The following is a 57,671-nucleotide window of genomic DNA, read 5'->3' as shown; positions in this document are numbered from 1 at the left end:
AGGAGCTGCGTGCGATCACGGACCGGCAGCGGGTCCGCATCGCTGACCTCGAGCGCGAGCTCGCTCGGGTCAGCCCGCAGGTCGCGGCCCTCGAGGCGCGTCTGGAGAGCCTGCGTGAGACCGTCGAGCGAGGCAACACCGCTACCGGCGCGGCGGCGGGCGGCAACGTCGACACCGCCTCGATCTGGGCAGAGATCCAGCGTCAGCAGGAGCAGGTACGCGCCCGCATCACCGCAGCCATGCGCTTCGAGGAGCGGTTGCGACGACTCGAGGACGGCAACCGTGTTGGGTGAGCTCAGGTCGCAGGCCGCACTGAGTGTCGTCATTCCGTTTCACAACGTAGAGCCCTACTTCCAGACCTGCCTGGAGTCGCTTCGGACCCAGACCTTCTCCGACTTCGAAGTGATCATGGTCGACGATGCGTCCACCGATGGATCCGCGGAGATCGCCGATCGGTTCGCTTCGGTGGATCCGCGATTCCGGCTGGTCTCCTCGACGAAGGTCGGTGTCGGGCTCGCCCGCAACATCGGTGTCGAGAACAGCAGGGGTGATCTCCTGGCGTTCGTCGACGCCGACGACTACGTGCCGGAGTATGCCTACGAGCTGATGACGGACACGTTGGCCAAGACGGGCTCCGACTTCGTGGCGGGCAACGCTCGCCGCTTCGACTCGGTGTCGGTCTGGCAGTCGTGGTCGCATCGGCGGCCGTTCGTCACCACCCGCATGGCTACGCACTGCAGGCGGACCCACATCCTGGGCATCGACCGCTACATCTGGAACAAGGTCTACCGGCGTGACTTCTGGGACTCCGCGGGCCTCAGCTACCCGGACATGCTGTACGAGGACTACCCGGTCGCCCTTGCCGCGCACATCCGCGCCCGCCAGGTCGACGTCCTCGCCGAGCCGGTCTACTACTGGCGTCACCGCGACGGTGGCGAGGCATCGATCACGCAGAGCCACTGGCACCTCGACAACATCGAGGACCGCGTACGTTCGGCCGAGATGCTGTTCGAGATGGTCGAGGAGCAGGCCCCCTACCTCGCCGACCTGGTGAAGTCGCATCTCACCGCGACGGACGTCCAGGTGCTCGCCCGATCGATCGAGGACCACCCCGCCGACGAGGCCGGACGCATCTTCGACCTCGCTGCGCGCTACCTGGCGCGGATCGACGACAAGATCCTCGATCGTCAGGGACCGTTCGAGCGACTCGTGTTCGACCTGCTGAAGCGGCGCCAACGCGACGCGCTGACCTCGTTGACTCGCTACCGGGCCGAGAACGGGACCCTGGCGCCGTTGGCCCGACGAAAGGACGGCTGGTACGCGAAGCTCCCGACCTTCGAGGACGCCGCGGTCGGAGCCCCCGACTCGGTCTTCCGCCTGGCCCCCGCCTACCTGAAGCCCAAGGCAGTAGCCACCGAGGCCTGGTGGAGCGGGTCCCGGATCGCGGTCCGGGTCAACGTCGGCGTCAACACCCTCCCGCTCGCGCGACGGACGCGCTTCAAGGTGTGGCTGCAGAGTCCCACCGGCGCCAAGATCCCGGTGGATCACGTTGCCAAGCCGCGGGCGATCGCGTTCGGACAGGCCGACAGGTCGACGCTCGAGCTGAGCATCGACCCATCGCGACTGGCGGGCGATCGCCAATGGCGCCTCATGATCAGCATCCGCAACCGCGATGTACGCGACGTGATCCAGGTGTCGACCTCGGGAGACGGCCGCGAGCGGTGGCAGGGCTGGCGGCGTATCGGCAACCGCTGGTGTCGCCCAGGACGTCTTCCGGGTGGTTTCGGCGTCACCGTCCGCGACCTTCCGGACGCGTGGGTGGACCACACCACGGACCTCGGCGACGAGATCGAGATCCGGGGCGCCTTCCGTTGCAGGCCTCCTGAGCATGCAGAGCTGACGCTCACCGACCGCAGCGGCGCGACGGTGACTCACCCGCTGACCATCGGGGATCGAGGCGACCGAGGCATCACCCCCTGGCGGTTGACAGTGCCTGTCGACGCCATCCTCGAGAAGTCCGGTATGGACATGCCCATGGAGGAGATCGTGCCGACCCGGGTGAAGCTGGCCCGGAACGGGCGTACGTCCCCGCTACCGGTGCACCCGGACTTCCTCGGCTCTCGATCGCTGATGAAGGGGCGCGCGGTGAACGCCACCCGCGATCCGAACGGGTGCTTCGTCATCACCGCGGCCCACGACCGTCCGGTCGTTCACGATGCGTGGTGGCACGGCCAGGATCTGATCCTGCGCGGTCCGGACGGCCCGCGACTGGCATCCACCGGCGCGCTGCTCCGGACCTGGCCGACCCCGGAGAAACCCCTCGATGTCCCGCTGGACGTGGTCGATCGTGACGGGGTCTTCCTGATCACCGTCCCGGTGGGCGCGGTGCGCGACGCCGCCGTCGAGCACGACGTCTGTGCGACCTCGTCGTGGTCGCTGCTGGACGGCCGCGAGCACAAGCCGATCGTCGTGGCCCGTGAGCTCGGGGAACGGGTGCCCCAGCCCGCCGCAGCCGAGGCAATGAAGCTCGAGTTCGGCTGGTCCGACGAGATCCACCTGAGGCCAGTGCCGGTCACACCCATCGAGGCGTGACCGGCACGCCGGACTAGCGCCTGACCGCGCGCCGGAGCGCGCCGAGAGCCCTTCTGAGCAGGCGAGCCGCGCGTCGGGCACCGGGAACGCGTCCGAGGCGGGCCCGGGCCCGTGACGGGACGCTCGAGGCACGCTTGGCGGCTCGGGTGATGGAGGTGGTCTGCTGAGCGCTCAGCTGATCTTCCAGCTCCTTGATCCGGCCGTTGAGAGCAGCGACGTCGCGGCGGGCCGCGGTGCGAACCTCGTGGGTCATCGTCTGCCGTTGACGCATCTGCTGCTTGAACCAGGTCACCTGGCCGCGAAGCGCTTCGTTCTCGTCCATCAGCTTCCGCAGCTCGCTCGTGTCGGCCTCGGCCGGCGACGTCCGGCGTGCGAACACAGGAGTCATCCCGTTCGACGAGAGCGCGGACTCTCTCCGCTCGCGCACCCGGCGTACGTCCGCCGTGGTCACCACGGTGTCGACGGTCGCAGCGAGAAGGACGGCGAGCTCGTCCCGTCCGCGTCCGGCGGGCCAGGGGTGCCGCCATCCGGCGACGCAGATGAACGCGGCGAGCTCGTCCAGCAGACCCAGGAAGATCTCGTCGGCGGAGTCGCCGAGCCTCGCCGCCGAGTCGTGGACCGGGACGAGACGATCGGCGTCGATGCCGATCTCGTCGACCTGGAGACCGCGCCAACGCTCGGGGTCACCGTCAACCGCGTCGCGCAGCCGGCGTACGCGGTTGCGCAGCCCCGAGGCGTCCCGTCGTGCCGAGTCGCGCATGGCTTCGACCAGCCAGGAGCGGTCGGGAGCGTTCCATGAGGTCTCGTTGCCGCTCCGGTCGACTCCGAGGACCGACCCGATCGCGTCCGCGCTTCGCGCGGTCACTCCCTCGCTCGGCGCGAGTCCCCGGGTGACCAGCCAGCCGCTGGCGGCGGCCGCGACTCCCAAGGTGTCCAGCGTCTGGGCCAGCGCGGGCTGCAGCTCGCGCAGCGTGGCGGTGTCGGCGGGTCGGCCATGAGCGATGGCGAGCGCCGCCGAGCACGCGTCGGGAGCTGCGGCCAAGGTGGGAGCAGCGACGTCGGGCCACAGGGTGTATCCGCGGCCTCCGAGCCGTGCGCTCGCATCGACGAGGCTTCGCGGGTGTGCCCGATCATGGATCGGGAACGACCAGTCAGCATCCTCGTTGGATGCTTCCGGGGCGACGGCCCTGAGCTGTTCGAGCGGGGATCCGGGGTTGGGGACGACCACCGCCAGACGAGAATCGCGTGTCGCCAGGCGAGCGAGGTGCACGGAGATCGTGTGCCAGTCCGCAGGGGCTGCATCGATCGACGAGACCCGGCCGAAGCCGTCCAGCGCGAGCACGGCGTCGGCCGGCTGATCGGGGGTCCAGGAGCGAAGGTCACCGCAGACGACGTCGACAGGCCTGTCGGCGTACCGCTCGGACGCCAGCTTCGCATCGGTGTGTGTCCGGAGGACGAGGGTGGTCCTCGAGGCGAGGCCGACGACGGCATCGAGCAGCCCGAGGTCGTGGGGACCGACGACGAGGAGGTGAGCGGCGTCGCTCGCCGTGGCAACGGCGACGCGGGTCAGGACCGGTCCGCGAGGGCACGGGTCAGCGCTGGTCAGGTCCGACCAGTCGTACATGTCTCCCGAGACGATCTCGTAGGCGTCGCGCTTCGAGACGGTGTCGATGTCGTTCATCCAATGGGCTCCCATCCGAAGAGTGCGCGAAGCTCGGCTGGAGACGCCATGGCGTCCAGCCCGAGCTCGCGCACGGTCGTGGCGCGTACTTCCTCTGCATCGGTCTCTACTCCGTGGAACTCCGGGAACAGCCGTCTGGCCTGCTCGTTCCCGTCCCGCACGCTGGCGTCCCTGACGTCGGAGAAGGTCATCGGGTCACCGTAGACCGCAACCTCGGAGCCGACCGAGGCTCCGTAGAAGATCGCCGTGGTCAGTCGGTTCGAGGCGACCCGACGGTGGCGGATCTGCTCTGCGTACTGCTTGTGGAGGAAACGGGTGTCCGTGCCCTGCCGCAAGGTGCCTCGCTTGCCGTGGCAGATGACCCGGAACCCGGCGTCCTCGTAGCGGCGCCGGACCTCCGGCATCTCGTACTCGATCCAGTAGAGACAGACGGTCACCGGACCGTCCTCGGTCTCTCTGATCTGCGAGATCAGCCGGTCGTGATCGCCGCTGACCTGACCGTGGTCCCAGGTGTGGAAGGGGTAGAAGATCGTCCCCTCGCGCTCATCGGCCGGTGGCACGGGCTCGGTCTCCTTCTTGAGCTCGAGCAGGTAGTTCCACGGCGCGCCGATCACGGCGTAGTCGCGCCAGCCGATCGCCTGGCCGCGGCGCAGGTTCGCGTGAGACCAGACGAACTTCGGGAAGCCGTAGGGCGGCGCGTGGCCCGGACCGAAGCCGTGCAGGAGGTTCCAGCCGTGTTGGAGCACACCCCAGATCGGCCGCGGCTCCTCGAAGGGGAGGCCGCAGTACTCGGACAGGATGTGTGCGTGTCCGTACCAGTGGTTGCTCGTGTCCAAATGTCAGTCTCCGAGATCTAGCGAACAGACTCGGGCGGCTCAGGTCGCACGCCGAGGCTTGTCAGAGTGTATGCGCGATTTTCAGTGTGGTTTGACCGCCGCCACGAGCACCGAGGAACCGAACGGCAGATCCAGCCTGCCCAGCAGTCGCTCGTCGATGCGGGTCGCGCCGAGCAGGAGTCTCTCCGTCGCGGGCGAGACCGTGGGGAGCGGAGCGACGGCGTCCTCAGTGAGAGCGTCGGTCGGACCGCGCTCCTTGAACCGGGTGACCAGGCGCTGGGTGGCGAACATCGGGAAAGTCCCGGTGAAGCCGTACGTCGCTCGCAGGGCCGACAGCCCAGCGGACTCGATCGCCGCGACCGCCCGCCGCCGGGTGTAGCGCCGGTGATGGTGGTTGTGGACGTCATGGCTGGTCCAGGCCCAGTTGTACGCCGGCACGGACATGAGGAAGCGGCCGCCGGGAGCCAGGACGCGCTCGATCTCGGCGAGGGCGGCATCCTCACGCTCGCAGTGCTCGATGACGTCGAAGGCCGAGACCACGTCGAAGGAGCCGTCGGCGAAGGGAAGCCCGGCCGCGGAGCCGCACACGCCGCCGGCGGTCAGCCCGCGCGGGTCGACATCGAGGGAGACGTGATGCTCGGCGGTGCCCACGAGCCAGGTCACGCTGGGCCCGTCGGCGCTGCCGACGTCGAGCAGGCGGCGTGGGGTGCCTACGTACGGCTTCATGACGGTCTCGAGGATCCGGGTGCGCGCTCGATACCACCAGTAGTCGCTCTGGGCGATCGAAGGAGATCCGCCGGCCGTGCCCACCAGCATGTCCGTGTCGGTCATCGGATGGAGATCTCGCTCACTTGGGTCGGGAGTGCGGACGTCCCAGCAGCGTAGGCCAATGCGATCTCGTCGGCGGTGCGACGCACGCCGACGGAGAAAGGTGTCTGAGACCTTTGCCCAAGCTCCGGCCAGACGACGCTGCGGACCCGCAGGTCGCGGGTGTGGCTGGGGGTGCCGGCCCCCGGGAGTCGTAGCCTCGCCCGTCGCCTGAAGACCCGGTTGGTCTCCCCGATCACGGCTGCGAGGGTCACGCCGGTGCCGGTGGCCAGGATCTTGACGACGGCGTTCGTGCCGGAGGTCCGGGCGTGCTCGTAAAGTCCGTCGAGGGCCGCGACGACCATCTCGGCGCAGTCGCCGACGTAGAGGTAGTCCCGGATCGTGTCGAAGGAGACCCAGACCGGCAGCGGGGTGCCGCGCAGGTGAGCCAGGCACAGCTGGGAGACCAGGCCCTGGGGCTTGGAGAGCGCTTGGCCCGGGCCGTAGAGGTTGGTGATCCGGCCGAGCAGCGCGACCGATCCGGTCTCGGCGCAGAACTCGGTCAGCGCCTCCTCCATCGCCAGCTTGGCCCGGCCGTACGCCACCAGCGGGCGAGGCTCGGAGTGCTCGGTGAACGGGGGATCGGCCGAGCCTGCGTAGACGCCCCCGGCCGAGGAGGCGAAGAAGAGGGCCAGGCGGATGTCGGGCGGCAGTGCTGCTCGCAGGTCGTCGAGCACGTCGCGGAAGAGCGACACCTCGGTCTCGAGCTCGTCCGCCGGCGTGGCGACGATTCCGGCGCCGGCACACCAGGCGATGTTCACGCGTCCGTTCGCCGCTGACGACGATGCCGCCGCGGAGCCGAGGAACGAGGTGAGCTCGGACCTCAGCACGTCGCGGGCAGCGATCGGGTCGTGCCACGGCACGCTCACCGTGCTCACGGGTGAGGCGGAGCGCTCCAGCGCGAGGCGTACGTGGCGACCGAGCAGGCCGCCACTGCCGACGACGAACGTCGGGGGTCTGCTCGAGGCGCCGGTCCCCGTCATTCGGGGTGGCCGGGACCGGGTCCGTGGCGCAGCGGGCCGTTCGCGGGGTCGCTGACGACCACGTAGAGCGGCTTCCCCATCGCCATGTTCACGGCCATCCCGAGGTATTCGGCGATCACGCCGAGAGTGAGCATGATCGCGCCGGAGCAGACCAGGATGGCCGCCATCAGCGAGGTCCAGCCCTGGACGTCGACGCCGCCGGCCAGACGCGCGACGACGAGAGCGACCGCGAGCACGATGCCGGAGGTGGCGAGCAGGGCCCCGCAGACGCTGACCGTACGCAGCAGGCGGGTGCCGCCGGTGAGCACCATCCGCCAGAAGTGGGACATCAGCGAGCGATAGCTGTAGCCGGAGGGCCGCTCACCCTCCTCGCGCAGCTCGACCGGGCACGTCGCCACGTCGGAGATGACCCAGGTCAGCGCGACGTCGAGGTAGACCCCGTTGGCCGCGTAGGCGGACACGCTGCGGCCGTACTCGCCCAGGATCAGACGGAAGCTGTTGAACTGCCGCGCGCGACCGCCGGGCATGACGCGGTCGATGAGGACCTTCGACCCGCGCGAGGCCAGGTTGCGCAGCGGCCCGTGGGGCGGCGGGTTGGTGGGGCGGGCGTAGACTAGCGCGGCCTGCTCGCCGAGCGCGGTGTCGAGCATCGGCAGGATGTACGCAGGGTCGTGCTGCCCGTCCTCGTCCATCGTGACGATCCAGTCCGCGCCGGACGAGGCCAGGCCGGCGAGGGTGGCGGCGTGCTGGCCGAAGTTGCGGCTCAGCCAGATCGGCCGAACGATGTCGTACTTCTCGGCGAGCTGACGGATGGCGATGTCAGAGCTGTCCGGGCCGTGGTCGTGGACCAGGAGGATCTCGGTGATGCGTCCCTCGTGACCGTTGGCGGTGGTGAACGGTTCGGCGAGGTCGGCGATCTCGCTCACCACACCAGGAAGCGTCTCGGCACCGCGGTAGACCGGGATGACGACAGAGACGGTGTGGGTGAGGGACATCGCTAGGAAAATAGCGCATCCGGAGTGGCTTCGGTGTACTCGGTGTAGGTGTTTTGTTGGCATGATCGCGCGGGTGACTGCAGACCCGGCAACCGTAGGCGCCGAACCCGACGCGAAGCCTCCCTCGGACCGCACGTTCTCGGACGGCACCGTCTCGGGCCGGTCCTGGTCCGGTCTCCTGCCGGGGGTGCTGGTCGTGGTCGCGACGCTCGTTCTCGCGGTGCGCATAGCCGGTGTCGGGATCGGCGAGGCACTGCTCTTCACCGGTTATGTGCTGGCGTTCCTGACCTTCCCGGGCACCGTGGTGTGGCGCGCCGTCGCGAAACCGGGACCCAACCTCGGCAACGACCTGATCCTCGGCACCATCCTCGGGCTCGTCCTGGAGATCCCGCTCTATCTCCTGCTGCGGCTCTTCGATCTCACCCCGCTGATCTACGGCTATCCCGTCGCCGTGCTCGTCGTCGCACTGGTCGTCGGCTGGCGTCGCCGCCGATGGTTCGGGCCTGTGGTGGTCGGCAGGGAGAGCCTGTGGTCGTGGGCCGCCGCGGGGGTGGCGTGCGTACAGGCTCTGCTGGCTGCGAAGGGGGTGTGGTCCACGCGTCCGCTCGACGCGTTGCGGGCTCCTTATGTCGATGAGCCCTTCCACCTTGCGATCGCCGGCGACCTGCTGCACCACTTTCCCGCCCAGATGCCGTGGGTGGAGGGCACGCCGCTCTTCTACCACTGGCTGGTCTACGTCCACCTGGCGTCGGCGGCGACGATCACCGACATCGAGCTCGTCGTCCTGCTGCGCAGCATGTCGATGGTGCTGCTCGTCCTGCTGACGGTCGGCGGATCGTACGCAGCGGCCGCTCGTCTCACTGGACGGGCGTGGCCCGGCTTCGTCGCTGCCCTCGTCCTCGCCATGGGGGCGACCCCCGACTTCTTCGGTTGGACGAGCCTGGTCAGCCCCGCGCAGCTGGCCTTCGACTCCGTCGCGCGTGCGTTCAACAGTCCGACCCATGCGTTCGTGATGCCGCTCCAGATGGTCCTGATGGTGCTGGTCGTCGAGATGATCCGGAGCGATCGGTGGCGATGGCGGCCGTGGCTGCTGACGGTGGTCGTCATGGTCGCCGTAGCCGGCGCGAAGTCATCTGCCCTGCCGACGGTCATCGTCGGCCTGCTCCTCGCGCTCGTGGTCTCCGCAGTGCTGCGCCGCAGGCAGATGGTCCGCACCTTCGGCGCCCTGCTCGGTTCGGCCGTCGTGGTCTTCCTGGTCGCGCAACAGCTGTTCTACGGCGGCGGCACCCGGGCGACGACGATCGATCTCAACGGGAGCACCGTTCAACGGCTGGGCATCCTGATGCTGCCGGAGGGCGAGACCCTCCCCGAGTCCGCGGCGGTGTCGATCTGGATCTGCTTCACGGTCGGGTTCGCCCTCGCCGCCGTGCCGGTCATCGTCGCCTTGGTGCGTGGCGGCTGGCGTCGGCCCGAGCTCTGGTTCCTGGCAGGCCCCTGGGCCGCCGGCGCCGGTGCGCTGATGGTCCTGAGCCATCCGGCGCTGAGCCAGGCCTACTTCCTGCTGGGCGCCAGCGGGTTCATCGGCGTGGCCATGGCGGTCTCCCTGGCGGACATCATCCCCACCGACCTGTCGCTGCGCGACGGCATCCGGCTCCTCGGTTGCGCCGTTCTCGGCGCGCTCGTCCTCGTGACCGCGAGGCTGTTGGTGGGCGACGACATGCCGGCAGACGGCTCGGTCTTCACATCGACCTTGCTGACCCAGCTCGTCATCGGACTGCTGGTGCTCGCTGTCGCGGTCGTCATCGTGGTCGTGTACGCCAAACGCTCGGCGATCGCCTCGCTCCCGGTCGTCGCGGTGCTGATGACGGGGGTCGTGCTCGCCGGGGCGCCGCAGACCGTCGCTCTCGCGGTGGTCGGGCCCGCGTTCCCTCGGGAGGCCGCCACGGACATCATCGGACCCGGTGGAGTCGCCGCCGCCCGCTTCGTCCGCGAGCACTCGCAGCCGGATGAGCTGATCGCCACCAACGCCCACTGCATCGGGCTGCCCGTGCCCGACTGCGACCGCAGGAACTTCTGGATCGCGGCGTACGCCGAACGTCGGGTCCTGGTGGAAGGGTGGGCCTACATCGACCCGCTGGTCGTCGGGCAGCCGTCCACGGACCTCAACAACTCGGCGTACCTGCCCTTCTGGGACCCGGAGCTGCTCGAGGCCAACGACGCGGCCATCACGAACCCGTCACCGGCGACGATCGCCACGCTGCGCGACGACCACGGCGTCGACTGGCTCGTCGTCGACCGTCGTTATCGGGCCGACCTCCCCGGCCTGCGCCGTGAGCTCGGTCAGCCGCGCTTCAAGCGGGGGCTGTACTCGGTATTCGACCTGCGCTAGCGGTGGCGCTGGTCATCGATCCAGATCGGTAGTGGCTCGGCCTACACTGTGAGTGTCCGTTGCGTTGAGCTTCGGAAAGTGAACCCGAGACCCGTCCGGAATGGTCGTGGCGCTCGGGTTTCGCGCTTTCTCGGTCCCTTCATACCTCGACCACGACGACGGCCAGGAACGATCGGCCGACGCTGGCGTCGAGAGACTCGCCGAATCGTCCCTTCCAGCACGCCCGTCGCTGCGGTGCGGGAGGATGGCGGAGTAAACGGACCCAGCAAGGAGTCATCCCCTCAGTGAGCAAGCTCGGCAGTTTCATCTGGTCCATCGCGGACCAGCTTCGTGGCCCCTACCGGCCCAACCAGTACGGCACCGTGATCTTGCCGTTGACCATCCTGAGGCGGCTCGACTGCATCCTCGAGCCAGACCGAGAGACGGTGCGTGAGCTCGCTGCGAAGATCGACAACCCGAATCGGCTCAAGGCGGCGGTCAAGAAGGCGACCGGGCGGACGTTCTACAACACCTCGAACTACTCCTTCGCCAACCTGCTTGCCGATGCCGACGGTCTCGCGGACAACCTGACCGACTACATCGACCGGTTCTCGCCCGACGTCGACGTCTTCGAGTACTTCGACTTCAAGAAGGAGATCCTCGCGCTCGAGAAGGCCGAGCTCCTGCGCGAGGTCGTCAAGTCCTTCGCCGCCGTCGACCTCCACCCTGAGGTCGTCTCCAACGCCGATATGGGTGACGCCTTCGAGTACATCATCCGCAAGTTCAACGAGGCCGCCAACGAGACCTCCGGTGACCACTACACCCCGCGCGACGCGATCCGACTCCTGGTCGACCTGCTCTTCGCTGAGCAGGACCTATCCGATGGAAACATCATTCGCACCCTCTACGACCCCACCGCCGGCACCGGCGGCATGCTCGCGCTCGCAGAGGAGCACTTGCTGGAGCAGAACCCAGACGCCGATCTCGTCCTCTATGGCCAGGAGTACAACCCCCAGTCGTACGCCATCTGCAAGTCCGACCTGATCGCCAAGGGCCACGACGCCAGCAACATCGCCTTCGGCAACACGCTCACCGAACCCGCCTTCAAGGACAAGAAGTTCGACTTCTCGATGTCCAACCCGCCTTATGGCGTGGACTGGAAGCAGTACGCCAAAGCGGTCAAGGAGGAACGCGACCAAGCCGGTCCGTACGGCCGCTTCGCCCCGGGTCTACCCGCCACCTCCGACGGTCAGATGCTCTTCCTGCTCCACCTTGCCCACCGCATGCGGGAGCCTGAGAACGGTGGAGGCCGGGTCGGCATCGTGATGAACGGCTCCCCGCTCTTCAATGGTGCCGCCGGCTCCGGCCCCTCCGAGATCCGCCGCTGGCTCCTGGAGAACGACCTGCTCGACGCGATCGTCGCCTTGCCGACCGACATGTTCTTCAACACCGGTATCGCGACCTACATCTGGATCCTCGACAACACCAAGCGCCCCGAGCGCGAGGGCAAGGTCCAGTTCATCGACGGCACCTCGTTCAGTACGAAGATGCGCAAGAGCCTGGGTTCGAAGCGCAAGGAGATCAGCGATGCCAACCGCGCCGAGATCCTGAAGCTGTACGCCGCCTTCGAACACGCCGACCCCGACCTGTCCAAGGTGCTCCGCAACGAGGAGTTCGGTTACTGGACCATCACCGTCGAGCGACCGCTGCTGGATGACTCTGGCGAGCCCGTACGCGACCGCAAGGGCAACCCCAAGCCTGACTCGAAGAAGCGTGACACCGAGAACGTCCCCTTCACCTACGGCTCACCCGCCGGTCGAGCCGCGAGCGTCAGCGAGCGTGTCGAGACCAACACAGTCGATCAGCGATCGATCATCCAGGCGTACTTCGACGCCGAGGTGAATCCGCACGTCGGCGAAGCCTGGATCGACTGGTCCAAGACCAAGACCGGCTATGAGATCCCCTTCACCCGACACTTCTACAAGTACGTCCCACCCCGTCCCCTCGCCGAGATCGACGCTGACCTGGAGAAACAGGTCGCCAAGATCCTCGACCTGTTGCGGGAGGTGGAGGACTGATGCAGCCGTATGCCGAGATGAAGGCGGCGGGGTCGCATTGGATGGGGGACGTGCCGGCACATTGGACGGTCAGCCGTTTCCGCTACGAAGCTGCGATCAACGGCGGCCAGGTGGATCCCCGGGAGGAACCGTGGAGCGGCATGACGCTGATCGCTCCGAACCACCTCGAGAGCGGCACAGGACGGATCATTGGTGTCGAAACCGCCGAGGGGCAAGGCGCCGATAGCGGCAAGTACCTCGTAGAGGCGGGCCAGATCGTCTACTCGAAGATCCGACCTGCACTCAATAAGGTCGCGATCGCCGAGACCGAGGCACTATGTAGCGCCGACATGTATGCGATGTCGTTCCGGGACCGAGTGCATCCGCGCTTCGCGTTCTACTACTTTCTCGCGCGGCCGTTCCACACGTTCGCCACAGTCACCTCGATGCGGGTCAAGATGCCGAAGGTCAATCGCGAGGAATTGGCCGAAGCTCCGTGGCTGGTGCCGCCGCTGGAGGAGCAACGCGCCATCGCCAACTACCTCGACCGCGAGACGGCCCGCATCGACACCCTCATCGAGGAGCAGCAGCGCCTGATCGAGATGCTCCGCGAACGGCGTTCCGCCGCCGTGCGTAGCGCCATTGCCGAGGCAGGAGCCCTTGGCCCAACAGACAAGCTCGGCCGACGGACCAAGATTGGCAATGGGTCGACACCCCGCCGCGAGAACGCTGCGTACTGGAGCGAAAACGGATTCCCTTGGCTGAACAGCTCCGTCGTCAACAGGGATCAGGTCTCCGGTGCTGACCAGTTCGTGACGAGCACCGCCCTGAAGGAGTGCCATCTGCCGATCGTGCCTCCTGGGTCTGTCCTCGTGGGGTTGACCGGCCAGGGGAAGACCCGAGGTATGGCGACCCGCCTCGTCGTAGAGGCAACGGTCAACCAGCACGTCGCGTACGTGACACCGGAGCCCGCTTTCTGGGCACCGGAATTCCTGATGTGGCTGCTGCGTGCGTCGTACGAGCAGTTGCGGATGCTGAGCGATGAGAACGGAAGCACCAAGGGCGGCTTGACCTGCGCCGATCTCAAGGCGTTCCGAGTTTCACGACCTCCATTGGACGAGCAACGGCGGATCGCCGCATACCTCGAAGAGCAGACCACGAAGATCGATCAACTCATCGTGGAGACGGAGCGGTTCATCGAGCTCTCGAAGGAGCGCCGGGCGGCGCTGATCACGGCCGCGGTGACGGGGCAGATCGATGTGCGGGACGAGGTGGCGTGAGTGGTGGACATGAGCCGGCTGAGGGTCATCCCGGTGCGTGAGGTGTGGAAGCACGAGGCATACGACTTCACTCAGTGGATGCTGCAGAACGCCGACGTGCTCGCGGACGTGCTTGGCATGGAGCTCGAGTTGACCGCGGCCGAGCACCCGGTCGGCGGCTTCTCGCTTGACCTCATCGGGCGCGAGGTGGGCACAGGAAACGTCGTGATCGTAGAGAACCAGCTAGAGCAGACTGACCACGGGCACCTCGGCCAGATCATGACGTACGCCGGTGGGACGGACCCGCAGACGATCGTGTGGTGCGCTCCGTCGTTCCGGGACGAGCATCGTGCTGCCCTTGACTGGCTCAACGAGCGCACCGACGAGAACACTCGCTTCTTCGGCGTCGAAATCACAGCGGTGCAGATCGACGACAGCCGACCGGCGCCCCACTTCAAGTTGGTGGCCCAACCAAACGACTGGACGAAGCAGGTCCATGCTGAGACCTCGGCGATTCCCACGACGGAGCGGGAGGTCGCTTACCAAGAATTCTGGGCCGAGATGCTGCGTAGAATCCGTCAGCAACATCCCGACTGGACCCGATCGGTGAAGGCGCCGAAGGCAAGCTGGATGACGATGCCGTATGGCTCCTCGATCGCTTGGTACAGCTTCGTCTTCACCCGCACCGGCCCGCGGGTCGAGCTTTACTTCGGCTCGTCCGATGCTGAGGAGAGTCGCCTTGCCTTCGAGCGGGTCGCTGCCAATCGTGAGCAGATCGACGCCGACTTCGGCGCCCCCGTCTCCTACGACCCGTTGCCGACCAAGAAGGCGTGTCGACTGTACGTCGACCGCCCTGACGGCGGTGATGTCACGGAAGAAGCCACGCACGAGGCGCTGATGGATTGGTTCCTCTCGACCATGGATCGCTTCCGAATGGCCACTCAACGAGCCAGACTGGCCGGGGAATCCAGAGGCAAGTGATAGCGGACCACAGCGAGATCGCGTTCGAGACCGAGATCTGCGATGAGAAGCTGCATGAGCCAGGAGGGGTGGCCGTGACGCACAACAGCCCCGCACTCGGCGGGGCTGAGGGTCATGCGGGCGGCATTTCTGCGGCCTGCATGGCCAACTTAGCACGCGCTCGCGCCCACGAACTACAGAGTGGGAGTCAGATCACGTGAACGATGAGCAGGCCCTTGGTCTTCGGCTTCCGTCTCCGATCGACGAGATCGAGGACGAGCGCACCCGGCGCGAGGGCGTACGGGTGCTTCTCAAGCGTGACGATCTGATCCATTCGGAGGTTTCGGGTAACAAGTGGCGCAAGCTGAAATACAACATCGAAGCCGCCCGGCGACGCGGAGCGCGGGCGTTGCTGACCTTCGGCGGTGCGTACTCGAACCACATCGTCGCGACCGCAGTAGTGGGAGCTCGGCTCGGGTTCGAGACGATCGGAGTGATCCGGGGCGAGGAGCATGTCCCGCTGAATCCGCATCTTCAGTTCGCGGTGTCGCGAGGCATGCGCCTGTCGTACCTCGATCGATCGACCTACCGGGAGAAGACGTCTGAGGCGGTGATCGATGCGTTGCGCGAAGAGTTCGGCAACTTCTATCTGATCCCGGAGGGCGGCAGCAACGCCGAGGCTGTTCGCGGCTGTGCGGAGCTGGCTGCGGAGATCGATGCCTCGGTCAATGTTGTGATGTGCGCCGTAGGGACTGGTGGCACTCTGGCCGGCCTTGCTGGTGGTTTGGGTGCCGACCAGTCCGCGATCGGGGTTCCGGTGCTCAAAGGCGGCGGATTCCTCGAGGACGACATCGTCAGGCTTCAGGAGCAGGTCTATGGCGAGCGGGTAGGTTCCTGGCGGCTGGTGCTGGACTACCACTTCGGCGGATATGCAAAGCGACCGCCAGAGTTGGATGCGTTCATCGACGACTTCGAGCAACGCCACGGCCTCCGGCTCGACTGGGTGTATGAGGCGAAGATGATGTTCGCGCTATTCGACCTGATCGAGCGCGACGAGTTTCATCGCGGGTCCACGATCATGGCGGTGATCAGCGGTTCCGGCGGAGTTCCAGGAGCCTGAGAACTAGCTGTCCATCCAGTCGAGGTGCCAGTCGCCCGAGTTGACGACGAAGTCTTTTCCGAAACCCAGCCAACGTCCGGTCATGCTGCGGGCATGCGGGCCGACGACCAACTGGATTGTGCCGTGGTAGACCGCCCCGCGGTAGTAGCCCGTTGGAGCAGTACGCTCGGTCCACGTCCCGCTGGCGATCGCACCGTTGACCGCCAGGTCCAGTGCGAGTCGGGAATCGCATCCCTCGTCCGTGTCGGTCGTCGTGCCGCGAAGCCTGCTGCCCGCGTGGTGAAGACGGACGGTGTGATTGCTGTGCAGAGTCTCTTGTCGACTGTCGGAGAAGAAGCTGTATCGCGACCGCCAGAGTCCGTTGAGATCGCCTGTCGCGTTCCGCGCTGAGTCCTGGTGGGAGTAGTCAGCGAGGTCAACGACCAGATCGCCGACGGAGCATTGGTAGAGCTCGGCAAGGCGGGCGAGAACGTCGAGCGAAGGGGCATAGCCCGTGGGGCTCGGCCACTGTTCCCAGTAGGAGAAGTTCTTGAACGTCTTCGGATCGTCCGGCCAACGTCGGTTCCACTCTTCGGCTGCGTCCCGCTGGCTCCAATCACGGGCAGCACGGAACGCGACCCGTGGGTTCAGTCCGTATCGATCGGCAAACGCGCCGGCTACCTCGACCCAGGTCGAGCCCTGTGCCCTCAGCTCCTTCGACCACTCCCGCCGCAGGTGGCGCTGGCTGTGCGCCTTCACGCGGTCGGAGCCGGAGTTCCTGGTCACAGATCCATCGTCGCACAACCTCCCTGTCGTACGGGGAGATCTGCTGCCGATCTTCACCGGCTGTCCCGGTGGATCGCGGACATGAGTGGCGGCAGATTGAAGGCACCCCGGAGCGCTGGCGGCAAGAGCGTTTGTCAGGGCTCCGGGAGCCAACACCTCGAGCGATGGAAGAGCGACATGACCACCGATGAGATGACCGACAGGACGCGAGGCGTCGTCATGGAGCTCCTGGCGGACGGGGAGTGGCACAGCCACCGCAGCCTCGTCAGTGACCTCATCAGGACTCCGCTGAGTGAATACGCCATCAGGAGTGCACTCCGGGCCCTTCGAAACGATCCGATGATCGAGACTGAGAACCGCCGAGTGTCGTATCGTCACAGCCCGGCCTGGTGGTATCGGATCACCGCTCGATCCAGCTCGCTCCCCTGAACTTCGGGCACGAGTCAGCCGCTCTCGCCAACGCGCTACGCGTCTTTTCTTCATCCATGCCGGTGACACCGGCCATTCGCTGCTGCACCGTCTTGAGCGTCGCGACAGCCCGAGCGTGTCTCTCATCAAGCCAGATCGGCTGCAGGCCAGGGGCAAGCTGCTCCTCTGGCAGTTGGTCCACCAGTGGTGGAGCACAACAGCCCCGCACTTGGCGGGGCTGAGGGCCATGCGGGCGGCATTTCCTGCGGCCTGCATGGCCCAAGTTAGCACCCTCAGCCTTCGTAGCGGTCGACCTTGTCGACCTGGATCTTGGCCCCATCCGGGAGGTCATAGAAGCCGTCAGCGTCCACCTTCAGGGTCGCCCCCGGCTCGATCTTCGGGGTGGATGCGTACGCCCGGCCGACCGACTTCGAGCCGTTGGACGACTTTGCGCTCAGCTCGATGTTGTAGCTCATCGCTTTGGCCGCGGAGTTGGTCACGGTCAGCTCGACGGTTATCTCGCCGTACTCCCCGCGAATCACCTTGCCAACCTTCACGTCGCCCTTGAGGTCCGCGAAGCCGACGTTCTCGATCTTCGCGATGTCGATGAGGGGGACGGTGTTTCGCCCGCCGATGAGCGTGTCGTACTCCTGAGCCCCGGCGACCTGTCCATAGATCCGGACGACGTCGTCTTGCTTGAACTTGGCGAGTGCGTCGGGTGTGCCGCGGAACATCGTGTCCATCTCGAACTCGTACTCCTCGGTCGGCTGGTAGGTTCCGACGCCGGCCATGAACGTGTCGCTCCCCGTGGCTGTGTCGAACTGCATGATGTTCGCGAAGATCACGACGCGCTTCCCCTCGGCCGCGTCGGGATCCTTCTGGATTGCGGACCATGCAGCGGCATCCACGACCGTGAACTTCGACGGATCGGTGTTTGCCAGGGCCTCGTAGTCATGGCCTCCGGTGCCGTCGCTGGCGAGCAGAGCCACAACGCCGACCAGCATGACGACGAACATGAGAGCCAGTGCACAGACGCCGACGATCACCAAGGCGAGGTGGCGCCGGAACCAGCCGCGGGGAGGCATTTGCTGCGGGTTGAATGCAGCGCCATATTGCGGTGGCATCGCCGGTCCCGGCGCCTGCGGCGGGAAGTGGTCAGTCACGAGAGTCCTGTTCGAGGGTCTGCGGGAAGGATGGGAGTGGCACTCGACCGATCTCCGAAGCCACTGTCAAGAATCGCTTCCTGTCGCGTCGTTGAACCGGAATTTCCTCATCGATCTTGGGGATGCGAAACAGCGAGCGTCCTTGCCTGATGCTCGGTTTGCCGTGCAGTTCGGAAGGCGGGCTGAAGGCCAGCGGGCGCGCCCGAACTCGCTGCCAACAGGCGGCAGATCCGACATGATGAACGACAAAGAGGAGACGAGGAGGCACAGCTGGATGGCTGACCACAACGAGATCGTGTTCGAGGCCGAGATCTGTGAGCATCTCGAGAGCCAGGGGTGGCTCTACTCTGTCAACGATCGGGATGGGGGAGGCTATGACCAGGAACGGGCCCTGTTTCCAGATGACCTCCACGACTGGCTGGAGGAGACTCAGCCGAAGGCATACGAGAAGGCGCTGAAGGCCGCCGGCTCAAGGGCGAAGTTTCTCGATGTGCTCACCACGGCGCTGGACAAGCCGCTCGAGCATGGCGGCGGGACACTGAACATTTTGCGGAACGGGGTGCAGTACATCGGCGGTGGTCGGCTGAAGATGGCTCAGTTCCGGCCGGAGACGTCGCTGAACGCGACGACGAACGAGCACTATGCGGCGATGCGGGTGCGGGTGATGCGGCAGGTGCGGTTCTCGACCGCTGACGAGCGCAGCATCGACCTGGTGTTCTTCGTCAACGGGCTGCCGGTAGCCACAGTGGAGCTGAAGACCGACTTCACCCAGTCGTTGGAGGAGGCGGTCAACCAGTACAAGAAGGACCGCCAGCCTCTGACCAACGGACGGCCGGAGCCGCTGTTGTCATTCGGCCACCGGGCACTGGTCCATTTTGCGGTCTCCAACGAGCTAGCGGCGATGACGACGAAGCTCGAGGGGGAGAAGACCCATTTCCTGCCGTTCAACGCCGGCTTCGACGAAGGCGCCGGCAACCCACCGGGTGAGGACGGGCGGTCAGCGACCGCGTACCTCTGGGAGAGGGTGTGGGAGAAGCACGCCTGGCTCAACATCATCGGACGGCTGATGATCGTCCAGTCCGGCGAGGAGTGGGACGTCGCGACGGGCGCGTCGGTCCGCCGCACGACAATGCTCTTTCCGCGTTTCCACCAGTGGGAGGCGGTCACCGAGATCGAGGCCGCGATCCGCGAGGAGGGCGTCGGGCATCGCTACCTGATCGAGCACTCGGCCGGGTCGGGGAAGACGAACACCATCGCCTGGACCGCGCATCGCTTGGCGCGGCTACAGGTCGACGATCAGAAGGTGTTCGACTCCGTCATCGTCGTCGTCGACCGGACGGTACTGGACTCTCAGCTTCAGGACGCGATCCGACAGATCGACGGGTCGGGCAAGATCGTGGCCACGATCAGCCCAGAGGACGTACGCAGGGCGGGTCTGGCTTCGAAGTCGGGCTTGTTGGCGCAAGCGCTGAAGCAAGGCGAGTTGATCATCGCGGTCACGGTGCAGACCTTCCCGTGGGCACTGGATGAGATTCGGCGGGACTCGGCGCTGAAGGGTAAGAAGTTCGCAGTCATCGCCGACGAGGCGCATTCGTCACAGTCGGGACAGATCTCTTCGAAGCTCAAGCAGGTCTTGACCGCTGAGGAGATCACGGAGATCGAACAGGGCGGCACGATCGATGCCGAGTCGATCCTGACATCGGAGATGACTGAACGGGCCGAGTCGAAGAACATCTCCTACCTCGCCTTCACCGCGACGCCGAAGAACAAGACGCTGGAGCTCTTCGGCCGCAAGAGCGATGACGGGCACCCGCGCGAGTTCCATCTCTACTCCATGAAGCAGGCGATCGAGGAGGAATACATCCTCGACGTGCTCAAGGGATACCAGACCTACGACACCGCCCTGAAGATCGCGGGCAAGGCTCAGAGCGGGGACGACGTCGATGAGTCTGCCGCTCGGAAGGGGCTGATGAGGTGGGTGAAACTGCACCCGACCAACATCAGTCAGAAGGTCCAGATCATTGTCGAGCACTTCCACGCGAACGTCGCCCACCTGCTGGAAGGCAAGGCCAAGGCGATGGTGGTGACGGACTCTCGCAAGGCAGCGGTGAAGTACAAGCTGGCCATCGACGCCTACCTGGCCAAGCGCGCGGCGGAAGACCCGACCTACAACTACCGGACGCTGGTCGCCTTCTCCGGCTCGGTGGCGATGGACGAGAACGAGATCTGGGCCTCAGAGTGGGGGCCGGCCCCGGGGAGGGACGACGAGTTCACCGAGGCTGCGATGAACCCGGGCGCGGGCTCAGACCTGGCGGCCTCGTTCAAGGGCGACACCAACAAGGTGATGCTCGTCGCGAACAAGTTCCAGACTGGCTTCGACCAGCCGCTGCTGTGTGCGATGTACGTGGACAAGAAGCTCTCGGGAGTCACCGCCGTGCAGACGCTCTCCCGCCTGAACCGGACGCACCGGACCGCCGGGGGTGAACGGAAGCGGAAGACCTTCGTCATCGACTTCGTCAACAAACCCGAGGACATCAGGACCGCGTTCGAGCCGTACTTCAAGAGCGCCTCGCTGGAGACCGAGACCGACCCGTACGTGGTCGTCCACCTCGCGACCAAGCTTGCGCACGCAGGGATCTACACCGAGGACCAGGTCCGCAAGGTGGCCGAGCTGTGGGTCGCTCGACGGGGCAACAACGCACTCTCGGCGGCGATCAGCCCGGTGCAGCACGACTTCGCCCGCCGCTATGCGACGGCGCTCGAGACCGATGACAAGGTCACCCTCAACACGCTCGAACTGTTCCGCAAGGACGTCTCCACATACGTACGCCTCTATGACTTCATGAGCCAGATCGTCGACTACGGCGACGCCTACATGGAGATGCTCTCGATCTTCCTGCGGCTGTTGGAGAAAGTCATTGCCGAGTCGTCGTGGAGCGCCGAGGTCGATCTCTCCGACGTCGCCCTCGTCGGGGTCAAGCACAACAAATCGATCCCGGTCGACATCTCACTCGTGGGGGACGGTGAGCTCAAGGGGATCACCGGCGCCGGCTCGGGTGCGCGCAAGGAGCCGAAATACGTCGCGCTCCAGGTCGTCATCGACAAGATGAACGACCTCTTCGGTGCCGAGACCTTCGAGCAGTCCCAGATCCGCGAGTTCGTCCAGGGCCTTGTCGCCCGCCTGCTTGGCTACCCGGACCTGGTCAAGCAGACCAAGGTCAACTCGAAGAAGCAGTTCATGGAGTCCCAGGACTTCCAGACGGCCGTGACCGAGGCCGTCATGGACAATCAGGACGCGCACAACGCCATGGCCGACTACTTCTTCACCGACGGCCCGGGGATCCACGGCGTGATCGCGGCGATCGCGGACGCGTTTTACGAGACTGCGATCGATCAGGACGTGCGTACGTGAGGTGGTGACTCAACGGCGCAGGAGGCTGCGGAGCGTCCTGCGTGGCGGCGGTGCCGCTTCCCGCCTGCGAGCGCGGCCGGCCTCGACCTCCTGCTGGATCTCCTCCGGAATCGTGTGCAGGCCTTGCATGACCAGCTTGACGACCTGCATCACCTCGTCGCCAGGGATCGTCGCGTAGTCGCCGATGTTGTATTCGGGGAAGGTGCTCTGCTCGATCATCTCGGTGAAGGAGAAGCCGCCGAGCTTGCCGATGAGGAGGTTGTCGTCGCGATAGTCGGCGAGCAGCTCCTGGCGGAACTCCGGGGTCATGTAGACCGCGCTGGAGTCGTTCCAGCCCAGCTGGGTGGTCAAGGTGACGTACTCGCCCCGGAGGATCTGGATCCACCTCAGCCGGGTGGCCTTCCACGAGTCGGCGCCTCTGAGCCGACCACGCATCGGCGCCGCTGCCACGATCGGGGCCAGGTGTCGGGCGGTCTCGACGGTCCGCCAGCCGGAGCCCACGTTGCTGGTCCCGGCTCCGTCGCCCTGGATCGGGAGCTCGCAGGTGTCGAGGAAGTCCGCGACGGCGTTCCCGTTGCGGAGCTCCTTGCGGATGAACGGACGGAGCCGGAGATCCACGTCCGGGATGGCGCCGGTGATGGTGTCCGCGAACTCTCCGTAGTGGAGGAAGCTCATGTCGAGCGGTGACCACTCGCGGAAGTCCTCGAAGGGGAGGTCGACCAGCTCGGCGTGCTCAGGCCGCATCACCATCAGCCGCTCGACGTAGAAGGCGTTGTAGAAGGTTGCCTGGTCGCGGACGTAGTGGACCCAGCGGACCTTCGCGCCCGCTTCGCGCGCGTACTCGCCGATCGCCTTGATGTGCTCGGGCTTCAGCATCGAGAACGCCTCGCACGAGATCACCGTGGTCTCGGCGCTGCCGGAGGCGATCGACTCGACCAGCTGCTCCCACGTGCCGAGAGCCGGCGAGAAGAGCACCTCACCCAAGAGCTGGGAGTAGAGGTTCTGGTGCTGGATGCTGTGCTCGCCCCGGCCGATCGTGGGGTAGGCCACCTTGGGCGGGAGCTTCCCCTCCCGGCTCGCGCGGGCGAGGAAGGTCTGGATCGCCGTGCTCCCGGTCTTGAAGGTGCCGGAATGGACGATCAGAGTCTTCTGCATGGAGTGCTCCAAGGGTCGCAGCAGGGAGGAAGGGCGCGACGTCTCGCGTGGTCACGAATCCTACTGGCCGAGCTTCTTCTGCTCGATCTCAGCGTTGATCGCGACCAGCTCGGGGTGGGCCTCCAAGAGGGAGACGAGACCAGGAGTGTCGAGATGATGGGCGCCGTGCTCCTCGATGAGGATCCGCAGCAGCCGCAGGTCCTCGGCGGTGTCGAGGGTGATCCGGTACGCCGAGGCGTCCCGCTCCCACGGCAGGTTGAGCTTGGGTCGGGCATCGTCGCCGTAGAGCCACGGGGTGACGTGCTCGCGATGGGGCTGCTCGATGGCGAGCCGGTCGGCCTCCAGCAGCGCCGCCGCGGCGAAGACCTCGAAGTCGAGGCCTCGCGGGTAGGTGCGCTCCAGGGCGTTGCTGGCATAGAGCGCGGGCTCGTCGGCGGCCGCCCAGGCGTCGATGCCGCGGCGTACGACCTCGCCGTCGATCAAGGGGCAGTCACTGGTCACGCGGACGACGACGTCGGGCCGGAACTCCCGCACCGCCAGCGCGAAGCGGGACAGCACGTCGTGCTCGCTGCCGCGGACGACCCCCGCGCCGAGCTTGTCGGCCAGCGTGGCCACCGGGTCGTCGTCGAGGTTGGTGGTCGTCGCGACGATCACCGGGAGACCGGCGGCGGTGAGGCGGGCGAGGTGATGCTCGAGCATCGTGACCCCCGCGGCCTCCTCGAGCACCTTGCCCGGCAGGCGGGTGCTGGTCATGCGCGCCTGGGTGATGACGGCGGGCTTCACAGGAATCCGATCAGCGTCTCGATGACCTCGTCGACCTGGTCGTCGGTCAGGTCGGGGAACAGCGGCAGGGAGAGCTCCTCGGCGTAGAACGCCTCGGCGTTCGGGCACATCCCTCGGCGGTAGCCCAGGTCGGCGTAGACCGGGTGCCAGTAGACCGGGATGTAGTTGACCTGTACGCCGATGCCGGCCGCCCGCATCTTCTCGAACACCTCGCGGCGACGGCCCTCGAGGATGCGCACCGGGTAGAGGTGCCACGCCGGGTCGACGCCCTCGCGCTGGACCGGGGCCCGCAGCCCCTCGACGTCGGCGAGCGCGGCGTTGTAGCGGGCGGTGATCTCGGCGCGCCGCTGCTTGAAACCGGCCAGCCGCTTCAGCTGGGAGAGACCGAAGGCGCACTGCAGGTCGGTGAGCCGGTAGTTGAGGCCGAACTCGTGGACCTCCTGGTGCCACGGGCCCTCGTCGGAGATGCGGAACCGGTCGGCGTCGCGCATCAGGCCGACGAAGTGGAACTCGTGGGCCCGCCGGGCCAGGTCTGCGTCCTTGGCGACGACCGCGCCGCCCTCGCCGGTGGTGAGGTTCTTGGTCGGGAAGAACGAGAGCGTGGTCAGGTCGGCGAGATCGCCGACCGGGCGTCCCTGGGCGAACCCGCCGATCGAGTGGGCCGCGTCGTCGAGCGTCAGCGCGCCCACCCTGTCGGCGATCGGCTGCAGCGCGGCGTAGTCGGCCGGATGGCCGGCGTAGTCGACCGCCGCGATGACCTTGGTGCGCTCGCTCACCAGGGCGTCCACGGCCGCCGGGTCGATGAGGGCAGTGTCCTCCTCGACGTCGGCGAAGAGCACCTTCGCGCCGAGCAGCGAGGCACCTGATGCGGTCGCGACGAACGTCATCGGCGTGGTGACCACCTGGTCACCGGAGCGGACGCCGGCCGCGGCGTAGGCGATGTGGAGAGCGGCCGTGCCGGAGGTGCACGAGACCGCGCGATGCCCGCCGACCAGGTCGGAGAGCGCCTGCTCGAACGCGTCGACCGTCGGGCCGGTGGTGAGCCAGTCGCCGCGCAGGATCGCGGTGACGGCCTCGATGTCCTCCTCGGAGACCGACTGGCGGCCGTACGGAAGCATTAGTGTCCCGCACCTCCATTCCGCACCGTAAGTCGCACGCTGCGCACGCGCCTCGCCGCGTTGGCATCGCTCGGAAGACACCCGGTATGCCGTCGCGACGCCGCCTTGCGATGCACGCACGCATCGCACGACTTACGGCACGGACTCTCTGATTGGGACACTAGACCCCCGACTCCAGAACCTCGCGAAGGTCCTCGGCGTCGTACCAGATGTCGTTCTTGTCGGAGGCGCAGTGGAAGCCGTCGGGGACCGGGACGGCGTCCATGATCGGCTTATAGCCCCACTGCGGGTTCTCCGGCTCGATCACGTAGTACTTGCCGTCGCGGATGCTGACCGCGCGACGGCCCTCCTCGGGGCTGATCATCTCCTCGTGGAGCTTCTCGCCGGGGCGGAGCCCGATGTCGACGAGCTTCGCGTCGGGGGCGACCGCCTTCGCCAGGTCGACGACCTTGTGGGAGGGGATGTGCGGGACGAGGAGCTCGCCGCCCTGCATGAGGTCGAAGGTGTCGATCACCATCTGCACCGCCTGGGGCAGCGTGATCAGGAACCGGGTGCACCGCATGTCGGTGATCCCGAGTGCCTCGCCGCGCTCGGCCATCGCCTTCCACTTCGGGATGATCGAGCCGCGCGAACCGGTCACGTTGCCGTAGCGAACCACGGCGAACCGGGTGTCGTAGGAGGCGGCGTAGTTGTTGCCGAGGATGAAGATCTTGTCTGCGGTCAGCTTGGTCGCGCCGTAGAGGTTGATCGGCGAGGAGGCCTTGTCGGTCGAGAGCGCGACGACCTTCTTGACGCCGGAGTCGATCGAGGCCTCGACGACGTTCTGCGAGCCCAGCACGTTGGTCTTGATGAACTCGAACGGGTTGTACTCCCCGGTGTCGACCTGCTTGAGCGCCGCGGCGTGGACGACGTAGTCGACGCCGTGGAGAGCCCGGTAGAGGCGGTCGCGATCACGGACGTCTCCGATGAACCAGCGCAGCCTCGGGTCGTTGCCGAACAGCTGGCGGCACTCGAACTGCTTCAGCTCGTCACGGGAGTAGATGACGACGCGCTTCGGGTTGTGGTTGTCCAGGACATGGCGAATGAACGCCTTCCCGAACGAACCCGTCCCGCCGGTGACCAGGATGCTTGCGCCATCGAGAGGATGGTCGCTCGGGGCGGTGGATCGGACGTCCGAATTGGGCACGGTCACAGTGGTGCTCTCTAGTCTGGGCCTCATCTGATGCGCCAACGATACGGCGCCCAAAAGGTGACACCTGCCGTTCCGGCAGAACGGACGAGTCCGGGAGGTTGCACAGACATGGCCATGGGATCACCCACAGGCAGGCGTCTTCGGGTGGCGATGGTGTGCGACGCCGGTCCCGCTGTCGGGATCGGGCACGTCATGCGCTGCCTGGCCCTCGGTGAGGAGCTCGTCGCCCGAGGCGTACGCGTCGTGATGGTCGCGGACCTGGACCAGGTGCCCTGGGCAGCAGAGCAGGTACGACGCCGGGGGATCGAGATCGCGGAGCCGGGTGACCTCCTCGCCACTCTCCTCCGCCTCGAGCCGTCGTCGGTGGTCGTCGACTCCTACCTCCTCCCGGCCTCGGTCTACGCCGACCTGCGGGAACGATGGCCGCTGCTCGCTCTCGTCGACGGCGACCTCCGCGGACGGGCCGCCGACCTCTACCTCGACCAGAACCTGGGCGCGGAGGCCTCGGCATGGGCACTCCCCGAGGGGACCATGCATCTCGGCGGGCTCGACTACGCCCAGCAGCGAGGTGACATCGTCCGGCAGCGGCCTTCCGCGCCCAAGTCTGCCGCTGCTGAACACTCGCCTCTGCGGGTGCTGGCGTTCTTCGGTGGGACGGACGCCTTCGGGGTCGCGCCCAGGGTCGCCCGCCTAATCGCGCGAACGGGGGTTCCCGTGGAGCTGACCGCCATCGCAGCCACCCCGGAGCTGGCCGCGGAGATCGCCGACATCACCCCGGCGCCGGGGCAGGTCATCGAGGTGATCGGGCCGACCGACAACCTGGCCGAGCTCGTCGCCGACGCCGACGTGGTGCTCAGCGCCGCCGGCACCTCGGCCTGGGAGCTCTTCTGCCTCGGTGCGGCGGTCGGGTTCGTCTGCGTCGCCGACAACCAGCAGGCCGCGTACGTCCGGATGGACCAGGACGCGCTGGCCGTCGGGATCGCCACCCTGGCCGAGCTCGACGACGATCCCGAGGGCGCCGTCGTCCGGCTGCGTGGTCTCCTGGGGGACGTACGTCTGCGGGAGCGGTTGCGCGCCGCTTGCTGGGCCAAGGTCGACGGCCGGGGCGCCGCGCGGGTCGCCGATGCGCTCCTGGCCCTCGACGGCGAACGGCTCCAGCGCCGCCGAGCATCGCAGTCGTAGCGGTATCAACGGTCCGGTGACCGTGGCCGACTGCCGGCTGAATCCGCTGACGGTCGCGTTCAGCTCGGGTTCGACGACACGCTGCTGGCCGCGTGGTTGTGCCGCTGGTCTGGCACACAGTTCGCTCGTGGTGGGGCGATCCGCCGCACGCTGTCTGGGGACAGTGGTCCAACTGTGTGCATCGATGCACACAGTTGGACGAACCCGTCTCGACTCTCCGGCTGAGCGAGACTGGCATCGGCACCAACTGTGTGCACCATTGGTGCCGATGCGGGATCACCACCCTGGCCGAGCTCGACGACGATCCCTGGCGCGCCGTCGTCCGGTGGCGTGGTCTCCTGGGCGACGTACGTCTGCGGGAGCGGTCGCGCGCCGCCTGCTGGGCGCGAAGGTCGACGGCCGGGTCGCCGTGCGGGTTGCCGACGCGCTCCTGGCCTTCGACCGGGATCGGATATAGACCGTCGACCGCGACGAGGACTCTCGCGCGATCCCTATGCGGCATATCTCACCGTGAGATAACTTGAACGGCGGCCGTGGAGATCACGGGCATCGTTTCGGGAGCTGACGATGGATGAGAATACGGATGTCGGCGGTGTTCTCGGCCTGTACGCGACAGCTGCCGGTGGCCTGTTGGGCGCCTGGCACGAGGCCGCCGGGCGTGGGTTCGACGGTTTCTGGGACGCGGCCCTGACAGTGCTCGCCGCAGTGGGCGGCGCCTTCAGCGGGCTCGTCCTCGGCCTGCTCGTGGGCGTGACGCTCCTGGTGATCTACACGATCGTGGTCGCGCCTGCGGTGCTGTGGTGGCGGCGCCGGAGGTTCGGCCGGTTCGCCGCGCTCGTCGTGCTCGTCTGGACGCCGATCACTGCCGCACTGCTCTGGTGGTGGCCCGACCGCCTTCTCCCCGTCGTCCTGATCGTGGGCTTCGGCGGTTGGTCTGTGTTCTTGGCCCACCGCAGGTTCGGCCAGTCGCCCCACCTCGCCGTGCAGGCGCTCCCGCACCTCGGCGGCGTCGCCGTCGCCACCCTCGTCGGCGAGCAGCTCGTCTTCGGCAACCTGCTCTCCACGACGTATGTCTCGCCCGTGCTCTTCGCGATCGCCGGGTGGCTCTCCTGGTGCGGCTGGCGGGCGATGCGCGCGGCCCGACGGGTCACGGTTCGTGCCGCGGCGGACATCGTATGGTCGGTTCAGCTCGGCCTGCTCCTGTCGCTGGTGCTGGTGTGGCTGGCCGGTGTCCTCTCGCTCACCCCGAGCCAGGTCACCACGATCCGCGCCGTGCTGGAGAGGGTGCAGACGCTGACCGGGGTGCACTGGGCGTACTGGCTGACGGTTTTCGCGGCCCTCGCCACGAGCAGCTTCCTCGTCCTTCGGTGGCCCACGCTCTTCGACGAGACCCGGCTGCCCGTCCTCGGCGTGCTCAACACCTGGAAGCGGACGCTGGCCGGGATCAACATCGGCCTGATGGTCTCGATGGTCTTCACCATCACCGCGGTGCCAGTCTCCGAGGGAGCCTGGAAGCGACAGGTCGAGGACCGATACGCCCTCGAGACACGGCACATCCAGCGTGCTGAGGGTGAAGAGGCGGCCTACGAGCAGATCCACCAGTACGTCGTCACGAACCGCCGCGTCGCCGCCCGGCTCGCGCCGGTTGTCAGGGCGGTCCACGATGCCGCTCGCGCCGAGCCGGGGCAGCCGGTCTCGGACAGCGCCCTGGGCATCGCCCGCCAGGTCGGCCGGTTCCAGGCAGCGACGCTCAGCGTCGAGGACCTGCCTCCGGCGAGGGTCACGGTGCTGCCCGGTGATCCGGATGTGAGCGAGGCGTACGAGGAGCTCGACGAGGCTCAGCAGGCCAGGTCGCACCAGGAGGCACGAGCTGGCAGCTTCGCGGACGCCGCGGCGGCCGCGGTCGCCAGTGCGCTCGACATCCCCGACATCGGACGCAACCAGGTCGTCCACATCATCAAGGCCTACCTCGGCGGGCTGGTCGAGGAAGGTCGGGTGCGGGACCTCTTCTACAGCTGGGCGCACGGCAACGGGGCTGCCCCGCCCGAGATGACCCGCCTGGCCTCCGTCGACCTACCCGCCCTCTACGACGCCGCCTACGACCTGGCGCGGAGGGCGGCGGTCCGCGCGGGTGTGGATGTGTGGGCGTTCAACGCGGCGTACGGCCTCGGTCTCACGATGCCGGGCGAGTCGCCGCAGATGTCGGAGGTCGTGATCCTCGCCCGCCAGACCCACCACCTGACCGACAGCAGCAGCCCGTGTCCGGGGTGCGTCCATCCACCCGACAGCGGTGGCACCCAGACCGGCGGCGGCACACCCGGCGGCGGACGCCGCGGGTGAGCCATTCGGCGAGATGATCAGACCAGGTCCCAGCTGAGCGGGGTTCCGGCCGGGGTGTCCTGGGTGAAGGTGCGGCCGAGGACGATGTCGATGTCGGCTGGCGGTAGCCCGTCGGCGGGGCGGACGGAGCGTACGTTTTCCGGGCCGACCTTCTCGCCGGCGCGTACGTCGCGGGTGACGAAGAGCGAGCGGCGGAAGCGGAGGCCCTCGCGCTCGACTGTCTTCGGGCCGATCCGGGCCTCGCCAAGGGCCTGCCAGGCGATCTTGGTCTCGTTGACGAGTGAGGCGAACTCGTGCGGCTCGAGGGAGAAGTCGGAGTCGACGGCGCCGTCCTGACGGGAGAGGGTGATGTGCTTCTCGATCACGCAGGCGCCGAGGGCGACGGCGGCGACCGAGGCGCCGATGCCGAGGGTGTGGTCGGAGAGGCCGACGGCGACGTCGAGCGCGTCGCGCAAGACCGGGATGCCGCGGAGGTTGGAGGCCTCCGGGGGAGCGGGGTAGGACGCGGTGCAGGCCAGGACGACGAGGTCGTCGTTGCCGGTCGCCCGTGCCGTACGCACCGCCGCGTCGATCTCGGCGAGCGTCGCCGTGCCGGTGGAGATGATCGTCGGCAACCCGGCCTCGGCGATCGCCCGGACCAGCGGCAGGTCGGTGATCTCGGAGGAGGCCGACTTCAGCATCGGCACCCCGAGCCTGACCAGGAAGTCGACCGCGGTCGGGTCGAAGGCGGCGCTGAACGGGACCATCCCGAGCTCGCTCGCCAGGGCGAAGATCGGCTCGTGCCACTCCCACGGCGTGTGCGCCTCCTCGTAGAGCTCGTGGAGACGGCGGTTGGGCCACAGCGGATGGTCGGCCGAGAGCCGGAAGGCGGGGGTGTCGACATCCAGGGTGATGGTGTCGGCGGTGTAGGTCTGGATCTTGAGCGCGTGCGCGCCGGCCTCGCCGGCGGCCCGCACGATGTCGAGCGCCCGCTCCAGGTCGCCGCCGTGGTTGCCGGACATCTCCGCGATCACGAACGGCTCGTGGCCGGGGCCGATCATCCGGTCGCCGACGGCGATCTCGTGGGTGGTCATCGGGCCACCTCCGTAGCGGGAGCGCCAGAGTACGGACGCGGCCCGATGAAAGATCTGATGGTCGCTCGCTGGCGCTCGCTCATTACTGCTCCTTGCGGGAACGTCGGGTGGGTCGGTCGTCGCGGTGCAGCCTGACCGGGATCGCGGTCACGGAGCTGTCGCCGACGGTCTGCTCATAGGGTTCGCCCTCGGTGAAGCCGAGGCGGCGGTTCATCGTGCGAACCGACTCGTTGTGGGGGAGCACCTCGCCCTCCAGGACGTCGATGTCGAGCCCGTCCGGCTCGGGGGCGAAGGCGTACGCCACGGCCTCGCGCATGATCTTCGTCCACGCCATCAGCGTGGTGCCGTCGGCGGTGGTGCCGTCGTGGTCGAGATAGAAACCCCACGAGGCGGTCCTCGCGGCCGGGTCGTGGTCGAAGAAGCTCACCACGCCGAGGGGCCGGGCGGCGTACTCGAAGATCAGCACGCGCCGGGTCGGATCCTGGGCGACCCGGGACCACCAGGCGGCGTGCTCCTCGGGGGTGATCAGATGCTGGTTGATGCTCACCGAGCGGTTGGTGTCCTGGTTGCGCCACGCCAGCATGTTCGGCAGGTCGTCGGCGGTTGCCCGTCGTAGCATCGATCTCCTCAGACGTCATGGGAATGCGCGCTCACGTTACTCGCACGTTCCGGACCGGAGAGGTTTTCCTCGCCGGGCGTCACGATATGGTCCGAGGCCATGGAGACTCTTGACCGACCGGCGGTCCGCAAGCTCATGGGTGAGGTGCTGGCCGTGCAGGGGAAGACCCTTCCGGCCGACGACACCGCGAAGCTGGCTGACATCGGGTTCCGTTCCCTCGACTTCTCCGAGCTCGCGCTCCGGGTCGAGGACGAGATCGGGGACGAGCTCAACTTCGAGGCGGCCGGACTTCGCTCGATCGAGACGATCGGCGATGTGCTCGACCTGCTCGTGGAGATCCAGGGGCAGTGATCGGCGACAACCTCGTCATCGACGCCGGGACCGGTCGTCGGGCGACGTGGGGTGAGGTCGCGCAGCGGTCCGCCGGGCCGCGGCCGGCACCGACGGCCTACGCGGTCGAGCGCAGCGTCGATGCGCTGACCGCGGTCGCCGGACTGGCCGACGCTGACGGCGGCGAGCTGCTCGTCGTCTCCTCCGGGCGGCTCGACGAGGCGCTCGCCGAGGAGCTGCGTACGGCAGGGTTCGATGTCGTCGCGTCCGGCGACGTGCAGGCGGCGACCACTCCGCGCGCGGCCGAGGACGGCCGGGTCTGGCTGCTCACTTCCGGCTCGACCGGCCGGCCCAAGCGGGTCGGTCACACCCTGGAGTCGCTCTCGACCGTGACCGGCGAGCTGGCCCCGCGCACCTGGCTCTGCCCCTACTCGCCCGGGACGTACGCGTGGTGGCAGGTGATCACCCTGGGACTCGGCGTGCCCGGCCAGGACCTGGTCCTCGTCGACCCGGCCGACCTGGACGACTGGGTGGCGCCCGCGCTCGAGCACGGCGTCACCGCGGTCTCAGGCACTCCGACGTTCTGGCGACGGACGCTGATGCGCTACGGCGCCGAGCTGCAGAAGCTGCCGCTGGAGCAGGTCACGCTCGGCGGTGAGCCGGTCGACCAGGCGGTGCTGTCGCAGGTCAGTGAGGCTTTTCCGGCCGCGCGAGTGTCCTGGATCTACGCCTCCTCCGAGGTCGGCGCCTCGATCGTGGTGCACGACGGTCGCGCTGGGTTTCCGGTGGAGTGGCTCGATCGTGACGTTCCTGGCCGGCCGCGCCTGGAGGTCGTCGATGACGAGTTGGTGATCACCTCCCCGAACCACGGCACGGACGCCGCGGGCACCGAGATGACGGGAGCCGTACGCACCGGCGACGCCGCCCGCATCGAAGACGGTCGGGTGTTGGTCACCGGTCGCCTGGACCGCGACGAGCTCAACGTCGGCGGGTCGAAGGTGTCTGCCGGTGCCGTACGCGACCTGCTGCAGTCCCACCCCGAGGTGGCCTGGGCCGCCGTGCGCGGGCGGAAGGCTCCGTTGGTCGGCACGATGGTCGTCGCCGACGTGGTCGCCGGTCAGGGCGCGGGCGTGACCGCCGACGACCTGGCGCGTTGGGCTGCAGAGCGGCTGCCCGAGTACGCCGTGCCCCGGCGTATCAAGATGCTTGACGAGATCCCGGCCAAGGAGACGCTGAAGAGCGATGTCTGATTTCGAACCTGTCCCGCCCGCCTCCGTCGTGCTCGTCTCCGGCGCCTCGCGGGGCCTCGGTCTCGCGATCGTCGCCGATCTGCTCGAGCGCGGCGTGAAGGTCGCGGCCTTCGCGCGCACGGTGACCCCCGAGCTCGAGGCGCTCGCCTCGAAGTACCCGGAGGAGACCCACTTCGGCTCGGTCGACGTGACCGACGAGAAGGCCACCCAGGCGTTCGTCAGGGAGGTCGAGGCCGAGCTTGGCGTCGTCGACGGTCTGGTCAACAACGCTGCCATCGGGCAGGACTCGCTGCACGTCCACACCTCTGCCGACCGGATCGCCCAGATCATCGAGACCAACCTGACCGCGCCGCTGGTGCTGACCCGGTTCGTGCTGCGTCGTCTGCTCGGCAAGGGCCGCAAGGGCCGGGTCGTCAACGTGACGTCGATCTGCGGGCAGCGTGGCTATCCCGGGCTGGTGGCCTACTCCGCCACCAAGGGCGGTCTCGACGCGGCGACCCGCTCGCTGGCCCGCGAGTTCGGTGGCCGGGTGCTCGCCAACGCGGTCGCCCCCGGGTTCTTCGCCTCGGAGATGTCGGCGGTGCTCGGCTCGACCCAGCTCGACTCGATCCTGCGGCGGACCCCGTCGGGTGCGATGACCACACCGGAGGACGTCGTCCCGACCGTGCGGATGCTGCTGCTCGAGCAGACCAACATCAACGGACAGTCGATCGTCATCGACGGCGGCGGCTCGATCTGATGCCTGTCGGCGAGCTCAGCGTCGGCAGCGACGCCGAGCTCGCGGGCCATGGAGCCCGCAGCCACCTCCATGACGGCCGGGTGGTCGCGTGGACTGGCTCCTACGACGTCCCGGTGGCCGTCGATGCGGAGGTGGAGCGTGCCGTCCCGGCGGCCCTCGCGAAACGGTTCGGGACCGACCGGTTCTGGGAGCGATGGACCCGGGCCGAGTGCGTCGCGAAGCTCACCGGCGGAGGCGTCTTCGACCTGCTCGACCTGATGGACTCGGCGGTGGCGGGTGATGCCGGTGCGGATGTTCGGTTGAGCACCGTACGCCTGCCGGGCGGGATCGTGGTGTCGGTCGGCTCGAGGGTGTCCTGAGAGCTTGACCCGGCAGGACCCCGGCAGGCGAACGACTTTGGCCCTCGCGACCGGGGCATCTCCGGCCATGTCGTGCTGGGGGATTGGCTTGCCTCATCCAGTTACCTGCTGGTCATGCCGAATTCGGGCTGCGTACACGTGCCTCCTATGCTGGTCGCTGCACTGACGCGGGTCACGTCCCGAGGCGCTTCGTCCGCGCGTTTGTGACTTGGCGAATGGGGGTTTGCCAACCTTTCAAGTTGCCGGGTCTCACAGACTCGTGCCCGAAGAGTTTGAGTGGAGGAACGGGCGCTCGACGCCCATGCGACCGATGACTGTAGTGGCCCCCCAGCCGGTGGCTCAGGCAAGCAAGTCCGGCACCAAGTCGTCTTTCCGTCCAGATCTGCAGGGCCTGCGGGCTATTGCGATCGGCACGGTGCTCGTCTACCACCTCTTCCCTGCCGGCTGGTTCGGTGGCGGCTACATCGGTGTTGACGTCTTCTTCGTCATCTCTGGGTTCTTGATCACCAGCCACCTGGTTTCGACCTCGCGCAAGGCGGGCGGGCGAATCTCGTTGATCGACTTCTACGGTCGTCGCGCCCGCCGCCTGATGCCGGCCGCGATCCTGGTGCTGACCGTGACGTGGCTGGTGTCGAAGCTCGTTCTGCCGACCACCCGGCTCGCCGACACGGCGGAGCAGGTGCGGGCTAGCACGCTCTACTTCCAGAACTGGATCCTTGCCGGGAACGCGGTCGACTACCTAAAGTCCGACAACGCTCCGAGCCCGGTCCAGCACTTCTGGTCGCTGTCGGTCGAAGAGCAGTTCTACGTCGTCTGGCCGTTGCTGTTCCTCCTCGCCTGGGCAGTGGCTTCGGTGCTGCGCAGGTCCGCTGAGACCTCCGAGCGGGGCCTCTTCGCCAACCGGGTGATGCTGGGTCTGGCGGCCGTTGTCGTTGCGGCCTCGCTGTGGTGGTCGATCGTGGAGACGAAGGCCGACCCCGCAGCGGCGTACTTCGTCACGACGACCCGAATGTGGGAGCTCGCCGCCGGCGGGCTGCTCGCCCTTCTTCCGGCGGCAGCCTCCAAGCGTCTCGGAGCCCTCGGTCCGCTGTCCTGGATCGGCCTCGGCGCCATCCTGGCCTCGGCGGTCATGATCAGCGACTCGGCGGCCTTCCCCGGCGCCATCGCCATCGTGCCCGTCGCCGGTGCGGTCCTGATGATTGCTTGCGGCGCAGGCAACGCCAGCACCAACAAGCTGATGTCGACCCGCCCGATGGTGTTCCTCGGCGACATCTCCTACTCGCTCTACCTGTGGCATTGGCCGGTCATCGTGCTCTGGAAGACGTGGACCGTCGATGAGATCGGCTGGGTCGACGGGCCGGCGATTGCGGCGGTCTCGATCATTCTCGCTTGGTTGACGAAGCAGTTCGTCGAAGACCCATTCCGCAAGAGCGCGTTCTTCTCCAAGAGTCGGTGGCGCTCGCTGGCGACGCTGTTGCTTGCCATCATCCCGGTCGCGCTGGTGAGCACGTGGTCAGCGCCGGCGGTGGGTTCGGCCTCGGACAAGGCCGGGACCCGTGACTACCCGGGGGCCGCGGTACTCGCCGACCCGGCGGTTCGCGTTCCGCATATCGAAGCCATCCCGGACCCCGCGGCCGCAGCGGAGGACTGGCCCGACCTCGGCGGCACATGCCAGACGCCGATCATGGAGTCGAGGGTCCAAGCCTGCTGGTTCGGGGAGAAGGAGAACCCCCGGAAGACGATCGCCTTCGTCGGCGACTCGAAGACCACGCAGTTCTTCTGGTCGGTGAGGAATTGGGCCGAGAAGAAGGACTACGCCATCGTCGTACTTCGTCACAGCATCTGTGCGTGGGGTTCGACGATGGCCGACATACCCGGCGACGACGGGCCGTACGTCTCCTGCCACAGGTGGGGAGTCAAGGCACTGGATCAGATCATCAACGACATCAAGCCCGACGTCGTCATCACCACCGCTCGGCCAACGCTAGGCACTCCTGATCACCGGGCTCTCGACCGGGTCTCCTGGAAAGCCATCGGCGACGGTATGGCGGACTACTGGCGCAAGTTGATCGCGCATGACATCGCCGTCGTTGGGATCAAGGAGACGCCGGAGATGGGCACGGACATTCCCGACTGTCTTTCGAAGCCTGGCGCCAAGCCATCCGACTGCGACCGAAAGCGTTCGAAAGCCATCGGGTCCGGAATGCCCGTCGAGGTCGCCGCCAAGCAGGTACCGCGGGCGACGTTCATCGATCTCAACGACCAGCTCTGCGGTCCGAAGTGGTGCAAGCCTGTGGTGGGGAACATCGTGGTCTACATCGACTCGCACCACATCACCAAGACCTACGGGCTGACCGCAGGGGAGCGCCTCGTTGACGAGTTGAAGAAACAGCCCGCGCTCAAGGAGTAGTTCATTGTTGCGGTTCGATGACTCGTGCGGCCCGCACTTATTGCGGTTTCGTGACAAGTCTCGAGATCGGTCACTTTTGGTCTCGACGGGGTCTGGCGGCGGTTATTCTTTACCCGTTCGCATTGTTCGGGCCATGGGACGCCCGACCAATCTCGTGATGCGAATGGGTCGGTGACACAGGCGTCGCTGAGCCGCGTCAGTGCGCAGGCACTGGTTCAGAACAAACAGGCACGGCGACATCGGGACGCACGGCCACGAGCCCGATTCGGAGCACATGCGTGTCGTCGACACCCCTATTCAGTCTTGTCGTCCCCACCTACGGCGTGGAGGCATGGATCGGGACATTCCTGGAGAGCCTGCGCCGACAGATCGGCGGTCTGGCCGACACCGAGCTGATCTTCGTCGTCGACGGTTCGCCGGACCGCAGCGAGGAACTGATCCGAAAGTGGATCGCCGAGCACGACGTGGCCACGGCTCGGGTGATTGTGAAGCCCAACGGTGGACTGTCCTCGGCCCGCAACGTCGGACTGGACGATGCCACCGGCTCTTGGATCTCCTTCCCTGACCCTGACGACGCGCTCGACGCCCACTACTTGCAGGGTCTGCGCGACTACCTCGCCTCGGGTGAGGAGCCTGACTACATCGCGTGCCGGTTCATGCCGTTCGCCGACGAGGACCCCTCGACCGCGAAGGACGACCATCCGCTCTCGTTCCGGTTCATGGCTGGGACGAGGATGGTGGATCTCGACCTGGAGCCGCGCTACTTCCCGTTCTCGGTCAACAACAGCTTCGGTCGCGTGGACTTCGTCCGGGAGGCAGGCCTGAGATTCGACAGCCGCGTCCGGCCGGTGGCAGAGGACGGGGTCTACACGGCGCACTACCTCGCGTCGAGGCCGTCGCGAAGGGTCGCGTTCATCGCAGAGTCGATGTACTTCTACCGCAAGCGCGGTGACGGCTCATCCCTCGTCGACAAGGCGTGGGCCGACCATGATCGCTACACCGCGGTGCTGCGTCACGGTTTCATCACCGCCATGGAGCGGTTCGGTGACCGGACCCCGCCGACCTGGCTGCAGTTCATGGCTCTCTACGACCTGCAGTGGTACTTCAAGAACGACGCCCGGTCCGGATCGGCGACTGCCTCCATCCCTGCGGACGTCCTTGCCGAGTTCCACGAGCTGCTGGATCGACTCATTGCCCGGATCGACCCTCGGTCGTTCCTGGACTTCGATCTGACGTGGATGCCCGAGGAGCTCCGGATCGCCTGGTACGCGGCTCGCACCGGGTCTGTGCCGCCCGGTCAGCGAGTCCGTGTGGATCACGTCGATCCGCTGCAGCGGGGTGTCCGCTTCGCGTACTACGTCAATGATCCCGAAGCGAACGAGACCCTGTTGGTCCGCGGCGTTCCGACTCCGGCGATGGGCGCGAAATCCCGGGCGCTGAACTATTTCGGACGCACCTTCGTCTACGAGCGCATCGGTTGGGTCGACGCGCAGCAGGACTGGGCGATCATCCTTCATGGGCAGACGACTCCGGCGCAGCTCGCCTTCTCCTCGCAGGATGTGCCCTCACGGTACGCACATTCTGACCTGGTCTGGAGCCGGCTGCGAGGGCGAGGCACCCCGCGTCCGGACCTTCCTGCGCCGGTGCCCTGGCAGCACCAGATGGAGCGACGCAGTCTCTGGCAGCGAGCCCGCGGTCGCCTCGATCGGCAGCTGGCAAAGCGGCACGACGAACGCGAACCGCAGCGAGTCAAGAACCTGGCTGCCTCGGAGAAGGTGCGGAATCGGTATCGCAACGCGTGGGTGCTGATCGACCGCGACACCATGGCCCGCGACAACGCCGAGACGCTCTATCGGCACATCCGTGAGGTGCACCCGGAGATCAACGCCTGGTTCGTGATCAGCAAGGCGAGCCCGGACTACGCCCGGTTGCAGAAGGACGGGTTCCGCCTGGTTGCATACGGCACGCAGGAGCACGTGCTGCTGATGAAGAACGCCGCACACCTGATCTCCTCGCAGCTCGACCGCTACATCGTGACGCCGTACGACTTCAAGCGGTATGGACGCAACTGGTGGCGATTCACGTTCCTCCAGCACGGAGTAACCAAGGACGACCTGTCCCACTGGTTCAACTCCAAGACCATGCACCTGATGCTGACGACCGGCAAGGCAGAGCACGACTCGTTCGTGGCGGACGGGACGCCCTACAAGCTCACCAGCCGCGAGGTCGCGCTGACTGGGTTCCCGCGCCACGACGACCTGCAACGGTTGCTGGAAGCGACGCCGGACGCGCAGCGCAACGTCGTCCTCATCATGCCGACGTGGCGGCAGTACCTGCTCACTTCGGACACGACCACCAGCAACCAGCGCGATCTCGCCGAGGGGTTTCACGACACCGCGTACTTCCGGAACTGGATCAAGCTTCTCTCCAGCACCGAGATCCGGGAGGCTGCGGAGGCCGCCGGCGTCGAGCTGGCATTCGCGCCCCATCCGAATCTTCAGGGGCTCCTCAGCCCGGGGGACATCCCTGACTGGGTGCGCCTGGTCTCCTACGCCACCGACGACATCAAGGCATGGATCGCCCGGTCGATGCTCGCGGTGACCGACTACTCCTCGCTGGCGTTCGATGCTGCCTACGTTCGTACGCCATCGGTGTACTTCCAGTTCGACCGCGAGGAGTTCTTTGCGGGCGCGCACGCCTATCGCAAGGGGTACTTCTCCTACGAAGACAACGGGTTCGGGCCCGTCGTGGACGACGCTGACGCGGCGATCGCGGCGATCGTGGCGGCGATCAAGTCTCCGAAGAACTTTGTCGAGCCGTTCGCCGACAGGATCGAGTCGGTCTTCGCCTTCCGTGACACCGAGAACAGCGAGCGGACCGTGAAGGCGATCCGGCGGATCAACCGACCCCTTCGCGGCTGGCTGCAGGATGTCCAACCCGGCGCTGCCGATGGCGTCGACGAGCCGTCGGCCACCACCGATGCCTTGAGCATCGCGGTCGAGGCGCTGGAACAGGTCGGCGGGGCGCAGGAGCGCGCCGTGGAGGCCCTTATCCTCGCAGTCGACGCGATCGAGCCGAAGGACAAGGCGATAGGGCCCGGGGGCGAGACTCTCGGCCCGCCGCTCGAGCACGACCAGTCGTCGGCTCGGTCCTAGGTCAGTCGCGCGTACGCCGCAGCCAGCTGCCAGCGTGCAGCCGGCTGCGGCGAGGGCGGGGGAGCTGCTGGAGGAAGTCCTCGCGGATGTCGTAGGGGAGAACCTCGACGAGCGCACGCGAGTCGAACTTCGAGCCCGGGAGGGTGGCCTTAGAGACGACCCGCTCCAGGTCGAGCTCGGCGGCGACCTCAGCGGTCACCGAGACCGAGGCGACCTCCTCCTTCTCCAAGGTCGTGAAGAAGTCGGAGAAGGTGAACCGGTCGCCGGCCAGAGGCTTGTCGATGATGTGCAGCCAGACCCAGGGGATGCCGTAAGCATGGGCGAGGATCAGCCCGTGTAGCGAAGTCGACACGACGACCTCGGACTGAGCGATCTCCTCGACTACCTCCCGCGCCGGGCGCCGTACGTCGACTGGGTGACCGCCGCTGCGGGTGATGAGGGGCTCGGGAAGGATGCGCGCGTGCGAGCGGTGCGGGATGATGCTGAGGCCCGATCGTTCGCTGGGGCGCTCGCCCGGCTGGAGGACGTACGGCATCAGCAGAGCCGGGTCGCCGTAGACCTCGGGGACGTCCCAGTCGAGGTGCTTGACCAGCTGGTTGCGCGTGCGGGCGCCGCGTACGGCAAGGACCTCTCGGGGTTTGCGGTCTCGGAGGCGTTCGACGGCCGCGTTGCCCAGCGGCGCGATCAGGCCCGAGCCCCAGATCGTCATGTCCGGCCGCTGCATCTCGGTGATCAGCGACCCGGTCGTCATCAGCGCGCCGCCCGCGTTGGGCTGTCCGATGGAGTTGTACGCCGGCAGGCCGGTGATCGCCTCGATGAGCCAGGGCCCGATCTGGTCGCCGAAGCTGGGGCGCTGATCCCACCAGTAGGAGGCGATGGCGCGCGGCGGATGCTGCTCGGTCCGATTGAGGTCAGTGTTGGTCCGCCGGATGTGGTCGACCAGGTCATCGACGACCTGCTCCAACGCGAGCGCTGACTTCCACCGGCCGAGCTGAAGCCGCTGGGCGGTGCCGGGGACGGCCTTGGCATCAGGGCTGCACTGCTTGCGGACGGTGTACCACGAAGCGTCGTCGGCGGCCGTGATCTCGAGGCTGATGCTCTGGGGCGTGGCGGTGATCTCGTACGCGTATCGGACGCCGTGCACCGACTCGTAGTCGAGCACGAGGGTGTGTCCCGGCCCATGCCGGCCGCTCCGAGTGCTCTCGCTGAGGCGGCGCTCCACCTCCTCGAGCAGCGCCGTGGTGGTGCCGGGCCCGACGACGCCGGGAACCGCCCGGACCGAATCGGGGCCGAAGACGTCGACCAGAGCGTCAGCGAGCCTGATGTCGTAACGATGCGTCGCGCTGACCTCGGTGGCACCGCCCCGAGCGTACTTCCAGCCCGAGGTGATGCCGGTGAAGTGCCGGTGCCGGATGCGCTTGGTGGTCACCATCGCGATCCCGGGGACGCTGTGGGTCTTCCACTGCTCGGCATGCGGCGTACGCATCGGGTCGATCGCCCACTTGCCGGTGCTCGGTCGGCTGGTCGTGTCATAGACCGTGAAGTCCGAGAACCTCGGGGGCTGCGAGGCGGTAGCGCTCGGGGTGTCGATCCAGCGCCCGGGGTAGCGGATCGCGCCAGACTCGGAGGCGGCCAGGACTTCGAAGACGCCGGCGTCGTCCTCGGAGACCGCGAGCTCGTCGATGTCGTGGTTGAGCACCCCGGCGGCCTCGGAGAGGAAGCGGTGACGGGCGTGCTCGAGGATGCCGTACTGGCAGAAGTCGGAGTCCCACGGCGCATCCGTCAGGCCATGCCAGTTGCCGCCCTGTGGACCGAACTTGAAGGGCCACGCGACGACAACGGCGATCTCGATCCCAGGGACGTCCAGTGCCTCGAGGACGTCCTCGGGCCGGTAGCGATCCGAGTCGTTGTCGTAGATCAGGACGGCGTTGATGCCCTGCTTGGCGGCGTGGAAGCGCGCCCAGTCGGCGATCCACTGCAGGTCGTTGTTCTTCGACTTGGTGACCAGGACCCGGTGGCCGCGGAACCAGTCGACGCCACTCTCGGAGATCACGGTCTCGCCCGTGGCCCCGCCAAGGGTCACCGTGAGCTTCTCACCGCTGGCGGCGGAGGCGTCGAGCCAGGACGCCTGGGTGCGGTCGAGGTCGTGGAACTGCCCCGTCGCCTCGGCGCCACCGACCCGCCACACGGCATCCCTCAGGCCCGAGGCCAGGTTGAGCAGAGGCGGTCCGCTGAGTCGGACGGTGTCGCCAACGGGGAAGGCGTCGTAGACCAGGGTGTCGTCGTCGAACTTGTCGAGGTAGTCGGCCTGGCGCAGTTCGGCCGGGCGCGGTGGCTCGCGGCGGACGGACCACGCATCGCTCAGCAGGAGCGGCGAGATTGTGACGACGCGCCGAAGGGGGATTTCCACGCACAGCTACTTTCACGAAGCAGGAAACAAGACCCGAAGGATTCGGGCTCGTCCCGAGGCGAGCGTGCAGAGTTTACCGGCAGCGGGTCAGACCCGGATGGCGTACGGGTCGATGTCGGTCAGATCGAGTCCGGGAACCTCGAGCGCGGTGCCGTCCTCGTTGCGGGGGAGGCGGCCGTGCTCGACCATCCAGGCGGCGACGTGCTTGGCCTGGCGCGGACGGTCGTTCTCGACGAGCCAGCCGATGAGCCGCTGACCCGGCGGCAGGACGGTGTCGGCGAGGGTGCGCTCCGACCAGATGTCACGGACCATCTCGACGAGCAGGTCCCACCACTCGTCGCCCGCCTCGGGGATCGCGGCGAAGTAGCGGCGCATGTCACCGGGGAGGGTCTTGTTCAAGAAGACCTCGAGCACCTCGGGGTCACCGCCGTCGGCGACGTACTTCCGCACCGTCTCCAGTGACATCTTCTTGGTGACGTGACGGTCGCGGAGGTCAGCCACCGTGGAGCGCTGCTGGGTGATCGAGGTGCCGTCGGTGCGGATGCGCCAGTGGTAGACGATGTCGGGGATGACGTCGAAGGCGGTGGCCGCCAGGTAGGCCTGGGTCAGGGTCGGCTGGTCCTCATAGCGCAGCCCCTCGGGCCATGCGAGTGCCGCGGAGTCCCAGAACGTACGTCGGTAGACCTTGTTCCAGGCGAAGACGTCGCCCAGGATGCGCGGGTCGGCAGCGGCGGTGGTCCCCAGCCGTTCGGGGTTGTGGAAGGTGTGCATCCACACCGGCTCGACGAGGTCGCCGTCCTCCCAACGCTGGACCGAACCGGTCACGAAGTCGGAGCCGGTCCTCTCCAGGGTGCGGACCATGGTGGCGTAGGCGGTCCGCGGGACGACGTCGTCGGAGTCCGCGAAGGTGATGTAGTCGGCGCCCGCCAGGTGCGCCAGACCTGTGTTGCGGGCCGCGCCGAGGCCGTGGTTGGCGGTGCGGCGGACGACGACCCGCGGGTCGCGGTCGGCGTACTCCTCGGCGATGACGCCGGTCATGTCGGTCGAACCGTCGTCGACGACGACCACGTGCAGGTTCTTGTAGGTCTGGCCGAGGATGCTGTCGAGGGCGGCAGGGAGCAGCGGCGCGATGTTGTAGGCAGGGACGACCACGCCCAGCATCGGCCGGCTGCGCTTCAGTCGCATTCCTCGACCGCGGACAGCAGTGCGTCCACGGCACGGGAGGCGGCGGCGCCGTCGTCCCAGGGGGCGAACTTCTCCCGGAAGGCGGCGCGGGCCTCGGCGTAGGCGGCGTCGGCAGCCGGTCCGGCCGCCAGGTGCGCGATCAGCGCTTCGTTGTCGCTGAACAGGGGGCCGGGAGCGGTCTCGGCGAAGTCGAAGTAGAACCCGCGAGAGGCCTCGTACTCGACCAGGTCGGGGACCAGGAAGAGCTGCGGCCGGTCGAGGATCGCGAAGTCGAACATCACCGAAGAGTAGTCGGTCACCAACACGTCGGCGGCCAGGAACAGGTCGTTGATGTCCGGGTAGAGCGTCACGTCGCGGATCCGGCCGGCGAGCTCCGAGGCGACCGAGGCCCCGCCCGAGGTGTTGACGTGGCCGCGGACGAGCACGGTCACGTCGGGCAGCGCCGCGACGACCTGCGCCGGGTCGAGGTAGAGCACCTTGGCGAAGGTGTCGCGCCAAGTCGGGGTGTAGAGCAGGACCCGCTGGTCCTCGGGGATGTCGAGGCGCTTCCGGATCGCCGCCCTGGCCTCGTCGCGGTCGTCGGCGGCGAGGACGTCGTTGCGCGGGTAGCCGGACTCCACCACCCCGCCGTCGAACCCGAAGGCACGCGGGAGGATCTCGGAACAGTAGGGGCTCGGGCTGATCAGCCGGTCCCAGGCGCGCGCCTCGGCGTCCATCGTCTTCATGTAGAGCGCCGAGAGCCCGCCCTTGGGGTCGGTGATGTCCTTGGCGATGCGCTTGAGCGGGGTGCCGTGCCAGGTCTGGATGTACGCCTGGCCCGGCGCCTTCTCGAAGAAGAACGGCCAGTTGTCGTTGGTGACCAGATACCGGGCCCGAGCCAGCAGCTCGAACCACTCCGGCGAGAAGCGGACCACCGACCGGATCCCGTCGGGGACGAGCACCGAGCGGTCGTTGACGCTGTAGACCGGCTCCGGCCCCTCGCCGGCGCGGTGACGGGCGAGCAGCTCGCGCGCCATCGCGGCGGGAGAGTCGCAGGCCATCTTGCCCTTGAACGTCTCCAGCAGGACGACCGGAAGTCGGCCCTCGTGGCGCCGTTCCAGGTAGCTCTCCCGCAGCTCTTGCTGCCTGCGTCCGGAGCGTACGTCCACGGGCAGAGCGTGGGAGATGACGATCAGGCTCCACGAGCTGCTGGTGCCGATGCGCACCGGGGCGCCGTTGATCTCGATGTCAATCGGCCCGTGTGTGCGCAGCGAGGTCGCGACCTTCACGTGGGCGAACTCGCGCACCTCGCCGGACTCGTTGACGAGCCGCAGCTCGTAGTGGCCCGTCGGCAGCGCGGTGCGGCCGAGCTGCCAAGCATCGCGAACGACCGGCACCTCGATCTCGAACTCGCCGGCGGGGAGGGCGGCGCTCGTGACGGCGTCGACGCGTTCGGAGGACAGCTGCAGGCGGTGGCCCGCCGCACCGAGGCTGACCCCGCGCAGCACCAGCCGCTCGTCGGTCGCGTCGATTTCGGCGATGTGCACCGACGGCTGCCGGTGGGTCACCCGGACGGTGTTGCCGCCGCTGCGCACGACGTACGCCATGCCGGGCTCGCTGCCGGCGTCGGTGCCGAGGACGTTGGCCTCCTCGGCCCAGCGGACCGGGACCTGGACGCCGGAGGTGAGCTTGACCTCGAGCTCGCGCGTCCGACGCGGTTGAAGCAGGACGGTCACCATGCCGTTCGGGTCGCACCTTACGACCTTGCCGAAGGTGGGGGCGAGGATCGGGTTGCGCTCGGGGCCGACGAGGGTGACCTCGACGGTGCCTGCAGGGGTGATGCGATGACCGGCGGTGCGGGCCCAGTCGTCCTGGACGTGTACGCGGAAACCGTTGGCGCCGCTGCCGCCGAGTCGGACCAGTCGGTCGGCGAGGACGTTGCTGTCACGGAAGCCGGCGGGACCGGACGGCACCTGGCCGGTGATGCCCGAGACCCGGGTGAAGTCACCCTGGGTGTGCTCGAACTCGAGCACCAGGTCGTGTTGGCCGGCCGGGGTCACCTCGGCGAGCTTCTGTGCGTCGATACGTGCTTCGAATCCGGAGCCCGCCCGGTCCTCGTAGGCTCGGTTGGCGACCTCGTCGAGCCACGGGTCGGTGAACCGGGTGACCGGGACCTCCACGTCGACTGCCTCGCCACGTACGTGCAGTCGCAGCTCATGCGGTGCGTAGGAGTCGGTGAGGTTCTGCAGGAAGGCAGATCCGCGCAGGACCAGGTCGGACCCGTCCCAGGCAGCCGAGGTCAGCTGCACGCGCGGGAGCAGGTCGACCTCCTCCACCCGCAGCGTCTCCGGCGGGAGGGTGCCACGCTTGTCGAGGCCCTCGGGGAGGACGAAGACAGGGACGCCGTCCGCGACTCCGATGGGGCGGCCCGACTGGAATTGCTGGAACCAGCCGCGCAGCTCGTCGACCAGCTCGAAGTCGTCGTGGCTCAGCGCCCAGGAGACGACCCGGTTGCGGAACTGGAGCCGAGCCCAGATCTCGTTGGGGATCTCGTCGCGCAGGAACGCCAGCCGTTCACGGACGGCGTCGGCGTACTCGGCGTTGTCGGCGCCGATCGCGGCCTCGACGTAGTTGGGGAAGTCGTAGTCGAGCAGTTTCACGAACCAGGTGTTGCGCACCTCGGTCGGGGCGTCCTGCACGAGCTCGGCGCAGCGGTCCTGGCTGAGGATGCGGTCGGCGAGATCCTGCATCGTCGCCTTCTGCTGGGTGATCGAGGTGCCATCGTCACGCGTACGCCACAGATAGACGCACCGGTCGAGGACGTCGAAGGTGGCATCGAGGTAGGCGCGGGTGATCGGCACCTGGTCCTCGTAGCGCACGCCCTCGCTGAAGAGCAGCTCGTGCTCCTCGACGAAGCTGGTGCGGAAGACCTTGTTCCACGAGGTGATGTCGAGCAGTGCCAGCGGCTCGTCCTCGATCGTGAGCCCGGTGCGGGTCCTGCGGGTCAGCTTCTTGACCCAGTTGGGGCGGGTCGCCCGACCCAACTCGCCGCGCTCGAACGCCGCGGTCACGAAGTCGGAGCCGGACTGCTCGAGCAGGTTCACCATGGCCTCGTAGGACCCGGGAAGGATGATGTCGTCGGAGTCGGCGAAGGCGACGTAGTCACCGCGGACGTGCTCCAGGCCGGTGTTACGGGCCGCGCCCAGACCGGCGTTCTCCTTGGTGACGATCTTGACCCGTGGGTCGTGGCGGGCGATGCGGCGTACGACATCGGCCGAGCCGTCGGGAGAGCCGTCGTCGACGACGATGACCTCGAGCGCCTGCAGCGACTGGGTCAGAATGCTGTCGAGCGCCGTCTCCACCCACTGCTCGACGTTGTAGATGGGCATGACCACGCTGAGAACGGGCTTCGGGCCGAGCCCGACGGCGTACTTCGCCCGGCGGGTCTCGCGGCGGGCCGCGCGGGCCAGGCGCCGGGAGTCGACGTGCATCGTACGGTCGATCGCGTCGGCGACGCGATGGGCCGCACGGCGGCGCGGACTCATGGCTGACAAAGGAGGCGGACCTTCCACAGGGGACACAAGAGACGGCTGATGAGTCTAGGCGTTCAACTCTCGTTCATCTGAATCAGTGGGTCAGGTCACCGAGTCGCCTGTTCCGCAGCGAATCCGTCCAGATGCCAGGACCGGTATTGCGGCCGCTACCAGGGGTGACGCGTGCCACAGCCACCGAGTGTTTCGGAAGCGTGTCCGGCGGCGTACCGTTTGTTTCGGCTGAGCTGAAGCGAAGCCGAAGCAGTACTGCTCGGTCACCGTGGCCGAGCACGCAGGCACTACGTCTGGTACCCATCCCGGCTCCGCTCACAAGGGGAGTGGTCGGAGGGACTGGAACGAAAGGTCTACCACCATGAACCACCCACTCCGGGTGGGCGTCGTCGGCGCGGGTCGCGTCGGTGCCGTCCTAGCCGCAGCGCTGCAGTCCGCAGGTCACGAGATCGTGGCCGTCGCCGGAGAATCTGACGCCTCTCGCGCGCGGATCGCCTCGCTTCTCCCGGGAGTCCCGGTCGAGAAGCCGACTGCTGTCGCTCGCGCGTGCGACCTTCTTCTTCTCACCGTCCCCGACGACATGCTCGGCAACGTCGTCAAGACGATGACCGACGCCGGCGCGATCCGCCCGGGGATGTACGTCGCCCACACCTCCGGCCGCCATGGCCTGGCGATCCTCGAGCCGGCGGCCGCTATCGGCGCCCACGTGATGGCCGTCCACCCGGCGATGACCTTCTCCGGCACCTCGGTCGACCTCGGCCGGCTCACCGGCTGCGTCTTCGGGCTGACCGCCGCCTCTCCCACCGACCGGGCCTTCGCCGAGGCGCTCGTGGGCGACCTCGGCGGCAAGCCGATGTGGGTGCCCGAGGAGATGCGGACGCTCTACCACGCCGGGCTCGCCCACGGCGCCAACCACCTGGTCACCCTGGTCACCGAGGCGATGGAGATCCTCTCCGCCGCGGGGGCCACCGACCCCGCGGGGACCCTGCGCCCGCTGCTGACCGCTGCGCTCGACAACGCCCTGGACCACGGCGACGCCGCGCTGACCGGGCCGATCGTCCGCGGCGACGCCGGCACGGTGGCTGCCCACCTCGACGACATTCGCACCAACGCTCCGCAGACCCTGGGGTCGTACGTCTCCATGGCGCGGGCCACGCTCGACCGAGCCGTCTCCGACGGACGGCTCGTGCCCATCCGGGCTCTCAAGATCAAGAAGCTGCTCGACGCCGCCTCCTCGGAGGTCGGCACCGTCGAGGCCCCCGCGAGGAAGTACTCATGACCGAGACGACCGGAGCGAGGTCGAGCGGCGAGCCTGCTCGTCCGCTCGCGCCGAGCGAGGGAGTAACCGCGCGAAGCGCGGAGGTCGCACACACCCGCGACGAGCTGGCCAAGCTCCTCGAGCCCGCCTGCCGCGACGGCGCCGCGGTCGGCTTCGTGCCCACGATGGGCGCGCTGCACGAGGGCCACGCCTCGCTGATGCGGGTCGCCCGCGAGCGGGTCGGCGGCGGGCCGGTCGTCGCGTCGATCTTCGTCAACCCGTTGCAGTTCGGCGCCGGCGAGGACCTGGACCGCTACCCGCGCACGCTCGAGGCGGACCTCGAGATCTGCGAGCGTGAGGGCGTCGACGTCGTCTTCGCTCCGTCGGTCGACGAGGTCTACCCGGGCGGGCTGCCGCAGGTGACCGTGGACCCCGGCGAGCTCGGGGACGTGCTCGAGGGCAAGACCCGGCCGGGCCACTTCGGCGGCGTGCTCACCGTCGTCGCGAAGCTGTTCGGGCTGGTCGAGCCCGATGTCGCCGTCTTCGGTGAGAAGGACTACCAGCAGCTCGCGCTGATCAGCCGGATGTCCTCCGACCTGTGTCTCGGCGTCGATGTCGTCGGCGCGCCGACGCAGCGCGAGCCCGACGGCCTGGCGCTCTCCTCACGCAACCGCTACCTCTCGCCCGAGCAGCGGGAGGAGGCGACCACACTGTCGCGGGCGCTCTACGCCGCGCAGCGCGAGGCCATCAACGGTGTCGACGCCGCTCTCCAGGCGGCGCGTGCCGAGCTGCGCCGGGCGAAGACGGTCGACCTCGACTACCTCGCGGTCGCCGACCCCGCTCTCGGGGAGCTGCCCACCGAACCGGAGCCGGGCACCGAGGCCCGCATCCTCATCGCCGCCCGGCTCGGCACCACTCGACTCATCGACAACATGAGCCTCACGATCGGAGCACCCCGATGACCCGTCTGCGCACCATGATGACCGGCAAGATCCACCGCGCCACGGTCACCCAGGCAGACCTCCACTACGTCGGCTCGGTGACCGTCGACGCAGATCTCCTCGACGCCGCGGACATCCTCCCGGGCGAGCTGGTCTCCATCGTCGACATCACCAACGGTGCCCGCTTGGAGACCTACACCATCGCCGGCGAGAGGGGCTCAGGTGTGCTCGGCATCAACGGCGCCGCCGCCCATCTGGTCCACCCCGGCGACCTGGTCATCCTCATCGCGTACGCGCAGATGAGCACCGAGGAGGCCCGCGCCTTCGAGCCGCACGTCGTCCATGTCGACGAGGCCAACCACATCATCGCGCTCGGCTCCGACGCCGCCGAGCCCGTCCCGGGAAGCGACCAGCTGCGCGGTGACCTCGTCGCCGCGCAGTAGCGTGCGGCTATGAGCGAGCGCCAGCGAGCGACAGACGAGATCATCATGCTGTCGCCTCCGTATGCTTTCCCGTCCTCGACGGAGGGGACAGCATGAACATGCAGCTGCTCTCCGCCCGCGACCCGGGTTGGACCGAGTGGGCAGACGTGATCGTGGTGGGCTCGGGGATCGCCGGGCTGACCGCGGCGCTGCGGCTGAAGGACCAGGTCGAGCGGGTCGCCGTCGTCACCAAGGACGAGCTCCAGGCCGGCTCGACGCAGTGGGCCCAGGGTGGCATCGCGGCGGCTCTCGGTGAGGGCGACACTCCTGCTCAGCACGAGGTCGACACGCTCGTGGCGGGCGCCGGGGCGTGTGACCTGGACGCCGTACGCGTCCTGGTCGGTGAGGGCGCCGAGGCGGTCCGTGAGCTGATCGAGTGGGGTGCCGAGTTCGACAAGGACCCCTCCGGCAACCTGTCGCTCACCAGGGAGGGCGGCCATCGCCGGGACCGGATCGCGCACGCCGACGGCGACGCGACCGGCGCCGAGATCCAGCGCGCGCTGATGGAGGCGGTCCGCCGCGCGCCCGAGATCCTGGTCTTCGAGCACGCCATGGTCGTCGACCTGCTGACCGCCGCCGACGGCGGTGTGGCCGGCCTGACCATCCACGTGATGGGGGAGGGCGACGCCGACGGTGTCGGGATCGTACGCACCCGGGCCGTCGTCCTCGCCTCCGGCGGTCTCGGCCAGGTCTTCTCGCAGACCACCAACCCGGCCGTCGCCACCGCTGACGGGATGGCGATCGCCCTGCGTGCCGGTGCGACGCTGCGCGACCTCGAGTTCGTCCAGTTCCACCCCACCGTGATGTACCTCGGTGACGACTCCCGCGGCCAGCAGCCGCTGATCTCCGAGGCCGTACGCGGCGAGGGCGCCTTCCTGGTGGACTGGCACGGCAACCGCCTCATGGAGGGCGTGCACGAGCTCGGCGACCTGGCTCCGCGCGACATCGTCTCCAAGGCGATCATGAAGCAGATGCTGGCGACCGGACACCCCAACATGTGGCTCGACGCCCGTCACCTGGGTCGTGAGTTCTGGGAGAAGCGTTTCCCCAACATCCTCGCCTCCTGCGAGCAGCACGGCATCGACCCGTCCGTCGACCTGATCCCGGTCGCACCGGCCTGCCACTACGCCTCCGGCGGCGTGCGCACCGACCTGTGGGGTCGTAGCGACGTCCCGGGTCTCTACGCCACCGGCGAGGTCGCCTGCAGCGGGGTCCACGGCGCCAACCGGCTCGCCTCCAACTCGCTGCTCGAGGGGCTGGTCTTCTCGCGCCGGATCGCCGAGGTGCTGCCCGGCGAGCTGCGGCAGCTGGAGGACCCGGCCCCTGGTCCCGGCACCGGCCGCGCCCTCGTCCCCGGCGCCGCGCTCAAACAGCTGCAGGAGACGATGACGACCAAGGTCGGGGTCCTCCGCAGCGCCGCCGGCCTCGCCGAGGCGATCGAGGAGCTCGAGCGGCTCGGGAGCGCGCCGGCGACCGAGATCGACCCGGCGGCCTGGGAGGCGACCAACCTGCTGACCGTCTCGCTCGCGCTGGCGAAGGCCGCGCTGCTGCGCGAGGAGACCCGCGGGTCCCACTGGCGCGAGGATTTCGCCGAGCGCGACGACGCCGGGTTCGCCGGCCACTTCGACCTGAGACTCCGGGACGGCGAGACTGTCGCCACCTTCACCCCGGCCCCAGCGACCGACCCGTTGACCCCAACCCTGGCAGGAGCCTGATGACCATCCGACGCGTGCCCTTCGACGAGATCCCGCAGTCGCTGCGCGACGAGCTGACCAAGGCCGTCCTGGACGCCGGCGAGGTCTACGACGCCGTCGAGCTCGCTCTCGACGAGGACCTGCCCTCGGTGGCTCCCGGCGAGATGCCCAGCGAGGACGTCACCTCGGTGGCGACGATCGCCCCCGACGCGGCCGCGACCGGCGTCTTCGCCGCCCGGGAGGACGGCGTGGTCGCCGGCCTGGGCGTGGCCGAGCTCGTCTTCGCGTACGTCATGGGTGACTCGGTCACGGTCACCGACCGCGTCAAGGACGGCTCCAAGGTGAAGGCGGGCGACGTCATCATGCGGATCGCGGGGCCGACCCGCGGCCTGCTCACCGCGGAGCGTACGGCTCTCAACTACGCCTCCCATCTCTCCGGCGTCGCCACCGGGGTCGCGGCCTGGACCGAGGCGCTGGAGGGGACCGGCGCGCAGGTGCTCGACACCCGCAAGACCCTCCCGGGCTTCCGGGCCCTGGAGAAGTACGCCGTACGTTGTGGCGGCGGCGCCAACCACCGGATGTCCCTCTCCGACATGGCTCTGGTCAAGGACAACCACATCGTCGCCGCCGGTGGCGCGGTGCAGGCCTATGAGGCGGTGCGGTTCGCCTACCCGGAGGTGCCCGTCGAGGTCGAGGTGACCACGCTCGAGGAGCTCGAGGCCCTTCTCGACGCCGGCTGTGGCCGGATCATGCTCGACAACATGTCGACCGCGATGATGAAGGAGGCCGTCGAGATCACCGCCGGCCGAGCCGTGCTCGAGGCGTCCGGCGGCCTGACCCTGGATCGTGCCCGGGAGGTCGCCGAGACGGGCGTCGACTACCTGTCCGTCGGCGCGCTGACCCACTCGGTGAAGGTCTTCGACATCGGCTTCGACCTGTCCGAGGCCTGAGGCGTCCCGCGATGGCGCTGCTCGCAGTCAACATCGGCAACAGCCACACGGTTCTCGGGCTGATCGCCGACGGCGTCGTGTCCGCCGACTGGCGGGTCTCCACGCTGGAGCACCGCACCGCTGACGAGTGGTGGGCGCTGCTGCGGGGGATCCTCGGCGACTCGCTGGTGGCGAGCATCGACGGGGTGGTGGTCTGCGCGACGGTGCCCTCGGTTCTGCACGAGTGGCGCGAGATGCTCGCGCGCCATCTGGGCTCGGTCTCGAGCGTGGTGGTCGAGCCGGGCGTACGCTCCGGCATCCCGATCCTCATGGACAACCCGCGCGAGGTCGGCACCGACCGGATCGCCAACGCGGTCGCCGCCGTGGCTTTGCACGGCGGTCCCGTGATCGTCGTCGACTTCCGTGGGACGGCGACGACGTTCGACGTGGTCAACGCCGCGGGACAGTACGTCGGTGGCGCGATCCTGCCGGGGATCGAGCTGTCCTTGGAGGCGCTGGGTCGACGGGGTGCGCAGCTGCGCAAGGTCGAGCTCGCCCGTCCGCGGTCGGTGATCGCCAAGAACACCGTCGAGGCGCTGCAGTCCGGGATGGTCTTCGGGGTCGCGGCGCAGGTCGACGGGCTGGTCGCTCGGATCATCGCCGAGCTGGGTGTGTCCGCCGACGACGTGACGGTGATCGCCACCGGCTATCTCGCGGAGTTCGTGCTGGACGAGTGCAGATGTTTCTCCACGCATTCCCCATGGCTGACGTTGCAAGGGCTGGAACTCATATTCCAGCGAAATGTCGTTCGTTAGTGCGTTTTCGGTATGCCGCACTGTTGATTCAACTGGGTGATATGTAATGCTATGCGCATCTCGCGCTTATACGCGGGGCCTATATTCGGCCCGTTACCCGGGTGAAGAGCAGTGAAGGTAGGAACATGGCTAAGAAGGTTCAGATCATCCTCGAGGATGACATCGACGGCTCGGAAGCAGTCGAGACGGTGTCCTTTGCCCTGGACGGCACCTCCTACGAGATTGATCTCAGCGATGCCAATGCGGCAAAGCTTCGCGATTCTCTTGCGCTCTTCATCGGTCACGCGCAGAAGGTGAGCGGTCGCCGCGGCAGCGCGAAGAAGGCCCCTGCGGCCGGTGGGACGACCCCGAAGGTCATGCGCGAGTGGGGCAAGGCCAACGGTTACACCGTTCCCGACCGCGGCCGCATTCCGGCCGAGGTCCGAGCGGCTTTCGAAGCGGCCCACTGACCGACAGGTCCCGCCGCACCGCACGACTGGCTGCCGCGCCCTCCTGGGCGCGGCAGCCGTCTTTGCGTGGTCGGCGCTGTCCGACGTACGGAACGCGTGTTCGCTCTCAGCGCACGGATCGCGCTGTGTTGTCGGGAACGCGTAGGCTGTCTTCGGGGTTGGATCTTGGTGACGCCCCAGAATTCTTAGGAGAGATGCGTACATGTTCGAGCGGTTCACTGACCGAGCCCGCCGGGTGGTCGTGCTGGCCCAGGAAGAGGCCCGCATGCTCTCCCATAACTACATCGGGACCGAGCACATCCTGCTCGGCCTCATCCACGAGGGCGAGGGCGTAGCGGCCAAGGCCCTGGAGTCCCTCGACATCTCGCTCGAGGCGGTGCGCAACCAGGTCGAGGAGATCATCGGTCAGGGCCAGCAGGCACCGTCCGGCCACATCCCGTTCACGCCGCGCGCCAAGAAGGTGCTCGAGCTGTCCCTGCGCGAGGCGCTGCAGCTCGGTCACTCCTACATCGGCACCGAGCACATCCTGCTCGGCCTGATCCGTGAGGGCGAGGGCGTTGCCGCCCAGGTGCTGCAGAAGCTCGGCGCCGACCTCAACCGGGTCCGCCAGCAGGTCATCCAGCTGCTCTCGGGCTTCCAGGGCAAGGAGGGCCAGGCCGGCACCTCCGGCGCCACTGCGACGGCCGGCACGACCTCGACCGAGGCGCCTTCCTCCAGCCTCGTGCTCGACCAGTTCGGCCGCAACCTGACCCAGGACGCCCGCGACGGCAAGCTCGACCCGATCATCGGTCGCGAGGCCCAGATCGAGCGCGTGATGCAGGTGCTCTCGCGGCGTACGAAGAACAACCCGGTCCTCATCGGCGAGCCCGGCGTCGGCAAGACGTCGATCGTCGAGGGTCTGGCTCAGGACATCGTCAAGGGCACCGTCCCCGAGACGCTCAAGGACAAGCAGATCTACACGCTCGACCTGGGTGCGCTCGTCGCCGGCTCGCGCTACCGCGGTGACTTCGAGGAGCGCCTCAAGAAGGTGCTCAAGGAGATCAAGACCCGCGGCGACATCGTGCTGTTCATCGACGAGATCCACACCCTCGTCGGAGCCGGTGCGGCCGAAGGCGCCATCGACGCGGCGAGCATCCTGAAGCCGATGCTGGCTCGCGGTGAGCTGCAGACCATCGGTGCGACCACGCTGGACGAATATCGGAAATACCTGGAGAAGGACGCCGCTCTCGAGCGCCGCTTCCAGCCGATCCAGGTGCCGGAGCCGACGATCGCGGTCGCGATCGAGATGCTCAAGGGCATCCGCGACCGTTACGAGGCCCACCACCGGGTGACCATCACCGACGAGGCGCTGGTCGCCGCGGTGACCATGGCCGACCGCTACATCTCCGACCGGTTCCTTCCGGACAAGGCCATCGACCTGATCGACGAGGCCGGCTCGCGCCTGCGCATCCGCCGGATGACGGCCCCGGCCGACCTGCGGGAGTACGACGACAAGATCGCCGACGTGCGCCAGCGCAAGGAGGCCGCGATCGACGGCCAGGACTTCGAGGCGGCTGCCCGACTGCGTGATGAGGAGAAGCAGCTCATCGCCAAGAAGGCCGAGCGCGAGAAGGCCTGGCGTGCCGGTGACATGGACGAGGTCGCCGAGGTCGACGAGGAGCTGATCGCCGAGGTTCTCGCCGTGGCGACCGGCATCCCGATGGTGCAGGTCAACGAGGAGGAGTCTCAGCGCCTGCTGCGCATGGAGGACGAGCTCCACAAGCGCGTCATCGGCCAGGACCAGGCGGTCAAGGCCCTCTCGCGTGCCATCCGGCGTACGCGTGCGGGTCTGAAGGACCCGAAGCGCCCCGGCGGTTCGTTCATCTTCGCCGGCCCGTCCGGTGTCGGTAAGACCTGGCTGTCCAAGACGCTCGCCGAGTTCCTCTTCGGCGACGAGGACGCGCTGATCCAGCTCGACATGTCGGAGTTCGGCGAGAAGCACACCGTCTCGCGGCTCTTCGGATCGCCTCCGGGCTACGTGGGGTACGAGGAGGGTGGCCAGCTCACCGAGAAGGTGCGCCGCAAGCCGTTCTCCGTGGTGCTCTTCGACGAGGTCGAGAAGGCTCACCCGGACATCTTCAACTCGCTGCTGCAGATCCTGGAGGAAGGTCGCCTTACCGACTCCCAGGGCCGCGTGGTCGACTTCAAGAACACCGTCATCATCATGACCACCAACCTCGGCACCCGGGACATCGCGAAGTCGGTCAACCTGGGCTTCTCCCAGGCCAGCGACAAGGCGGGCTCCTACGAGAAGATGAAGTCGAAGGTCTCCGACGAGCTCAAGCAGCACTTCCGTCCGGAGTTCCTCAACCGTGTCGACGAGGTCATCGTGTTCCCGCCGCTGTCGCAGGAGCAGATCATCTCGATGGTCGACAACATGATCGCGTCCGTCGAGATCCGTCTCAAGGACCGCGACATGGGCATCGAGCTCACCACGGCCGCGAAGAAGGTGCTCGCCGAGCGCGGTTTCGACCCGGTCCTGGGCGCCCGACCGCTGCGTCGTACGGTCCAACGCGAGCTCGAGGACGTGCTCGCCGAGAAGATGCTCTACGGCGACATCGGCCCGGGCGAGATCGTGCTGGTCGACGTCGAGGGTGAGGGTCCTGCCGCGCAGTTCACCTTCAAGGGCCAGAAGCGTTCGTCCATCCCGGACGTACCTCCCCTCGAGGGCGCGTCGATCTCTGATATCGAGCTCCCCGACCAGGACGAGTCGACCGAGGCGGACAAGCCCAAGCCCGACTCCGAGTAGCACCCGCCAATGAGGCCCCGGCTTGATTCAAGCCGGGGCCTCATTGATTTCCCGCCGAGTCGGTAGAAATGGCGCGCCGAGTCGGTAGAAGTGGCGGCCGAGTGGTTAGGAGTGGCGGTCCGAATCGGTAGTTGTGGGGAACGAAAGGATAGTTTCGTTCGCCATTTCTACGGTTTCGGGTCGCCACCACTAACCACTCGGCGGGGTTAGGGGAGGGCGAAGAAGTCTGGTTCCACCTCGGTTGCCAGGTTGTCTTTCAGGAGCCCGTCAAGGGCACGCTTACGCTGGGTCTCGTCGGCCCAGACCACGTCGAGCCGGCTGCGGTGGACGGGGGAGTCAGCGTCGCGGAGGACGGCCAGGAGGCGGCCCCGGCACTGACGGTCGGTGCCGGCCCAGGTCTGGACCTTGCGAGGCGGCCCGTCGTACGCGGGGTGGCCGGCCGCGCGCCAGGCGCACAGGTCCGCGACTGGGCAGCGGGCACAGGATGGATTGGCTGCCGTGCAGACCAGCGCACCGAGCTCCATCACGGCGACCGACCAGGTGGCGGCGGTGGGCTCTTCCGGCGGGAGTACGCCGGCGGCGAGCTCGCGCTCGGCCTTGTTGACCGACTGCGAAGGAAACTCGACTCCGCTCAGCGTCCTGGCGAAGACACGGCGTACGTTCGTGTCGAGGACGACGTGACGCTTGCCGTAGGCGAAGGTGGCGATCGCCGCCGCGGTGTAGTCGCCGACGCCCGGAAGCTCGATGAGGTCGTCGTAGCTGTCGGGCACCTCGCCGCCGTGATCCGCGACGATGGCGGTGGCGGCGGCGTGCAGCCTCAGCGCTCGGCGCGGGTAGCCGAGGCGGCCCCAGGCGCGTACGGCCTCACCGGTCGGCTCCGCGGCGAGGTCGGCCGGGGTCGGCCAGCGCTCCAGCCAGGCCTCGTGGACCGGGAGCACGCGCGAGACCGGGGTCTGCTGGAGCATGAACTCGCTGACCATCACCGACCACGGCGTCGCGGTCGAGGTGCGCCACGGGAGTTCGCGGGCGTTGGCGTCGTACCAGTCCAGAACGGCGTCGTGGAGATCGGTCACACCCAGATTGTGCCGTGCGACAGGTATTGCCACGGAGTGGCACCCCGAAACCTGGGCGCGGGATCATTACGGTGTCGCCTATGGCCCGTGCGAGAAGGACTGGAGGACGGCTACCGGCCTCGGTCTACTGGCGCCGGCGGCTGGCTGTGCTCTCGATCGTCCTGCTCCTGATCGTCGGGCTCTCGAGGTTCTTCGTCAACGCCTCCGACGAGCCGGACGACACCGCCGCACCCGTGGCCGACCAGCCCACGGCGACCGTGACGGTCACGCCGACGCCGAGCGCGGAGCCGTCGAAGCAGGCGGGCAACGCGGGCGGCAACAAGCCCGACAAGCCCAACAAGCCCAACAAGCCCAAGAGCAGCGCGCCGCCAGAGCCGACCGGCGAGTGCTCCCCCTCTGACATCATCGTCGAGCCCGCCGTCGCCGACGGCTACGCCGAAGACAACGTCACCATCCCGCTGCAGCTGCGCACCGTGAAGGCGTCTGCGTGCACCTGGAAGCTGTCCGCGGACGCGCTCCAGGTGCGGATCTCGCAGAAGGGCGGCGACCTGGTCTGGTCGACGGTCGACTGCCGCAAGGCGGTGCCGACCAAGGAGGTCGTCGTACGCCGCGACGTCGTCACCACGCTCCCGCTGACCTGGAGCGGCCGCCGTGTCGTCGCCGGCGAGTGCACCGGCCACGGTCCGTGGGTGAAGCCCAACTTCTTCGTGATCGTCGCCGCCGCACTCGGTGGGGAACCGTCATCGGCCACCTTCGGCCTCTACAAGCCGGGCACTGCCCTGTCGCGTACGGAACCTGACTCCCCGGCCGGGTGACCGCCGAGACGTCACTCCCGTCGTCCGAGTTGGCACGAGCGTGGCGCCGAGACGGTTCAGGATCTCAGGACCAGACTCGGCGGCCTCGACTCCGGCTACGTCAGCCGGATGCTGCGGACGCTGGAGAGCAAGGGGTA

43 protein-coding genes (1 of these 43 running past the window's edge) are annotated in these 57,671 nt (G+C 67.7%); 26 read left to right on the top strand and 17 right to left on the bottom strand.

Translation table 11 applies throughout. The features are described from left to right. Positions 1–293 carry the 3' portion of a hypothetical protein gene (locus ABZZ22_RS13415; protein WP_354931952.1) on the top strand. Its footprint begins 82 nt before the window's first position, so 293 of the gene's 375 nt are visible here — the last part of the coding sequence; the start codon falls outside the window, past its left edge; it ends in the stop codon at positions 291–293. Continuing rightward, complete coding sequence (locus ABZZ22_RS13410) at positions 283–2,592, top strand: glycosyltransferase family 2 protein (protein WP_354931949.1); 2,310 nt, start codon at positions 283–285, stop codon at positions 2,590–2,592. The genes ABZZ22_RS13415 and ABZZ22_RS13410 overlap by 11 nt, the downstream gene beginning before the upstream one ends. Before the next feature lie 13 nt (positions 2,593–2,605). Here the strand turns inward: ABZZ22_RS13410 and ABZZ22_RS13405 are convergent, their stop codons facing one another. The 5 genes from ABZZ22_RS13405 to ABZZ22_RS13385 form a co-directional block, all read right to left on the bottom strand. Next, positions 2,606–4,273: a hypothetical protein gene (locus tag ABZZ22_RS13405; RefSeq protein ID WP_354931946.1), complete on the bottom strand. Its 1,668-nt coding sequence runs from the start codon at positions 4,271–4,273 to the stop codon at positions 2,606–2,608. Further along, positions 4,270–5,109 (bottom strand): hypothetical protein, encoded by an 840-nt coding sequence (locus tag ABZZ22_RS13400; RefSeq protein WP_354931943.1) that lies wholly within the window; start codon positions 5,107–5,109, stop codon positions 4,270–4,272. The genes ABZZ22_RS13405 and ABZZ22_RS13400 overlap by 4 nt, the downstream gene beginning before the upstream one ends. Before the next feature lie 81 nt (positions 5,110–5,190). Then, entirely contained in the window at positions 5,191–5,940 is a 750-nt protein-coding gene (locus ABZZ22_RS13395) for a class I SAM-dependent methyltransferase (protein WP_354931940.1), read from the bottom strand. Further along, entirely contained in the window at positions 5,937–6,959 is a 1,023-nt protein-coding gene (locus ABZZ22_RS13390) for an NAD-dependent epimerase/dehydratase family protein (protein WP_354931937.1), read from the bottom strand. Before ABZZ22_RS13390 ends, ABZZ22_RS13395 begins: the two co-directional genes overlap by 4 nt. Next, a complete protein-coding gene (locus ABZZ22_RS13385) occupies positions 6,956–7,954 on the bottom strand; it encodes a glycosyltransferase (protein WP_354931934.1) in 999 nt (332 codons plus the stop codon). The genes ABZZ22_RS13390 and ABZZ22_RS13385 overlap by 4 nt, the downstream gene beginning before the upstream one ends. Positions 7,955–8,027: 73 nt before the next feature. On the opposite strand from ABZZ22_RS13385, the gene ABZZ22_RS13380 reads away from it, so the two are divergent. The 5 genes from ABZZ22_RS13380 (at position 8,028) to ABZZ22_RS13360 (ending at position 15,718) form a co-directional block, all read left to right on the top strand. Continuing rightward, entirely contained in the window at positions 8,028–10,343 is a 2,316-nt protein-coding gene (locus ABZZ22_RS13380; protein WP_354931931.1) for a hypothetical protein, read from the top strand. Positions 10,344–10,627: 284 nt separating this feature from the next. Beyond that, positions 10,628–12,400, top strand: a complete 1,773-nt coding sequence (locus tag ABZZ22_RS13375; protein ID WP_354931928.1) for a class I SAM-dependent DNA methyltransferase — start codon at positions 10,628–10,630, stop codon at positions 12,398–12,400. Next, positions 12,400–13,659, top strand: coding sequence for a restriction endonuclease subunit S (locus ABZZ22_RS13370; protein WP_354931925.1), 1,260 nt, complete (start codon positions 12,400–12,402; stop codon positions 13,657–13,659). Before ABZZ22_RS13375 ends, ABZZ22_RS13370 begins: the two co-directional genes overlap by 1 nt. Positions 13,660–13,668: 9 nt before the next feature. Continuing rightward, on the top strand, positions 13,669–14,619 hold the full coding sequence (locus ABZZ22_RS13365; protein WP_354931996.1) for a DUF4268 domain-containing protein: 951 nt from the start codon (positions 13,669–13,671) through the stop codon (positions 14,617–14,619). Between the two features lie 196 nt (positions 14,620–14,815). Then, entirely contained in the window at positions 14,816–15,718 is a 903-nt protein-coding gene (locus tag ABZZ22_RS13360) for a pyridoxal-phosphate dependent enzyme (protein WP_354931922.1), read from the top strand. 3 nt (positions 15,719–15,721) lie between these two features. Here the strand turns inward: ABZZ22_RS13360 and ABZZ22_RS13355 are convergent, their stop codons facing one another. Together ABZZ22_RS13355 and ABZZ22_RS13350 are read right to left on the bottom strand one after the other, a co-directional pair. After that, positions 15,722–16,483, bottom strand: a complete 762-nt coding sequence (locus tag ABZZ22_RS13355) for a hypothetical protein (RefSeq protein WP_354931919.1) — start codon at positions 16,481–16,483, stop codon at positions 15,722–15,724. A 701-nt stretch (positions 16,484–17,184) separates the two neighbouring features. Further along, on the bottom strand, positions 17,185–17,976 hold the full coding sequence (locus tag ABZZ22_RS13350; RefSeq protein WP_354931916.1) for a hypothetical protein: 792 nt from the start codon (positions 17,974–17,976) through the stop codon (positions 17,185–17,187). A gap of 352 nt (positions 17,977–18,328) precedes the next feature. Between ABZZ22_RS13350 and ABZZ22_RS13345 the strand changes: the two genes are divergently transcribed. Continuing rightward, positions 18,329–21,466 (top strand): type I restriction endonuclease, encoded by a 3,138-nt coding sequence (locus tag ABZZ22_RS13345; protein WP_354931913.1) that lies wholly within the window; start codon positions 18,329–18,331, stop codon positions 21,464–21,466. A gap of 9 nt (positions 21,467–21,475) precedes the next feature. On the opposite strand, the gene ABZZ22_RS13340 is transcribed toward ABZZ22_RS13345, so the two are convergent. From ABZZ22_RS13340 to pseB, 4 genes are all read right to left on the bottom strand, one after another. Next, positions 21,476–22,621: a hypothetical protein gene (locus tag ABZZ22_RS13340; protein ID WP_354931910.1), complete on the bottom strand. Its 1,146-nt coding sequence runs from the start codon at positions 22,619–22,621 to the stop codon at positions 21,476–21,478. A gap of 60 nt (positions 22,622–22,681) precedes the next feature. Beyond that, positions 22,682–23,404, bottom strand: a complete 723-nt coding sequence (locus ABZZ22_RS13335) for a glycosyltransferase family protein (RefSeq protein WP_354931907.1) — start codon at positions 23,402–23,404, stop codon at positions 22,682–22,684. Beyond that, entirely contained in the window at positions 23,401–24,522 is a 1,122-nt protein-coding gene (pseC, locus tag ABZZ22_RS13330) for a UDP-4-amino-4,6-dideoxy-N-acetyl-beta-L-altrosamine transaminase (RefSeq protein ID WP_354931904.1), read from the bottom strand. Before pseC ends, ABZZ22_RS13335 begins: the two co-directional genes overlap by 4 nt. A 160-nt stretch (positions 24,523–24,682) precedes the next feature. Then, positions 24,683–25,714 carry a UDP-N-acetylglucosamine 4,6-dehydratase (inverting) gene (gene pseB, locus ABZZ22_RS13325; protein WP_354931901.1) on the bottom strand — a complete coding sequence of 344 codons (1,032 nt, stop codon included), beginning with the start codon at positions 25,712–25,714 and terminating at the stop codon, positions 24,683–24,685. Between the two features lie 114 nt (positions 25,715–25,828). On the opposite strand from pseB, the gene ABZZ22_RS13320 reads away from it, so the two are divergent. The 3 genes from ABZZ22_RS13320 (at position 25,829) to ABZZ22_RS13310 (ending at position 29,236) form a co-directional block, all read left to right on the top strand. Continuing rightward, positions 25,829–26,896 (top strand): spore coat protein, encoded by a 1,068-nt coding sequence (locus tag ABZZ22_RS13320; protein ID WP_354931898.1) that lies wholly within the window; start codon positions 25,829–25,831, stop codon positions 26,894–26,896. Between the two features lie 325 nt (positions 26,897–27,221). Then, positions 27,222–27,353, top strand: coding sequence for a hypothetical protein (locus ABZZ22_RS13315; protein WP_354931895.1), 132 nt, complete (start codon positions 27,222–27,224; stop codon positions 27,351–27,353). Positions 27,354–27,463: 110 nt separating this feature from the next. Continuing rightward, a complete protein-coding gene (locus ABZZ22_RS13310) occupies positions 27,464–29,236 on the top strand; it encodes a hypothetical protein (protein ID WP_354931892.1) in 1,773 nt (590 codons plus the stop codon). Between the two features lie 17 nt (positions 29,237–29,253). On the opposite strand, the gene pseI is transcribed toward ABZZ22_RS13310, so the two are convergent. Continuing rightward, the gene (pseI, locus tag ABZZ22_RS13305; protein WP_354931889.1) at positions 29,254–30,309 is read right to left on the bottom strand and encodes a pseudaminic acid synthase; all 1,056 of its coding nucleotides are present in this window, start codon (positions 30,307–30,309) and stop codon (positions 29,254–29,256) included. A gap of 82 nt (positions 30,310–30,391) precedes the next feature. Then, positions 30,392–30,928 carry a GNAT family N-acetyltransferase gene (locus tag ABZZ22_RS13300; RefSeq protein WP_354931886.1) on the bottom strand — a complete coding sequence of 179 codons (537 nt, stop codon included), beginning with the start codon at positions 30,926–30,928 and terminating at the stop codon, positions 30,392–30,394. Between the two features lie 99 nt (positions 30,929–31,027). Between ABZZ22_RS13300 and ABZZ22_RS13295 the strand changes: the two genes are divergently transcribed. The 6 genes from ABZZ22_RS13295 to ABZZ22_RS13270 all read left to right on the top strand — a co-directional run bounded on the left by ABZZ22_RS13295 (position 31,028) and on the right by ABZZ22_RS13270 (position 39,171). Continuing rightward, entirely contained in the window at positions 31,028–31,279 is a 252-nt protein-coding gene (locus tag ABZZ22_RS13295) for a phosphopantetheine-binding protein (RefSeq protein WP_008354901.1), read from the top strand. Next, positions 31,276–32,508: an AMP-binding protein gene (locus tag ABZZ22_RS13290; protein WP_354931882.1), complete on the top strand. Its 1,233-nt coding sequence runs from the start codon at positions 31,276–31,278 to the stop codon at positions 32,506–32,508. The genes ABZZ22_RS13295 and ABZZ22_RS13290 overlap by 4 nt, the downstream gene beginning before the upstream one ends. Next, complete coding sequence (locus ABZZ22_RS13285) at positions 32,501–33,247, top strand: SDR family NAD(P)-dependent oxidoreductase (protein ID WP_292650982.1); 747 nt, start codon at positions 32,501–32,503, stop codon at positions 33,245–33,247. Before ABZZ22_RS13290 ends, ABZZ22_RS13285 begins: the two co-directional genes overlap by 8 nt. After that, positions 33,247–33,606, top strand: a complete 360-nt coding sequence (locus ABZZ22_RS13280) for a hypothetical protein (RefSeq protein WP_354931879.1) — start codon at positions 33,247–33,249, stop codon at positions 33,604–33,606. The genes ABZZ22_RS13285 and ABZZ22_RS13280 overlap by 1 nt, the downstream gene beginning before the upstream one ends. A 310-nt stretch (positions 33,607–33,916) precedes the next feature. Next, the gene (locus ABZZ22_RS13275; RefSeq protein ID WP_354931876.1) at positions 33,917–36,016 is read left to right on the top strand and encodes an acyltransferase family protein; all 2,100 of its coding nucleotides are present in this window, start codon (positions 33,917–33,919) and stop codon (positions 36,014–36,016) included. Positions 36,017–36,294: 278 nt separating this feature from the next. Then, positions 36,295–39,171 carry a CDP-glycerol glycerophosphotransferase family protein gene (locus ABZZ22_RS13270; protein ID WP_354931873.1) on the top strand — a complete coding sequence of 959 codons (2,877 nt, stop codon included), beginning with the start codon at positions 36,295–36,297 and terminating at the stop codon, positions 39,169–39,171. A gap of 1 nt (position 39,172) precedes the next feature. Here ABZZ22_RS13270 and ABZZ22_RS13265 read toward each other — a convergent pair whose 3' ends face one another. The 3 genes from ABZZ22_RS13265 to ABZZ22_RS13255 all read right to left on the bottom strand — a co-directional run bounded on the left by ABZZ22_RS13265 (position 39,173) and on the right by ABZZ22_RS13255 (position 46,290). Beyond that, positions 39,173–41,581 carry a polysaccharide pyruvyl transferase family protein gene (locus tag ABZZ22_RS13265; protein WP_354931870.1) on the bottom strand — a complete coding sequence of 803 codons (2,409 nt, stop codon included), beginning with the start codon at positions 41,579–41,581 and terminating at the stop codon, positions 39,173–39,175. Between the two features lie 87 nt (positions 41,582–41,668). Next, the gene (locus ABZZ22_RS13260) at positions 41,669–42,766 is read right to left on the bottom strand and encodes a glycosyltransferase family 2 protein (RefSeq protein ID WP_354931867.1); all 1,098 of its coding nucleotides are present in this window, start codon (positions 42,764–42,766) and stop codon (positions 41,669–41,671) included. Further along, on the bottom strand, positions 42,757–46,290 hold the full coding sequence (locus ABZZ22_RS13255) for a CDP-glycerol glycerophosphotransferase family protein (protein WP_354931864.1): 3,534 nt from the start codon (positions 46,288–46,290) through the stop codon (positions 42,757–42,759). Before ABZZ22_RS13255 ends, ABZZ22_RS13260 begins: the two co-directional genes overlap by 10 nt. A 361-nt stretch (positions 46,291–46,651) precedes the next feature. Between ABZZ22_RS13255 and ABZZ22_RS13250 the strand changes: the two genes are divergently transcribed. From ABZZ22_RS13250 to ABZZ22_RS13215, 8 genes are all read left to right on the top strand, one after another. Beyond that, the gene (locus ABZZ22_RS13250; protein WP_354931861.1) at positions 46,652–47,569 is read left to right on the top strand and encodes a DUF2520 domain-containing protein; all 918 of its coding nucleotides are present in this window, start codon (positions 46,652–46,654) and stop codon (positions 47,567–47,569) included. Beyond that, positions 47,566–48,510, top strand: coding sequence for a pantoate--beta-alanine ligase (panC, locus tag ABZZ22_RS13245; RefSeq protein ID WP_354931858.1), 945 nt, complete (start codon positions 47,566–47,568; stop codon positions 48,508–48,510). Before ABZZ22_RS13250 ends, panC begins: the two co-directional genes overlap by 4 nt. Then, positions 48,507–48,932 (top strand): aspartate 1-decarboxylase, encoded by a 426-nt coding sequence (gene panD / locus ABZZ22_RS13240; RefSeq protein ID WP_354931855.1) that lies wholly within the window; start codon positions 48,507–48,509, stop codon positions 48,930–48,932. Before panC ends, panD begins: the two co-directional genes overlap by 4 nt. A 92-nt stretch (positions 48,933–49,024) precedes the next feature. Further along, complete coding sequence (locus tag ABZZ22_RS13235; protein ID WP_354931852.1) at positions 49,025–50,686, top strand: L-aspartate oxidase; 1,662 nt, start codon at positions 49,025–49,027, stop codon at positions 50,684–50,686. Further along, complete coding sequence (gene nadC / locus ABZZ22_RS13230; RefSeq protein ID WP_354931849.1) at positions 50,686–51,615, top strand: carboxylating nicotinate-nucleotide diphosphorylase; 930 nt, start codon at positions 50,686–50,688, stop codon at positions 51,613–51,615. Before ABZZ22_RS13235 ends, nadC begins: the two co-directional genes overlap by 1 nt. 11 nt (positions 51,616–51,626) lie before the next feature. Next, positions 51,627–52,409, top strand: coding sequence for a type III pantothenate kinase (locus ABZZ22_RS13225; protein ID WP_354931846.1), 783 nt, complete (start codon positions 51,627–51,629; stop codon positions 52,407–52,409). A 125-nt stretch (positions 52,410–52,534) separates the two neighbouring features. After that, positions 52,535–52,858, top strand: coding sequence for an Lsr2 family protein (locus tag ABZZ22_RS13220; RefSeq protein ID WP_292651011.1), 324 nt, complete (start codon positions 52,535–52,537; stop codon positions 52,856–52,858). Positions 52,859–53,060: 202 nt separating this feature from the next. Further along, positions 53,061–55,646: an ATP-dependent Clp protease ATP-binding subunit gene (locus tag ABZZ22_RS13215; RefSeq protein ID WP_354931842.1), complete on the top strand. Its 2,586-nt coding sequence runs from the start codon at positions 53,061–53,063 to the stop codon at positions 55,644–55,646. A gap of 206 nt (positions 55,647–55,852) precedes the next feature. Here ABZZ22_RS13215 and ABZZ22_RS13210 read toward each other — a convergent pair whose 3' ends face one another. Then, the gene (locus ABZZ22_RS13210) at positions 55,853–56,719 is read right to left on the bottom strand and encodes an A/G-specific adenine glycosylase (protein ID WP_354931839.1); all 867 of its coding nucleotides are present in this window, start codon (positions 56,717–56,719) and stop codon (positions 55,853–55,855) included. Positions 56,720–56,799: 80 nt separating this feature from the next. Between ABZZ22_RS13210 and ABZZ22_RS13205 the strand changes: the two genes are divergently transcribed. Next, positions 56,800–57,534 carry a hypothetical protein gene (locus ABZZ22_RS13205; protein WP_354931836.1) on the top strand — a complete coding sequence of 245 codons (735 nt, stop codon included), beginning with the start codon at positions 56,800–56,802 and terminating at the stop codon, positions 57,532–57,534. The last annotated feature ends 137 nt before the right edge of the window (positions 57,535–57,671 follow it).

This window comes from Nocardioides sp. NPDC006273, from assembly GCF_040613495.1.
Classification (GTDB): Bacteria; Actinomycetota; Actinomycetes; order Propionibacteriales; family Nocardioidaceae; genus Nocardioides.
Note: the sequence above shows the minus strand (reverse complement) of the source record. Positions and strands in the feature narration are given on the sequence as shown.

Coding starts and splice junctions, on each gene's coding strand:
- ABZZ22_RS13365 (WP_354931996.1), top strand. CDS start 13,669: ATGAGCCGGCTGAGGGTCATCCCGGTGCGTGAGGTGTGGAAGCACGAG.
- ABZZ22_RS13215 (WP_354931842.1), top strand. CDS start 53,061: ATGTTCGAGCGGTTCACTGACCGAGCCCGCCGGGTGGTCGTGCTGGCC.
- ABZZ22_RS13320 (WP_354931898.1), top strand. CDS start 25,829: ATGGGATCACCCACAGGCAGGCGTCTTCGGGTGGCGATGGTGTGCGAC.
- ABZZ22_RS13385 (WP_354931934.1), bottom strand. CDS start 7,954: ATGTCCCTCACCCACACCGTCTCTGTCGTCATCCCGGTCTACCGCGGT.
- ABZZ22_RS13255 (WP_354931864.1), bottom strand. CDS start 46,290: ATGAGTCCGCGCCGCCGTGCGGCCCATCGCGTCGCCGACGCGATCGAC.
- ABZZ22_RS13340 (WP_354931910.1), bottom strand. CDS start 22,621: ATGCAGAAGACTCTGATCGTCCATTCCGGCACCTTCAAGACCGGGAGC.
- ABZZ22_RS13370 (WP_354931925.1), top strand. CDS start 12,400: ATGCAGCCGTATGCCGAGATGAAGGCGGCGGGGTCGCATTGGATGGGG.
- ABZZ22_RS13295 (WP_008354901.1), top strand. CDS start 31,028: ATGGAGACTCTTGACCGACCGGCGGTCCGCAAGCTCATGGGTGAGGTG.
- panD (WP_354931855.1), top strand. CDS start 48,507: ATGACCCGTCTGCGCACCATGATGACCGGCAAGATCCACCGCGCCACG.
- ABZZ22_RS13300 (WP_354931886.1), bottom strand. CDS start 30,928: ATGCTACGACGGGCAACCGCCGACGACCTGCCGAACATGCTGGCGTGG.
- ABZZ22_RS13285 (WP_292650982.1), top strand. CDS start 32,501: ATGTCTGATTTCGAACCTGTCCCGCCCGCCTCCGTCGTGCTCGTCTCC.
- pseC (WP_354931904.1), bottom strand. CDS start 24,522: ATGCTTCCGTACGGCCGCCAGTCGGTCTCCGAGGAGGACATCGAGGCC.
- ABZZ22_RS13280 (WP_354931879.1), top strand. CDS start 33,247: ATGCCTGTCGGCGAGCTCAGCGTCGGCAGCGACGCCGAGCTCGCGGGC.
- ABZZ22_RS13250 (WP_354931861.1), top strand. CDS start 46,652: ATGAACCACCCACTCCGGGTGGGCGTCGTCGGCGCGGGTCGCGTCGGT.
- nadC (WP_354931849.1), top strand. CDS start 50,686: ATGACCATCCGACGCGTGCCCTTCGACGAGATCCCGCAGTCGCTGCGC.
- ABZZ22_RS13405 (WP_354931946.1), bottom strand. CDS start 4,273: ATGAACGACATCGACACCGTCTCGAAGCGCGACGCCTACGAGATCGTC.
- ABZZ22_RS13310 (WP_354931892.1), top strand. CDS start 27,464: ATGGATGAGAATACGGATGTCGGCGGTGTTCTCGGCCTGTACGCGACA.
- ABZZ22_RS13260 (WP_354931867.1), bottom strand. CDS start 42,766: ATGCGACTGAAGCGCAGCCGGCCGATGCTGGGCGTGGTCGTCCCTGCC.
- ABZZ22_RS13225 (WP_354931846.1), top strand. CDS start 51,627: ATGGCGCTGCTCGCAGTCAACATCGGCAACAGCCACACGGTTCTCGGG.
- ABZZ22_RS13235 (WP_354931852.1), top strand. CDS start 49,025: ATGAACATGCAGCTGCTCTCCGCCCGCGACCCGGGTTGGACCGAGTGG.
- ABZZ22_RS13275 (WP_354931876.1), top strand. CDS start 33,917: ATGACTGTAGTGGCCCCCCAGCCGGTGGCTCAGGCAAGCAAGTCCGGC.
- ABZZ22_RS13395 (WP_354931940.1), bottom strand. CDS start 5,940: ATGACCGACACGGACATGCTGGTGGGCACGGCCGGCGGATCTCCTTCG.
- ABZZ22_RS13345 (WP_354931913.1), top strand. CDS start 18,329: ATGGCTGACCACAACGAGATCGTGTTCGAGGCCGAGATCTGTGAGCAT.
- ABZZ22_RS13220 (WP_292651011.1), top strand. CDS start 52,535: ATGGCTAAGAAGGTTCAGATCATCCTCGAGGATGACATCGACGGCTCG.
- ABZZ22_RS13390 (WP_354931937.1), bottom strand. CDS start 6,959: ATGACGGGGACCGGCGCCTCGAGCAGACCCCCGACGTTCGTCGTCGGC.
- pseI (WP_354931889.1), bottom strand. CDS start 30,309: ATGACCACCCACGAGATCGCCGTCGGCGACCGGATGATCGGCCCCGGC.
- ABZZ22_RS13350 (WP_354931916.1), bottom strand. CDS start 17,976: ATGCCTCCCCGCGGCTGGTTCCGGCGCCACCTCGCCTTGGTGATCGTC.
- ABZZ22_RS13205 (WP_354931836.1), top strand. CDS start 56,800: ATGGCCCGTGCGAGAAGGACTGGAGGACGGCTACCGGCCTCGGTCTAC.
- panC (WP_354931858.1), top strand. CDS start 47,566: ATGACCGAGACGACCGGAGCGAGGTCGAGCGGCGAGCCTGCTCGTCCG.